This is a genomic window from Curtobacterium sp. MCPF17_047 (assembly GCF_003234045.1).
In the GTDB taxonomy this organism is placed as follows: Bacteria; Actinomycetota; Actinomycetes; order Actinomycetales; family Microbacteriaceae; genus Curtobacterium.
In genome coordinates this window covers 110089-166528 of sequence record NZ_QKSF01000005.1, presented here as the reverse complement: position 1 = coordinate 166528, position 56440 = coordinate 110089, and the positions used below count along the sequence as shown (strand labels likewise).

At 70.6% G+C, this 56440-nt stretch carries 53 protein-coding genes (1 of these 53 cut by a window edge); 14 read left to right on the top strand and 39 right to left on the bottom strand.

Features of this window, described 5'->3' with window-relative positions:
• Nucleotides 1-18: 18 nt before the first annotated feature.
• The 4 genes from DEJ33_RS17450 to DEJ33_RS17440 all read right to left on the bottom strand — a co-directional run bounded on the left by DEJ33_RS17450 (nt 19) and on the right by DEJ33_RS17440 (nt 3569).
• Nucleotides 19-741 carry a nucleotide exchange factor GrpE gene (locus tag DEJ33_RS17450; protein WP_220034458.1) on the bottom strand — a complete coding sequence of 241 codons (723 nt, stop codon included), beginning with the start codon at nt 739-741 and terminating at the stop codon, nt 19-21.
• 3 nt (nt 742-744) lie between these two features.
• Nucleotides 745-2610 (bottom strand): molecular chaperone DnaK, encoded by a 1866-nt coding sequence (gene dnaK / locus DEJ33_RS07190; RefSeq protein WP_111194570.1) that lies wholly within the window; start codon nt 2608-2610, stop codon nt 745-747.
• 201 nt (nt 2611-2811) lie between these two features.
• The gene (locus DEJ33_RS17445) at nt 2812-3189 is read right to left on the bottom strand and encodes a hypothetical protein (RefSeq protein WP_146245926.1); all 378 of its coding nucleotides are present in this window, start codon (nt 3187-3189) and stop codon (nt 2812-2814) included.
• Between the two features lie 116 nt (nt 3190-3305).
• Entirely contained in the window at nt 3306-3569 is a 264-nt protein-coding gene (locus tag DEJ33_RS17440; RefSeq protein ID WP_146245925.1) for a hypothetical protein, read from the bottom strand.
• Between DEJ33_RS17440 and DEJ33_RS07185 the strand changes: the two genes are divergently transcribed.
• Nucleotides 3532-5031 carry a hypothetical protein gene (locus DEJ33_RS07185; protein ID WP_181432821.1) on the top strand — a complete coding sequence of 500 codons (1500 nt, stop codon included), beginning with the start codon at nt 3532-3534 and terminating at the stop codon, nt 5029-5031. The two genes, DEJ33_RS17440 and DEJ33_RS07185, sit on opposite strands and share 38 nt — an antisense overlap.
• Before the next feature lie 129 nt (nt 5032-5160).
• On the top strand, nt 5161-7389 hold the full coding sequence (locus tag DEJ33_RS17165) for a hypothetical protein (protein WP_181432822.1): 2229 nt from the start codon (nt 5161-5163) through the stop codon (nt 7387-7389).
• Nucleotides 7390-7399: 10 nt separating this feature from the next.
• Here DEJ33_RS17165 and DEJ33_RS07175 read toward each other — a convergent pair whose 3' ends face one another.
• The 13 genes from DEJ33_RS07175 to DEJ33_RS07115 all read right to left on the bottom strand — a co-directional run bounded on the left by DEJ33_RS07175 (nt 7400) and on the right by DEJ33_RS07115 (nt 20302).
• Nucleotides 7400-8872 carry a hypothetical protein gene (locus DEJ33_RS07175; RefSeq protein ID WP_146242556.1) on the bottom strand — a complete coding sequence of 491 codons (1473 nt, stop codon included), beginning with the start codon at nt 8870-8872 and terminating at the stop codon, nt 7400-7402.
• A complete protein-coding gene (locus tag DEJ33_RS07170; protein ID WP_111077465.1) occupies nt 8869-9981 on the bottom strand; it encodes a glycosyltransferase family 4 protein in 1113 nt (370 codons plus the stop codon). Before DEJ33_RS07170 ends, DEJ33_RS07175 begins: the two co-directional genes overlap by 4 nt.
• Nucleotides 9978-11039 (bottom strand): non-hydrolyzing UDP-N-acetylglucosamine 2-epimerase, encoded by a 1062-nt coding sequence (gene wecB, locus DEJ33_RS07165; protein WP_309147005.1) that lies wholly within the window; start codon nt 11037-11039, stop codon nt 9978-9980. The genes DEJ33_RS07170 and wecB overlap by 4 nt, the downstream gene beginning before the upstream one ends.
• Nucleotides 11040-11044: 5 nt before the next feature.
• Nucleotides 11045-12328 (bottom strand): glycosyltransferase, encoded by a 1284-nt coding sequence (locus DEJ33_RS07160; RefSeq protein ID WP_111077463.1) that lies wholly within the window; start codon nt 12326-12328, stop codon nt 11045-11047.
• Nucleotides 12325-12981 (bottom strand): sugar transferase, encoded by a 657-nt coding sequence (locus DEJ33_RS07155; protein ID WP_220034457.1) that lies wholly within the window; start codon nt 12979-12981, stop codon nt 12325-12327. The genes DEJ33_RS07160 and DEJ33_RS07155 overlap by 4 nt, the downstream gene beginning before the upstream one ends.
• Nucleotides 12978-14390, bottom strand: a complete 1413-nt coding sequence (locus tag DEJ33_RS07150; protein WP_111077462.1) for a polysaccharide biosynthesis tyrosine autokinase — start codon at nt 14388-14390, stop codon at nt 12978-12980. The genes DEJ33_RS07155 and DEJ33_RS07150 overlap by 4 nt, the downstream gene beginning before the upstream one ends.
• Nucleotides 14391-14491: 101 nt before the next feature.
• Nucleotides 14492-14941, bottom strand: a complete 450-nt coding sequence (locus DEJ33_RS07145) for a DUF3060 domain-containing protein (protein ID WP_146242555.1) — start codon at nt 14939-14941, stop codon at nt 14492-14494.
• Nucleotides 14923-15393, bottom strand: a complete 471-nt coding sequence (locus tag DEJ33_RS07140) for a hypothetical protein (protein WP_111194568.1) — start codon at nt 15391-15393, stop codon at nt 14923-14925. Before DEJ33_RS07140 ends, DEJ33_RS07145 begins: the two co-directional genes overlap by 19 nt.
• Nucleotides 15394-15414: 21 nt before the next feature.
• On the bottom strand, nt 15415-16239 hold the full coding sequence (locus DEJ33_RS07135) for a lipopolysaccharide biosynthesis protein (RefSeq protein WP_181437265.1): 825 nt from the start codon (nt 16237-16239) through the stop codon (nt 15415-15417).
• 1 nt (nt 16240) lies between these two features.
• Nucleotides 16241-17536 carry a nucleotide sugar dehydrogenase gene (locus DEJ33_RS07130; RefSeq protein ID WP_111077459.1) on the bottom strand — a complete coding sequence of 432 codons (1296 nt, stop codon included), beginning with the start codon at nt 17534-17536 and terminating at the stop codon, nt 16241-16243.
• Nucleotides 17533-18567, bottom strand: coding sequence for a Gfo/Idh/MocA family protein (locus tag DEJ33_RS07125; protein WP_111077458.1), 1035 nt, complete (start codon nt 18565-18567; stop codon nt 17533-17535). Before DEJ33_RS07125 ends, DEJ33_RS07130 begins: the two co-directional genes overlap by 4 nt.
• Entirely contained in the window at nt 18567-19679 is a 1113-nt protein-coding gene (locus tag DEJ33_RS07120) for a DegT/DnrJ/EryC1/StrS aminotransferase family protein (protein WP_111194566.1), read from the bottom strand. Before DEJ33_RS07120 ends, DEJ33_RS07125 begins: the two co-directional genes overlap by 1 nt.
• Complete coding sequence (locus DEJ33_RS07115) at nt 19676-20302, bottom strand: acyltransferase (RefSeq protein ID WP_111077456.1); 627 nt, start codon at nt 20300-20302, stop codon at nt 19676-19678. Before DEJ33_RS07115 ends, DEJ33_RS07120 begins: the two co-directional genes overlap by 4 nt.
• A 90-nt stretch (nt 20303-20392) precedes the next feature.
• Here DEJ33_RS07115 and DEJ33_RS07110 point away from each other — a divergent pair, with 90 nt between their 5' ends.
• Genes DEJ33_RS07110 through DEJ33_RS07100 form a run of 3 tightly spaced genes read left to right on the top strand, consistent with a single transcriptional unit; the run spans nt 20393 to nt 23249 of the window.
• Complete coding sequence (locus DEJ33_RS07110) at nt 20393-21523, top strand: DegT/DnrJ/EryC1/StrS aminotransferase family protein (RefSeq protein ID WP_111077571.1); 1131 nt, start codon at nt 20393-20395, stop codon at nt 21521-21523.
• Nucleotides 21520-22188: a NeuD/PglB/VioB family sugar acetyltransferase gene (locus DEJ33_RS07105; protein WP_111077455.1), complete on the top strand. Its 669-nt coding sequence runs from the start codon at nt 21520-21522 to the stop codon at nt 22186-22188. The genes DEJ33_RS07110 and DEJ33_RS07105 overlap by 4 nt, the downstream gene beginning before the upstream one ends.
• A complete protein-coding gene (locus DEJ33_RS07100; RefSeq protein ID WP_375342144.1) occupies nt 22185-23249 on the top strand; it encodes a UDP-N-acetylglucosamine 4,6-dehydratase family protein in 1065 nt (354 codons plus the stop codon). The genes DEJ33_RS07105 and DEJ33_RS07100 overlap by 4 nt, the downstream gene beginning before the upstream one ends.
• Before the next feature lie 50 nt (nt 23250-23299).
• On the opposite strand, the gene DEJ33_RS07095 is transcribed toward DEJ33_RS07100, so the two are convergent.
• The 8 genes from DEJ33_RS07095 to DEJ33_RS07060 all read right to left on the bottom strand — a co-directional run bounded on the left by DEJ33_RS07095 (nt 23300) and on the right by DEJ33_RS07060 (nt 33527).
• Nucleotides 23300-24637: a right-handed parallel beta-helix repeat-containing protein gene (locus tag DEJ33_RS07095; RefSeq protein WP_111194564.1), complete on the bottom strand. Its 1338-nt coding sequence runs from the start codon at nt 24635-24637 to the stop codon at nt 23300-23302.
• A 107-nt stretch (nt 24638-24744) separates the two neighbouring features.
• Nucleotides 24745-25929: a glycoside hydrolase family 1 protein gene (locus DEJ33_RS07090; RefSeq protein ID WP_220034011.1), complete on the bottom strand. Its 1185-nt coding sequence runs from the start codon at nt 25927-25929 to the stop codon at nt 24745-24747.
• Between the two features lie 20 nt (nt 25930-25949).
• Nucleotides 25950-26819: an alpha/beta fold hydrolase gene (locus DEJ33_RS07085; RefSeq protein WP_111194563.1), complete on the bottom strand. Its 870-nt coding sequence runs from the start codon at nt 26817-26819 to the stop codon at nt 25950-25952.
• Nucleotides 26816-28618, bottom strand: coding sequence for an ABC transporter ATP-binding protein (locus tag DEJ33_RS07080; protein ID WP_258374539.1), 1803 nt, complete (start codon nt 28616-28618; stop codon nt 26816-26818). The genes DEJ33_RS07085 and DEJ33_RS07080 overlap by 4 nt, the downstream gene beginning before the upstream one ends.
• On the bottom strand, nt 28615-29544 hold the full coding sequence (locus DEJ33_RS07075; RefSeq protein WP_111194562.1) for an ABC transporter permease: 930 nt from the start codon (nt 29542-29544) through the stop codon (nt 28615-28617). The genes DEJ33_RS07080 and DEJ33_RS07075 overlap by 4 nt, the downstream gene beginning before the upstream one ends.
• Nucleotides 29545-29602: 58 nt before the next feature.
• A complete protein-coding gene (locus tag DEJ33_RS07070) occupies nt 29603-30583 on the bottom strand; it encodes an ABC transporter permease (protein ID WP_111194561.1) in 981 nt (326 codons plus the stop codon).
• A complete protein-coding gene (locus DEJ33_RS07065) occupies nt 30580-32274 on the bottom strand; it encodes an ABC transporter substrate-binding protein (protein WP_258374540.1) in 1695 nt (564 codons plus the stop codon). The genes DEJ33_RS07070 and DEJ33_RS07065 overlap by 4 nt, the downstream gene beginning before the upstream one ends.
• 95 nt (nt 32275-32369) lie before the next feature.
• The gene (locus DEJ33_RS07060; RefSeq protein WP_110903762.1) at nt 32370-33527 is read right to left on the bottom strand and encodes a LacI family DNA-binding transcriptional regulator; all 1158 of its coding nucleotides are present in this window, start codon (nt 33525-33527) and stop codon (nt 32370-32372) included.
• A gap of 99 nt (nt 33528-33626) precedes the next feature.
• Here DEJ33_RS07060 and DEJ33_RS17160 point away from each other — a divergent pair, with 99 nt between their 5' ends.
• Entirely contained in the window at nt 33627-33785 is a 159-nt protein-coding gene (locus DEJ33_RS17160; protein ID WP_181421567.1) for a hypothetical protein, read from the top strand.
• Nucleotides 33786-33854: 69 nt separating this feature from the next.
• Here DEJ33_RS17160 and DEJ33_RS07055 read toward each other — a convergent pair whose 3' ends face one another.
• Nucleotides 33855-34571 carry a GntR family transcriptional regulator gene (locus DEJ33_RS07055; protein ID WP_258378112.1) on the bottom strand — a complete coding sequence of 239 codons (717 nt, stop codon included), beginning with the start codon at nt 34569-34571 and terminating at the stop codon, nt 33855-33857.
• 107 nt (nt 34572-34678) lie between these two features.
• Here DEJ33_RS07055 and DEJ33_RS07050 point away from each other — a divergent pair, with 107 nt between their 5' ends.
• Complete coding sequence (locus DEJ33_RS07050) at nt 34679-35839, top strand: MFS transporter (RefSeq protein ID WP_111194559.1); 1161 nt, start codon at nt 34679-34681, stop codon at nt 35837-35839.
• Between the two features lie 145 nt (nt 35840-35984).
• Here DEJ33_RS07050 and DEJ33_RS07045 read toward each other — a convergent pair whose 3' ends face one another.
• Both DEJ33_RS07045 and DEJ33_RS07040 read right to left on the bottom strand, forming a co-directional pair.
• The gene (locus tag DEJ33_RS07045) at nt 35985-37157 is read right to left on the bottom strand and encodes a Vms1/Ankzf1 family peptidyl-tRNA hydrolase (RefSeq protein WP_111194558.1); all 1173 of its coding nucleotides are present in this window, start codon (nt 37155-37157) and stop codon (nt 35985-35987) included.
• Nucleotides 37138-37572 carry a hypothetical protein gene (locus tag DEJ33_RS07040; RefSeq protein WP_111194557.1) on the bottom strand — a complete coding sequence of 145 codons (435 nt, stop codon included), beginning with the start codon at nt 37570-37572 and terminating at the stop codon, nt 37138-37140. The genes DEJ33_RS07045 and DEJ33_RS07040 overlap by 20 nt, the downstream gene beginning before the upstream one ends.
• A gap of 226 nt (nt 37573-37798) precedes the next feature.
• On the opposite strand from DEJ33_RS07040, the gene DEJ33_RS07035 reads away from it, so the two are divergent.
• Nucleotides 37799-40831 (top strand): glycoside hydrolase family 2 TIM barrel-domain containing protein, encoded by a 3033-nt coding sequence (locus tag DEJ33_RS07035; protein ID WP_111194556.1) that lies wholly within the window; start codon nt 37799-37801, stop codon nt 40829-40831.
• Between the two features lie 175 nt (nt 40832-41006).
• On the opposite strand, the gene DEJ33_RS07030 is transcribed toward DEJ33_RS07035, so the two are convergent.
• Together DEJ33_RS07030 and DEJ33_RS07025 are read right to left on the bottom strand one after the other, a co-directional pair.
• Entirely contained in the window at nt 41007-41429 is a 423-nt protein-coding gene (locus tag DEJ33_RS07030; protein WP_111194621.1) for a DUF3151 domain-containing protein, read from the bottom strand.
• A gap of 27 nt (nt 41430-41456) precedes the next feature.
• Nucleotides 41457-41789 (bottom strand): DUF3140 domain-containing protein, encoded by a 333-nt coding sequence (locus tag DEJ33_RS07025; RefSeq protein ID WP_111077567.1) that lies wholly within the window; start codon nt 41787-41789, stop codon nt 41457-41459.
• A 276-nt stretch (nt 41790-42065) separates the two neighbouring features.
• On the opposite strand from DEJ33_RS07025, the gene DEJ33_RS07020 reads away from it, so the two are divergent.
• Nucleotides 42066-43679 carry an ATP-binding cassette domain-containing protein gene (locus DEJ33_RS07020; RefSeq protein ID WP_111194555.1) on the top strand — a complete coding sequence of 538 codons (1614 nt, stop codon included), beginning with the start codon at nt 42066-42068 and terminating at the stop codon, nt 43677-43679.
• An 82-nt stretch (nt 43680-43761) separates the two neighbouring features.
• Here the strand turns inward: DEJ33_RS07020 and DEJ33_RS07015 are convergent, their stop codons facing one another.
• The 3 genes from DEJ33_RS07015 to DEJ33_RS07005 all read right to left on the bottom strand — a co-directional run bounded on the left by DEJ33_RS07015 (nt 43762) and on the right by DEJ33_RS07005 (nt 46050).
• On the bottom strand, nt 43762-44481 hold the full coding sequence (locus DEJ33_RS07015; RefSeq protein ID WP_111194554.1) for an SDR family oxidoreductase: 720 nt from the start codon (nt 44479-44481) through the stop codon (nt 43762-43764).
• Nucleotides 44482-44542: 61 nt separating this feature from the next.
• A complete protein-coding gene (locus tag DEJ33_RS07010) occupies nt 44543-45586 on the bottom strand; it encodes a YihY/virulence factor BrkB family protein (RefSeq protein WP_111194553.1) in 1044 nt (347 codons plus the stop codon).
• Between the two features lie 2 nt (nt 45587-45588).
• Nucleotides 45589-46050 carry a hypothetical protein gene (locus DEJ33_RS07005; RefSeq protein WP_146242554.1) on the bottom strand — a complete coding sequence of 154 codons (462 nt, stop codon included), beginning with the start codon at nt 46048-46050 and terminating at the stop codon, nt 45589-45591.
• A 116-nt stretch (nt 46051-46166) separates the two neighbouring features.
• Between DEJ33_RS07005 and DEJ33_RS07000 the strand changes: the two genes are divergently transcribed.
• Nucleotides 46167-46907 (top strand): MBL fold metallo-hydrolase, encoded by a 741-nt coding sequence (locus DEJ33_RS07000; protein WP_110903772.1) that lies wholly within the window; start codon nt 46167-46169, stop codon nt 46905-46907.
• A gap of 306 nt (nt 46908-47213) precedes the next feature.
• Here DEJ33_RS07000 and DEJ33_RS06995 read toward each other — a convergent pair whose 3' ends face one another.
• Genes DEJ33_RS06995 through DEJ33_RS06970 form a run of 6 tightly spaced genes read right to left on the bottom strand, consistent with a single transcriptional unit; the run spans nt 47214 to nt 52569 of the window.
• A complete protein-coding gene (locus tag DEJ33_RS06995) occupies nt 47214-48125 on the bottom strand; it encodes a prenyltransferase (protein WP_111077439.1) in 912 nt (303 codons plus the stop codon).
• Nucleotides 48122-48577: a lycopene cyclase domain-containing protein gene (locus tag DEJ33_RS06990; protein WP_111194551.1), complete on the bottom strand. Its 456-nt coding sequence runs from the start codon at nt 48575-48577 to the stop codon at nt 48122-48124. Before DEJ33_RS06990 ends, DEJ33_RS06995 begins: the two co-directional genes overlap by 4 nt.
• Complete coding sequence (locus DEJ33_RS06985; RefSeq protein ID WP_111194550.1) at nt 48574-48933, bottom strand: lycopene cyclase domain-containing protein; 360 nt, start codon at nt 48931-48933, stop codon at nt 48574-48576. The genes DEJ33_RS06990 and DEJ33_RS06985 overlap by 4 nt, the downstream gene beginning before the upstream one ends.
• Nucleotides 48933-50594, bottom strand: a complete 1662-nt coding sequence (gene crtI, locus DEJ33_RS06980; protein ID WP_111194549.1) for a phytoene desaturase family protein — start codon at nt 50592-50594, stop codon at nt 48933-48935. Before crtI ends, DEJ33_RS06985 begins: the two co-directional genes overlap by 1 nt.
• Nucleotides 50591-51514 (bottom strand): phytoene/squalene synthase family protein, encoded by a 924-nt coding sequence (locus tag DEJ33_RS06975; protein ID WP_111194548.1) that lies wholly within the window; start codon nt 51512-51514, stop codon nt 50591-50593. Before DEJ33_RS06975 ends, crtI begins: the two co-directional genes overlap by 4 nt.
• Complete coding sequence (locus tag DEJ33_RS06970) at nt 51511-52569, bottom strand: polyprenyl synthetase family protein (RefSeq protein ID WP_181432824.1); 1059 nt, start codon at nt 52567-52569, stop codon at nt 51511-51513. Before DEJ33_RS06970 ends, DEJ33_RS06975 begins: the two co-directional genes overlap by 4 nt.
• Before the next feature lie 21 nt (nt 52570-52590).
• On the opposite strand from DEJ33_RS06970, the gene idi reads away from it, so the two are divergent.
• The 4 genes from idi to mmsB form a co-directional block, all read left to right on the top strand.
• Nucleotides 52591-53133 carry an isopentenyl-diphosphate Delta-isomerase gene (gene idi / locus DEJ33_RS06965; RefSeq protein WP_111194547.1) on the top strand — a complete coding sequence of 181 codons (543 nt, stop codon included), beginning with the start codon at nt 52591-52593 and terminating at the stop codon, nt 53131-53133.
• 206 nt (nt 53134-53339) lie between these two features.
• Nucleotides 53340-54359, top strand: coding sequence for a LacI family DNA-binding transcriptional regulator (locus DEJ33_RS06960; protein WP_111194546.1), 1020 nt, complete (start codon nt 53340-53342; stop codon nt 54357-54359).
• Nucleotides 54360-54753: 394 nt separating this feature from the next.
• On the top strand, nt 54754-56277 hold the full coding sequence (gene mmsA, locus DEJ33_RS06955; RefSeq protein WP_181437270.1) for a multiple monosaccharide ABC transporter ATP-binding protein: 1524 nt from the start codon (nt 54754-54756) through the stop codon (nt 56275-56277).
• Nucleotides 56274-56440, top strand: partial view of a multiple monosaccharide ABC transporter permease gene (mmsB, locus tag DEJ33_RS06950; RefSeq protein WP_111194545.1) — the 5' portion only. The gene runs 1126 nt beyond the window's last position; 167 of the gene's 1293 nt are visible here — the first part of the coding sequence; its start codon is at nt 56274-56276; the stop codon falls past the right edge of the window. Before mmsA ends, mmsB begins: the two co-directional genes overlap by 4 nt.

Sequence of the window (56440 nt, the reverse complement as noted above, 5' to 3'; positions counted from 1 at the left end):
CTCTTCCGATGCCGGCCCTCAGGCCGGGACCGCCACGGCGACCTTGGCCGCACGGAGCACACGCTCGCCGAGCTTGTAGCCCGGTTCGACGACGTCCGCGACCGTCTGACCGGTGGCACCCGGTGTCGGGAGCTGGACGATCGCCTCGTGGATGTTCGGGTCGAAGGTCTCGCCCTTCTCACCGATCTGCACGAGCTTGAACCTGTCGAACCCGGCGCGGATCTTCTGGCCGATGACCTGCATGGGGCCCTCGGGCAGGTCCCCGTGCGCCTCGGCGCGGGTCAGGTCGTCGAGCGCGGGGAGGAGTGCACGCACCACCTCGGCGATCGCCACCTCGCGATTGGCCTCACGGTCGCGCTCGACGCGCTTCCGGAAGTTCACCAGCTCGGCCTGCGCACGGAGCATGTCCGCGCGCATCTCGGCGACCAGGTCGCGGTCGGACGGGGACAGGCGGTCCTCGGCGATGCCGGACGCGGCGTCGGCGAGCAGGGCCTCGTCCTCCGGGCTGAGGTCGGCCGCCGGGCTCGCATCTGCTGCGCCCCCGTTTGCCGCGCCTCCGTCTGCCGGGCTCCCGTCCGCCGCAGCGGGTGCGTCCGTCGGGACCTCGACGTCGGGGCCTTCAGCCTCGATCAGGTCCTCGGGTGCCGTCGCGTTGGTGGCGTCGCCCTCGACCTGCGGCTCCTGGGCGTCGTCGACGTTGTCGTCGTGCACGTTGCCGTCAGCGTTGTTGGAGTCAGCCATCGGTTACTTCTTGTCCTTGTCGTCCTCGTCGTCCACGACCTCGGCGTCGACGATGTCCTCGTCGTCACCGGCGGTCTGACCCTCCGCGCCCGCTTCCGGACCGGCAGCGGCGGCCGACTGGTCCTGGGCGTAGATGGCCTGGCCGATCTTGCCCTGCGACTCGTTGAGCTTGTCGAAGGCGGTCTTCACCGCGTCGTCGTCGTCTCCCGCGAGGGCGGACTTCAACGCGTCGACGTCGGCCTGCACCTCGGACTTGACGTCCGCGGGGAGCTTCTCGTCGTTCTCCTTGAGGAGCTTCTCGATCGAGTACGCGAGCTGCTCGGCCTGGTTGCGACGCTCGCTGGCTTCGCGACGGGCCTTGTCCTCGGCGGCGTGCTCCTCGGCCTCGCGGACCATGCGCTCGATGTCCTCCTTCGGCAGCGACGAGCCGCCGGAGATCACCATCGACTGCTCCTTGCCGGTGCCCTTGTCCTTCGCGGACACGTGCACGATGCCGTTGGCGTCGATGTCGAACGTGACCTCGATCTGCGGGATGCCCGCGGGTGCCGGGGCGATGCCGGTCAGCTCGAAGGTGCCGAGCGCCTTGTTGTCGCGGGTGAAGTCGCGCTCGCCCTGGAAGACCTGGATGGCGACCGACGGCTGGTTCGAGTCAGCGGTCGTGAAGGTCTCGCTGCGCTTGGTCGGGATCGCGGTGTTGCGGTCGATGAGCTTCGTCATCAGGCCGCCCTTGGTCTCGATGCCGAGCGAGAGCGGGGTGACGTCGATGAGCAGGACGTCCTTGCGCTCACCCTTGAGGACACCGGCCTGCAGCGCGGCGCCGACGGCGACGACCTCGTCCGGGTTGACGCCCTGGTTCGGCGACTTGCCACCGGTCAGCGACTTGACGACCTCGGCCACGGCGGGCATGCGGGTCGAGCCGCCGACGAGGACGACGTGCGCGATGTCGTTCACCGACACGCCCGCCTCCTTGATGACGTCGTTGAAGGGCTTCTTCGTGCGGTCGAGCAGGTCGGAGGTCATCTGCTCGAACTGGGCGCGCGAGATGGTCTCGTCGAGGTTCAGCGGGCCGTTCGCCGTGAGGGTGAGGTACGGCAGCTGGATGTTGGCGCTCAGCTGGCTCGACAGTTCCTTCTTCGCCTGCTCGGCGGCTTCCTTGAGACGCTGCTTCGCGATCTTGTCCGTGGACAGGTCGACGCCGTGCTCGTCCTTGAACTTCTTGACGAGGTGGTCGACGATCCGCTGGTCCCAGTCGTCGCCGCCCAGGCGGTTGTCACCCGAGGTCGAGCGGACCTGGATCGTGGAGAAGTCGTCGTCCTTGCCCACCTCGAGCAGGGACACGTCGAACGTGCCGCCACCGAGGTCGAAGACCAGGATGAGCTCGTCTTCCTTGCCCTTGTCGAGGCCGTACGCCAGCGCGGCCGCGGTCGGCTCGTTGATGATGCGGAGGACGTTGAGGCCGGCGATCTCACCGGCGTCCTTCGTGGCTTGGCGCTCGGCGTCGTTGAAGTACGCCGGGACGGTGATGACCGCGTCGGTGACGTCCTCACCGAGGTACTGCTCTGCGTCGCGCTTGAGCTTGCCGAGGGTACGGGCCGAGATCTCCTGCGGCGTGTAGCTCTTGCCGTCGATGTCGACCTTCCAGTCGGTACCGATGTGGCGCTTGACGCTCGCGATGGTGCGGTCGACGTTCGTGACGGCCTGGCGCTTGGCGGTCTCGCCGACCAGCACCTCGCCGTCCTTCGTGAAGGCGACGATCGACGGCGTGGTGCGGAGGCCCTCGGCGTTCGCGATGACGGTGGGCTCGCCGCCCTCGAGCACGCTGACGACCGAGTTGGTGGTTCCGAGGTCGATTCCTACTGCACGTCCCATGGGGCTCCCTTTCGTGGTGGATCAAAGTCTGCGCCGACTTGCGTCTGCTGCGCTCAACTTTACTCACGGAGGCTGGGAGGTCAAGTGGGGGAAGGCGAAGTTGCGCCGGGGTGGCTCAAGTCAACGTCAAGCGTAGGCCTTACACTCGGGATGCTTTCAGCGGACACATGCAATATTTCATATGTCCATGTTGTAGCCGTATCACACGGCACTCATCCGAAAGACATCTCCTCTCACATGAAGAAGACACTTCGCGCAGCCGGGGCCGCTGGGCTCGCTGCTGCCACTGTATTGACCGGGCTGAGTTTCGGAAGCGCCGCTTCGGCTAGTGCAACCAGCGCAAGCAGCACTCATGCAGGGTTTGGATTCAAACTCATCTGGAAGAATTCTGAAAAAGACTTCCAAACCACCAACGAGACCTATTTGACCAGGTACAGCACCCTCGCCGAAGCCGAGGCAGCTGCAAAGCTCATCGAACCCGTCTTCGTCGAACAGGACGAGTCCGGCAAGAAGTGGTTCGAGTTGAATATCCAGGCAGACGATGGCGAGCGATGCCTCTACGAGCATCACGAGAATCATCCCACTCCTTGGGCTGGGTTCTTGACAGGTGCGGCCTGCGGAAAGAATAATTCCAAGTGGACGCTCGATGACGGCTTTCTGCTGTCTAAAGCTGGACGATATATCGCCGCACCCCGTCAAAGCTCGGATGCCGGGAAAGTCTGGTACTTCCCCGTCTCTAGCTCCAAGCCGTCGTCCTCCAAATTCGTCAACATCCCGTCGAGCCTCGAGGGCGTTACGGCTTCGTCGTCGAATGTTGATGTCAATGCCGGGACAGCGACAGTGTCAGGATCGGCTCCGAAGGACGCGACGAACGTGCTGGTCGAGTGGACGAACGAGGAGGGCGCGGAGAAGCAGAGGTACGTGTCGGTCGTTGACGGGAAGTACTCCGCGATCGTCACCGGGCTGAAGCTCGGCACGACTCCGGTTTCCGTCACGGCGTTCGACGGCGGCGATGAGATCGGCACCACAAGTGTCGACGTCAAGCTCGAAGTGGCACCGGTCACCGCCACGTACGCCTTCGACGCGAGCGTCGACACCGTCGTCCAGGTCTCGGGAACGGCGCAGCCGAACACGAGAGTCACGATCAAGCACGGCGAGACGGACCTGGTCACGGTCCCGACCGGCGACACCGGCGAATGGACGGCACCGATCAATGCGCCGAACATGCCCGGCGCCTACAACCTCACCGTCGGGCAGGAGATCCGCGGCCAGGACAACGGCCGCATCGAACTCGATGTCGACTACGGCCCCGGTGTCACCATCAACTCGCCGGGCGACGGCTTCGAGCTGGGCGAAGGCGACACCCTCGCTGTCCGTGGGTCTGCACCGACGGGTACCGAGATCAACGTCCACGAGAAGGGCAAGAGCGAGGTCCTCAACAGCGGCAAGGCCGGCACCAACTCCTACCTGATTCCGATCACCGGCCTCGAGGACCGCGAGTACACGCTCGTCGCGGAAGGCATCACGAAGGGGTACAACCGCACCCATGCCGAGATCACGATCAACCCGGGCAAGACCTCGGAGCTCACCCCGGCTGCCGTGACATCCACTTCCGTCGTCGCCGGCACGACGAACACGATCGAGGGAACCGCGACGAAGGACGCGACCCTCAAGATCGTGAACGCCTGGGGCACCGACCTGCTCGGCACGCCGGTCACGGTCGACAGCACCGGCCACTGGTCCTTCGACCGAGCGATCTCGGCGTCGGCGAAGAGCTTCCAGTTCAAGATCGTGCAGACCAAGGGCTCGCTCACCGAGACCAGTGCGCTGTTCACCCTGAACGCCGAAGACCCGGCCGCATCGCTGGTCGACCCGACCGTGACGGGCCCGGCCGCTGTGCAACTCGGCGTGAACAACACCTTCACCGGCACCGCCACCAAGGACGCCACGCTGAAGATCGTCAACGCCTCCGGCACCGACCTGCTCGGCCACCCGGTCACCGTCGACAGCGACGGCAACTGGACCTTCGACCGCATCGTGTCCCGTTCGGCGAAGAACTTCACGTTCTTCATCGAGCAGAGCAAGAACGGCGCCACCAAGAAGTCCGGCGCCTTCGTGATCAACCCCGAGGACCCGGCCGCCTCCCTGGTCGACCCGACGGTCACCGACCCCGCCACGGTCAACCTCGGCGTGAACAACACCTTCACCGGCACCGCCACCAAGGACGCCACGCTGAAGATCGTCAACGCCTCCGGCACCGACCTGCTCGGCCACCCGGTCACCGTCGACAGCGACGGGAACTGGACCTTCGACCGCGTCGTGTCCTGGAACGCGAAGAACTTCACGTTCTTCATCGAGCAGAGCAAGAACGGCGCCACCAAGAAGTCCGGCCCGTTCGTGGTCAACCCCACCGCGGAGTGACACCCGAACACCACCACCCCTGACAGTGACGGCCCTCCTACTCCGGGAGGGCCGTCACTGATATATTCAACCTGTGCGCGAAATGTCAATTCGCTACCGTGTTCCTATCCGATCGGAAGGAACAAGTGAATGCGATATCTATTCAACATGGCTGCGGCGGTGGCGACGGTGCTCGCTACGATGCTGGGCGGACCCACCCATGCCGACCCGGCTCCTCGCGCCGTCGATCTCGACCTGGGGACCGCAGTGCTCCAGCGCGGCGAGACCGGCGCCATCGACATCGGGTTCGAGCAACTCGGTGGGCACCCGGGCACCGTCGAGGGGGACGTCACCGTGTCGGCACCGGCGGGCACCACGTTCCCAACGGCGGACAACGACGCACTCGGTCAGTACCGAAACCCCGGGTGGGCAAGGTGGCTGTCGACGAGCCGGCTTCGTCTGACCGATGCCCGGGTGAGCGGTGACCGGACGCAAGCCACGTACTCGCTCCGCGGCACGGCGGACTTTGACACGAGCGTGCAGCTCCGGTTCGCCATCCCCGTCGAGGTGTCGGCCGCTGCACCGGTGACCGGGCGCCTGTCCTACCTGGCGACCGGAACACGCGCGGGCGGTGTCGCCCCGTGGAGTGTGGGCGGTTCGACGACGATGCGCGTCGCGGCGGGTGTCGAGGGCGGTGCCGGCGAGGAGACCACCCTGGCTCGCGGCGGATCAGTGTCCGTCCCCTTCGTGGCCTCGACGACGACCCGTGTGAGCGCAGTCGACGGAGCGGTCGAAGTGGACGCTCCTGCTGGAACGCAGTTCTCCGACGGGCAGGCCACGGTGACTGGCTGGTACGAACACGACGGCGTCCGGCACACGGACGGCATGACGCTGACCGACGGGGAACGACTCGACGGCGGTTCGCGGTACCGATGGCACTGGACGACGCAGCCGTCCTGGTCGGTACCGCCCGGCACGCGGTTCGGATGGGCGGTCACCGTCGACACACCCGCCGATGCGGTCGCCAAGCGCGGTGCGCTCACGGCGGACCTGCACGGCGACGCGCTGCAGGGACCGTTCGACACGCGCGCGACGACCGCCACCACGATCCCCGAGAACGATGAGGTCCTGGTCGGGGTAGACGGTCCCGCCACGTCGCTCGTCCGCGGGGACACCTCGACGGTGGAGGCACGACTCCGGAGCACGGTCGAGACCACTTCCCCGCGCGACGGCTCCGTCGTGCGGTTCGACGCACCCGCCGGGACGACCTTCGACTCGGGAGCGGCCATCCGCGGCGAGTACCAGCTGCCAGGTTCCGACCAGACGCGGCAGTTCACCGCGGACCAGCTCGTCGACGGAGAGCGCACAGAGGACGACACCGTCCTGACCTACCGGTGGGCCGACACCGGCTGGCAGCTCCCCGCAGGCACCGTCATCCGCTTCGCGGTGCCGGTCACGGTGCCGTCGGACGCACCCGCAGGGACGGAGGCACTCACCACGGTCGCCACCGGCCGTACCGACCAGGGGACCTTCGCGGCGTCCGCCACGACCGCCACCACCATCGCGGCGGCCCCCACGCTCACCCCCGTGTCGCTCCGGAACGAGCGACTCGTGGCGGGGTGGGACAACATCCTGCGCGGATCGGGGCACCCCGGCGCTGGACTCGAGGTCGACGACCACTTCGGCAACCGACTGGCAGCCGCGGTGGTCCACGCCGACGGCTCCTGGCAGGCCGTGCTCCCCGTCCCGGTCAACGCCGCCGAACTCGAGCTCCACTTCGTGCAGACGTCCGGTGACGTCACCGAGGCCTCCGGTGCCGTCTCATTGCCCGTCGTCTCCCCGCCGTCCGTCACGACCAGCACCACGACCATGGTGCCGGGCCTGCTGAACCGGTTCGAGGGGACAGGTCCGGGCGGAGCGGCCTACCGCGTCGTCAACCGCTGGGGAACTGATCTCGTCTCGGGCACGTCGACGGTCGACTCCGACGGCAGGTGGCGATTCGATCGCGTCGTCTCGAACGGAGCGACGTCGTTCGAGTTCCGCCTCCAGCTCGCCACCGACGGTTGGGAAGCCCGGACTCCGGTCTTCGTCACCGGGTCGACGTCACTCGAGCCGGTCACCGTGCTCACGAAGTCGGTCGTCCCCGGCACGGAGAACCTCTTCGAAGGCACCGGGAGCGCGAACGCCAGCTACCGGGTCGTCAACGACTGGGGGACGGAACTCGTCTCCGGTACCCGCCAGGTGGACGGAGACGGGCGATGGTCGTTCCGTCGCGTCGTCGACTACCGAGCGCACGACTTCCGGTTCCGGATCGAACAGCGCCGCGGAGCGGTCACGCTCCTCTCTGACCTCTTCGTGGTGCCGGCCGCCGAACGGTAGACGGTGCCGGTCAGGCGCGGCGCTGGAACGAGCGCCGCGCCTGACCGCGTTCCGGCTTCCCCAGCGCACTTGCCTCGCCCGGCGACAGGACACCCCAACCGCCGCGGGGCATCACCGCCACCAGGAGCGTCGCGACCAGCAGACCGTGGGAGAGCATCGCGGTCAGGATCGACGTGTTCGACAGCGTCACCGCGCTCATCACGAAGAGCACCCCCACGACCGGCACGGGGAGTCCGCGGCTCCATCGGTCGAGGACACGCAGCCAGGCCGCCAGGACAGCAGCGATGACGACCACCCCGACCGCCCCGAGGTTCGCGTACCCGTCCGCGAAGAGGTTCGCATTCGCGTTGACGTTCGACCCCGGCAACATGTACTGCCCGATGGTCTTCGTCGGCGTGGTGTCGTACGGCGACGTCACCCAGAACCGTGTGAACGACCTCGCCCACAGTGCGACAGGGTGTTCCGAGAAGTAGTCGGCGTAGACCGAGGTGAGCAGTCCCGGGGTGACGATGAACCGTCGCGAGAAGAGCGACGTCCAGGTGATGCCGCCCTGCGCCTCGTCGACGATGGCCGATCCGACCATGAGCACGACGGGTCCGAACAGCAGCGGGAAGCCGGACCGGGGACGGCGGCGCCGCAGCACGACTGCGATCACGACCATCGCCGGGATCGAGAACAGCACGGTCTTGAACCCCGTCGTCGAGTAGAGCAGGTACTGCCCGACGACCCCGAGGGCGAACAGCGGCCAGGCCCGCTTCGCGAGTGCCCGGATCATCACGTAGGCGTTGACCACGTACGCCTGGCCGCTGAGGAGGTACCCGAGGCCCCCACCGGCAGCGAGGTCGTCGGCGTAGGCGGCACGCACGTCGTACACCTCGTCGAGGGCGACCAGGCGGAACTGGAAGCCCGTCGTCACCGCCATCAGACCGTACGTCCCGAGTGAGTAGAGCCCGCACAGCACCCAGGCGAGCGTCTCCCGTCGGACCACCCGTGACCCGACGAGCATGCTGTCCGCTGCCGTCGCCGGAGCGGTCGACAGCGCACTCCCGGTGTCGCGGCGCCACCGGACGGCCAGCGCCGCCGCGGAGAACACCACTGCCAGCAGCATCGAGAACGCGGCGGCACCGGCCGGGTCGAGGTACCCGGTGTAGCCGGACATGAGGATGGCGGGCCCGACGCAGACCCCCAGCATCATCCAGAGCACGACGTCCGACGCGCACGTGATCCGGCGCGGCAGCAGGAGGGCGACGATCGCGGTGAGCATCGTTGAGGCCACTCCGTCCTGCCAGGCCTGGGGGACGGAGGTGTACCCGGCGTACGCGAACGGTCCGGAGATGAGGCCCGTGTACACGACCCGCAGGACGAGCGAGTAGGCGACCACCAGCACGACGAGCAGCACCGCGCGCACGCACGACCGGGCGGCTGCACGGCGACCACCGTCATCGGTGATGTGCGAGGCCACCGGAACGGACAGCGCGCTCACCGCGGCCGGGCCCCGAGCAGCCCCCGGTACATCGCCACGAGGACCGCTTCCTCCGCGTCCCAGTGGAACTGCTCCCGAGCCGCGCGGGCAGCCACCGCCGAGTGGGCGGACAAGCGCTCCGGGTCCGAGGCGTACGAGGCGATCGCCCGCGCGATCGCAGCCGGGTCGGACGGGTCCACGAAGGTGACGCAGTCGTACCCGCGCAGGAGGCGCCTCCAGAGCGGGAAGTCCGAGACGACCAGGGCCAGGCCCGCGGCCATGTTCTCGAACAGCTTGGTCGGGAGACAGTCGAGGTGCGCCGGCGTGGGCAGGAGGGTCACGACGCCGATGCTGGATCGAGCCAACAGGTCGCGGGCGCGACCGGGCGACACGTGCCCGTGCAGTTCGACCCGACCACTGTCGACGCCCTCGCGGAACCCCTCGAGCAGGGCCGCCGGGCGCACCGGACCGGCGAGGCGGAGGAACCAGCCGTCCGGGAAGGCGGGGTCGAGCACGGCCCGGGCCAGCGTCCGCGCCCCGCGGTCGACGTCGAGTGCGCCGACGAAGGCGACGGCCGGGTCCCGAACCGTGACCAGGTCGTCCTCCGCCCGGAGGCGTGGGAAGTTCCGCACCAGGACCGTCTTCCGTGTCGGGAAGCGGTTGGCGATGGTCTCCGTCGCGGCCACGATGCGGTCGGCGGAGCGAGCGCACCGGACGACGGCGTGCGCCGCCACCTTCGCCACCAGGCGGCCCGAACGACTGAGGTACGACTTGTTCAGTACCTGGTTCGGCAGGTCCTCGTGGGCGTCGAAGACGACGCGGCGCCCGAGTGCCCGCAGCAATGGTACGGCCCACACGAGCTCCGGGTCGTGGAAGTGCAGCACCGCGGCACCACTCCGGTAGCCGGTCCACACCGCCTCGACCGATCCGAGGAGCACGCGGGTCGACCGTCGACGGCGGCGGATCGTGTGGACGACGACTCCGGTGTCCGGGACCTCGAGATCGCTCTCGACGGCCACGAGGAGCACCCGCCACCCCGCTGCGACCAGCCCGGCCGCCTCCCGCAGGTGGACACGGTTGTCCGTCCACGGATGCGCGCTCGAGACGTGCGCGATGTCGAAGCGGGTCACCGGACGCCCCCCGCGAGCTCGAGCACCGCGTCGGCGACGCGCTCGGCGCTCCGGCCGTCACCGTAGGGTTCGGCGTCGACCTCCGGTGCCGGGAGCCCGGCGAGGGCTGCGCCGATGGCCGACGGATCGTGCCCGACGAGCGCGTTCCATCCGAGCTCGACCGTCTCGACCCATTCGGTCTCCTCGCGAACGGTCACCGTCGGACGCTGCAGCAGGAAGGCTTCCTTCTGCAAGCCACCCGAGTCCGTCACCACTCCGCTGCTGTCACGCACGGTGCGGACCAACTCCGGGTAACTCACCGGGTCGGAGACGATGATCCCCGGCCGGTCGAGCCGGACGCGGAATCGCTCTGCGCTGGCACGCAGGCGTGGGTGTGCCAGGAGCAGGACGGGCCGCCCCACGTCGGTGAGGCCGTCGAGCACGCTCCGGAGTCGGTCGGGGTCGTCCGTGTTCGACGGGCGATGGAGGGTCGCCACGACGTACGGGTCCGATGCCATCCCGGCCGGGAGGCGCGGCGCGGTCCCTGCGACGGCGTCGCGGACCGCGAAGAGCACGTCCGTCATCACGTCGCCGACGATTCGGCTCCTCGCCGCGAGGCCCTCACGTTCGAGGTGGCGCATCGCGGTGGCGGTCGGTGCGAGGCACAGGTCGGCCGTGTGGTCGGTGGCGATCCGGTTGATCTCCTCCGGCATGTCCCGCGCGAACGAGCGGAGCCCCGCCTCGAGGTGCACCGTGGGGATGCGCAGTTTCACGGCGGCGAGCACGCCCGCCAGCGTCGAGTTGGTGTCGCCGTAGACCAGGACGGCGTCCGGTCGTTCGCTGCGGCACACCTGTTCGATGTGTTCGAGCATTCGTCCGGTCTGCGCGCCGTGCGCAGCAGATCCGACTGCGAGGTGGTGGTCGGGGGCCGGGATCGCCAGGTCCTCGAAGAACACGTCCGACATCGAGGCGTCGTAGTGCTGTCCGGTGTGGACGATCACGTGCTCGCAGCGACCTGCGAGTGCATCGGCCACGGCGGCGAGCTTGACGAACTGGGGGCGGGCGCCGACGACGCTCATGACCTTCACGGTGCGTTCTCCTTGCTTGTCGGAGGATGTGAGAGCAGGGCATCGGGTCGTACCGAGCACGCTCGATCGAGCGCAGCCGCGAACCGCGCCGTGAGGGCCGGGTACGTGAACGCCTCGCGTGCCCGTTCGGATGCGAGACGGGCGAGGGTGGCTCGCCTGGTCGGCCCCATCTCGACGGTGCGGGCGATGCCTGCGGCGAGCGCGGTCGCATCGTCGGCGGTGGTGAGCACGGCGTTTCCGTCGTCGAAGACGGGCACCGGGCCGGCTGCGCCCAGGACGACGGGACGGCCGATGCGGGCGTACTCGAAGAGCTTGTTGAAGGACACGCCCCACTGGTAGAGCGGCAGGTCCGCCATGTTGGCGATCAGACAGTCGGACGAGCGGCCGATCGCCCGCGCCGCTGGTTGCGACCGCCGGCCCAGGAACTCGATGCGCTCGGAGGCCGGACCGTCGGCTGCCCGTCGACGGAGGCCCTCGACGGCGGGTCCGTCACCGACGATCCGCAGCACGACCCGGGTGGGGAGGGTCGCGACGGTCGGGTGCGCCAGGGCGTCGACGACCGCATCGAGCGCGTTGGCGCGGCCGACGCTCCCGAGGTAGGTGACGACGAACTGCTCGCGGTGGACGGGTTCGGCTTCGTCCCAGGGCTCGGCTTCGTCCCAGGGCTCGGTGCCGTTGGACACCCAGGAGAACGGCAGGTGTCGTCCTCTGGCCGCGTAGTAGTCCCCGGCCCGGGCGAGCGGTGACACCAGCGCATCCGCCCGTCGCACCACGTCGGCTTCGATCGCCCGCAGGGCACGCACCACGAGCGACCGCTGGGACAGGTCGGTGAACGCGACGAGCGTCTCCGGCCACAGGTCGCGCGGCTCGAAGACGAACCGAGCACCCCGCCGACGGGCCAGCCGTGCGGCGGCCCAGGCGGCGAGCGGGTGGAACGAGCTCCCGACGACGACGTCCGGCTGCGGGAGACCGCGAGTCGTCCCCGGGGCGAGCGCGATGAGGGTGACGAGCAGCATGTCGAGGACGCGCCGGATCGGGCCCCGGTACCGCACACCCCGCAGCCGCAGGACCTCGTGCGTCCCCTCCCGCCGGTGTTCGCGGAACCGCAGCCGGGGGAAGGTCTGCCCTCCCGACGGGTGGACCGTGCTGGCACCGATCAGCACGCAGTGCCAACCGTGCTGGCCGAGGGTCCGCGCGAACTGCTCGTGCCGGGACGTCCGGCCGTCCCGTGCCGCTTCCGCGACGTAGTGGTTGAGGATCCACACCACGCGGCGCGTCACGTGCGGACCGCCGGGCCCGGGACGGGGCCGTGCTCGGGACGGAGCTCGTGCATCGTGGCGCAGCCCGCCGCGGTGATGCCGCGCGCACGGAGGACGACACCCGCCGTCCGGAGCAGGATGCGGAAGTCGAGGAGGACCGAGCAGCGGTCGACGTACTCGACGTCGAGTCGGAAGCGGTCCTCCCAGGACAAGGCGTTGCGACCGTGCACCTGCGCGAGTCCGGTCAGCCCGGGGCGGACCTCGTGTCGCCGCTTCTCGGACCCGGTGAAGCGAGGACCGTACGTGACCGGCAGCGGCCGCGGCCCGACGATGCTCATCTCTCCGCGGAGGACGTTCACGAGGCTCGGCAGCTCGTCGATGCTGGTAGCCCGCAGGAACACTCCGAACCTCGTCAGTCGACTCGCGTCGGTGCTGAGGCCGCGAGCGGGGTCGAACGGTCGCATCGTTCGGAGCTTGACGATGGTGAACGGCGCCCCGTGGAGCCCGATGCGTTCCTGCCGGAAGAGCACCGGCCGCCCGAGACAGGTGGCGACCACCAATGTTGCGACCGCCAGGGGGAAGGCGGTGACGATCAGGATCACGGTCGCGATCACGATGTCGAAGACGCGTCCGCCGGTCGCGGACCAGCGTCGTCGTTCCGCGCGGCGGGTCACGGCGTCACCTCGGACGTGCTTCCCGGCACAGCGGAGCGGTGCGATCGCTGCGTCTCCGGGGGCACGTCTGCCCCATAGACGGCGTACGCGTCTCGCGCGCCGCGACTCCGCGCCATCGTGACCACGACGCCCTGGACGGAAGCTCCCACGGTCGCGAGTGACTCGATCGACGAGGACACCTCCGCTCGTCGGACTCGCCCGGAGGCCACGACCAGGAGCATGTTCTGCACGGCCCGCGACACGAGTGCCGCGTCCGTCACCGACCCGAGCGGTGGGGTGTCGACGATGACGACGTCGAACAGCGCCGCGACGTCCTCGATCAGCGCGGTGAACGCTGGAGACCCGACGAGTTCACTCGGGTTCGGCGGCACCGTCCCGGAGGGGATCACGCTCAGTCCGGCGCGACCCCAGGGCTGCAGGACGTCGGCGAGTTCGACCCGCCCGACCAGGATGTCGGAGAGACCTGCCGACCCTTCGATGCCGAAGACGTTCGCCAGGTTCGGCCGACGGAGATCGGCATCGATGACCACGGTACGGAGGCCGCTCTCGGCCAACGCGACCGCCAGGTTGGCGGCGGTGGTGGTCTTGCCCTCGGACGGCCGGGAACTCGTGATGGCGAGCGTGCGCGCACCCTCTGGCCGCGACGCGAGGAACTGCACGTTGGTCCGGAGGCTCCGGAACGCCTCTGCACGCGCGCTGGCACGCGCGTCGCGGAGGACGAGGGGCTGCTTCGACGCCTCGGGGTCGAACCCGATGTCGCCGAGGACGGGGAGGTCCCAGAGCTCCTGGACCTCGTCACGCCCGCGGACCTTGGTGTCGAGGGCCCAGCGCAGGAAGGCAGCGAGGACACCGAGTCCGGCACCGGCTGCTCCCCCGAGAGCAGCGTTCGCACGGGTCCTCGGTGCGACGGGCGTCGTCGGACGGGCCGCCGGCGAGGTCTGGGTGACCGTCACACCGACACCCGACGCGTTCGCGTCGAGCCGGTCCTGGACGACGGACGAGAAGCTCCGCACGATGCTGTCGGTGATCTCTGCCACCCGCTGGCGGTCCGGAGAGGTCACCGCGATCTGCATGACGACGCTCCCCGTCGGCGACGTGGCAGAGACGGACCGGGCCAGTTCCGAGGCCTTCACGTCGAGGTGGAGCTCGTCGATAACCGGCTGCAACACGATGGGCTGTGGGACGAGGTCCAGGTAGGAGTGGATCCGCTGTTGCGCTGCGTTCGTGCCCTGCGCGAGGTCGAGGGCCGAGGACTCGGCATCACCGCTGATCGAGATCCAGATCTTCGACGTCGCCCGGAACTGGGGCGTCACCGTGGATGAGAGCGCGATCGCCACCACGAATCCGAGGAGGGCTCCGCCGACGGCGAAGTACCAGCGCAAGACGAGCGCACGAGTGAGGGGGGTCACCACGAACCTTCCGGGTTGGTCGAGCAGTTGATACTTTAGATGTCAGCATAACACGTGCTTGGGAAGGAAGCCCCGGCGCGCACACGCCGGGGCTTCCTCGGTCAGGCTGCGTCCACCGTGTTGTCGTCGCCCTCGTCGGTGATCTCCGGGGCGTCACCGGTGTAGGTGATCGTGTTCCCGGAGCCGAGCACGGCGATCTCCTGGACACCGGCCTGGCCGATCTCGACGGTCGCGTTGCTCGCCTCCACCGTGAGCACCTTCACCGAACCGAGCAGGTACGCCTGCCCGGACGTGATGATGTTGATGCCGTCGCAATCGCTGACCGTGACGGGACCGGACGACTTCTCGACGGACACCTGAGCGGCTCCGTCGACGCATTCGTTGTACGTCGTGGCCTGCGCCGTCGCGGATGCGGATGCGGATGCGGACGGTTTCGCGGTGCCCTCGCTCCGGTGCTCGCCGCCGCCGGTCGAGCAGGAGGTGAGGAGCAGTGCGCCGCAGGTGACACCGAGGATGGCGGCGGTGCGGGGGGTCATCGTTCGAGGGAGCATGGAAGTTCCTTCCGGGGTCGTGGATGAGTGGCGACTGCGTCGTGGCGACGCGCCGCCGTTGCGACGAGCACCCACAGCACCGCGTACGCGGTGACCGAGAGCGCCACGTACGTGGTGATGAGTGCGAGGGTCCCGAGGTCGAGGGCGATCGCGAGGGCGACGCCCCCGACGACGAGGACGAATCGGCCGCCGTCCCAGGCGAGCTGCGCTACTTGACGTTCGAGGAGCGGCAGCGCCTGTGAGACCGGTGAGACCGAGAGCTGTACTGCGAAGAGGACGACGAGGAGTCGCGCGATCTCGCCGGCACGGAGCCACTCGTCGCCGAACACGACGACGAAGGCCGTGGGTGCGACGACCGCGATCACGACGGCAGCGCACACGGCCGGCACCGCCGTCCGGGCCGAGGTCCGGAGGACGAGTGCCAGGACGTCTCCGCGCCCCGTCCGGAGCACGGCGCTGAACGAGCCGGTGAACTACTGGCCCACCGCGTCGGTCAGGACCCCGACCGGTGCGGCCAGGACCCGGACGGCGAGGCCGACGAACCCGGCCACCACCACGCCCTCGCTGGACGCGATCATCAGTGTGGGGAGCTGCTGACCGGACACGTTGAGGAGCGCGGACAGCGGGGCCGCCCAGATGAAGCGGCGGAAGCGCCCGAGCACGAGTCGTCCGACGCGGCACGACACGAGCCGGAACGTTGGACGCCTCATCCACCCGAGGCCACCGATGCTCGCGGCGATCCGGCCGGCCGACGGTGCGATGACCAAGCCGATGACGCCCGCCGGTGCCAGAGCGACACTCGCCACGACCTGCACGACGCCCTGCAGGGCGTTGCGCGCGCCGAGTGCACCGTGGTCTCGTCGTCGGGTCAGGACCGCCGCGACGATGCGCTGGAGCGCGATCGCGACGACCGCGACGGGGATCATCCACCAGAGGCCGACCAGCGCCGGGGCCGAGAGGGCGGTCCCCAGTTCGCGCCGGTACCCGAACGTGAGGAGCGTCGTCACCACACCTGACACAGCGACGGCGATGCATGCCGAGGTCACCAGCACCCGGGCCGCGGTCCCACTGCGCGGGAGCGGGACCGCGCGCTCGAGTCCGAGCGTGGCCACTGCGCCGACGACGGCGCTGACGCCCGTCACCACTGCGAGCAGACCGAAGGCGGCCGGCTGGTAGAGCCGCGTCAGGAGCGGCGAGACAGCGAGCACCGCGCCCTGCCCGATGACACTGCCGGAGAGGATCCGCGGGAGACCTGACTGCCACGCACGCTGCACGAACCCGGAGCGTTCCGCGGGCACGTCAGGCCCTCGGTGGCGCGCCGAGCACCGCGAAGGAGCACGGCCACGCGGCGGCGTCGAGGACGCGACGCCCGTCCAGGACCGCGCGCACACCGGGCACGTCCGCAGCCGACCACGAGGCGTACTCGTCGTGGTCCGACTGCACGACGACCGCGTCGGCCGCGACTCCCCGCCGCGCCGGGACGAACCCGAGCTGCTCGAGCTCCGCATCGGTGTACATCGGGTCGTGGACGAGCACCAGCGCGCCTCGCGCCCGGAGCGCCTCGACGGTCGGGAACACGCCCGAGAACGCGGTCTCCTTGACCCCTCCTCGGTAGGACGCTCCGAGCACCAGGACGGTCGCGCCCTCGAGCCCTCCCGCGAGGCCGGAGAGGACCGCCACGGCGTGCTCGGGCATGGCGGTGTTCCGCTCGCGAGCGGCACGGACGATGCTCGCCCCCGGATCGTTCCAGAGGTAGAGACGCGGGTAGACCGGGATGCAGTGCCCACCGACCGCGATGCCCGGACGGTGGAGATGACTGTACGGCTGGGAGTTGCACGCCTCGATGACCTGCTCGACGTCCACGCCCACCCGCTCGGCGAAGGCAGCGAACTCGTTCGCCAGACCGATGTTGACGTCGCGGTACGTCGTCTCGGCGAGTTTCGCCATCTCGGCGGCCTCGGCGGACCCGAGGTCCCAGACGCCGTTCGCGCGTGGGAGGTCGTCGCGCTCGTCGAACTCGAGCACGGCCCGGTAGAAGTCAACGGCACGAGCCGTCCCCGCTGGTGTCAGACCGCCGACGAGCTTCGGGTACCGTCGCAGATCGGCGAAGACACGACCGGTGAGCACCCGCTCCGGCGAGAAGGCCACGTGGAAGTCCGAGCCCTGCCGGAGTCCGGAGCGGGCTTCCAGTCGCGGCGCCCAGCGTTCCCGCGTCGTACCGACGGGGAGCGTCGTCTCGTAGAGGACCAGCGTGTCCGGAGTCAAGGACGCCCCGATCGCGTCGGTCGCCGCGTCCATCCAACCGAAGTCGGGGACGCCTTCGTCGTCGACGAACAACGGGACCACCACCACGATCACGTCGCACGAGGGCACTGCCGCAGTGGAGTCCCCCGTCGCTCGGAGCTTCCCCGTCGGAGCCAGTCGCTGCAACGCCTCGGCGAGGCCGTGTTCGCCCGGGAACGGCACTTCCCCGCTGTTCACCGCCCGGACGACCCGGTCATCGACGTCGATGCCGATGACGTCGTGCCCACGGAGCGCGTACTGCGCCGCCAGCGGGAGCCCGATCTTGCCGAGTCCCACGACACCGATCTTCATGCTGCCTCTTCCTCTCGGTCGCCGCCGGGCCCGAGCGACCCGAGCGGACTGGTGATGCGGTTCGAGCGTGCGGACTCGAGTGCGCACTCGGCGACCCGCAGCGTCTCGAGCCCTTCGCGCAGGGTCACGATGCGGGAGCCGTCCCCGAGCACGGCGTCGCGGAACGCCTCGTGCTCGAGCACGAGTGGCTCCCGCTTGGGGAAGGCGAACCGGGTCATCGCGCCCTCCGACACCCCGCGGAACGCGGAGACGGCGTCCCACTGCGTGGCGACCGTGCCGTTCTCGTGGAACCAGAGGTCACCCGTCAGGGTGTCGGCGACGAAGGACCCACGCTGCCCGGTCACGACGGTCACCCGCTCCTTGAACGGCGACAGCCAGTTGACGAGGTGGTTGGTGACGGTGCCGTCGGCGAGTGTCCCGGAGAACGCGACGAGGTCCTCGTGCTCGCGACCGCTCTTGTGGGCAGCCTGGGCGAAGAGCCGTGCGAAGGGGCTCTGGACGAGCCAACTCGTCAGGTCGATGTCGTGCGTCGCGAGGTCCTTGACGACCCCGACGTCGGCGATGCGGGCCGGGAACGGACCCTGGCGCCGGGTGACCACCTGGTACACGTCGCCGAGCGCCCCTGCGTCGAGCCGCCGACGCAGCTCCTGCAACGCCGGGTTGTACCGCTCGATGTGCCCCACGGCTCCGACCACGCCCGCAGCCTCGAAGCGCTCGAGCATCCGCTGAGCGCCGGGCAGGTCGGCGGCGAGTGGCTTCTCGACGAGGCAGTGCACCCCGTGGTCGGCGAGTTCGAGGGCCACGGACTCGTGGTGCGCCGTCGGCACCGCCACGACGGCCGCCTCGATGCCCAAGTCGAGGAGCTCCCCCACCGTCCGGTAGACCGGGAGGCCGTCCGCGGCGCCGTACCGGTCACCCGCCGCGTCGACGACGCCCACCAGGTCGACACCGTCGAGCGCTCGCAGGACGCGGACGTGGTGCCGCCCCATCATGCCGAGGCCGACGACCCCGGTCCGGATCGACGCGGCCATCAGGCACCCGCCCGGGCAAGGCGGTTCACGCCTTCGACGACGCGGTCGAGCTGGCGCTTGGTCAGCGTGGGGTAGACGGGCAGTGCGAGGACCTCAGCGGCGGCACGCTCCGTCTCGGGCAGGTCACACGTCCGGTCGAAGGACGGCAGTCTGTGCACCGGGACCGGGTAGTAGACGCCGGTGCCGATCCCCCACTCGAGCTCGAGCGCCTTCGCGATGCCATCGCGGTCCTCCGGGACCCGCACCACGTACTGGTGGAACACGTGCTCGGCACCGGAGGCGACGGTCGGCGTGACGACCGAGTCGATCTCGATCGAGAGGTAGCAGGCGTTTGCCTGCCGCTGAGCGGTCCACGTCCGGACCTTGCCCAACTGCACGCGCCCGATCGCCGCGTGCAGGTCGGTCATCCGCATGTTGAACCCGACGACCTCGTTCTCGTACCGTCGCTCCATGCCCTGGTTGCGGTACAGCTTCAGTCGTCGCTCGAGGCCGTCGTCGGCGACGGTGATCATCCCGCCTTCACCAGCGGTCATGTTCTTGGTCGGGTACAACGAGAACGCGCCGGCGACACCGAACGCGCCCACGGGTCGGTCCTGCCATCGGGCGCCGTGCGCCTGGGCGGCGTCCTCGATCACGCTCAGGCCGTACTCGTCGGCCAACGCCCCGATCGCCGTCATGTCCGCGGGGTGCCCGTAGAGGTGCACCGGCATGATCGCCACGGTGCGCGGGCTGACGGCAGCACGCGCAGCGGCAGGGTCCATGCAGTAGGTCACCGGGTCGATGTCTACGAACACCGGCGTCGCACCGACGAGTGCGACGGCGTTGGCGCTCGCCGCGAAGGTGAAGGAGGGCACGATGACGTCGTCGCCTGGGCCGATGCCGGCCCCGAGGAGCGCGAGGTGGAGCGCAGACGTACCGGAGTTCACCGCGACCGAACGTCGTGACGGCACGAGCGTCGTGCTGAACTCACGCTCAAAGGCCGCCACCTCCGGCCCTTGCGCGAGCATGCCGGTGCGGAGGACGGCGTCGACCGCCCGGCGTTCGTCGTCGCCGATGAGGGGCTTCGCCGGGATGTACTCGGAGGTCGACTCGATGCTGTCGAAGATGCTCATGCGCTCGTCTCCTGGAGGTCGGTTCCGTCGAAGCGGTAGCGGGCACCCGTCACCGGACACTCGTGGGTACGGTCGTCGAGCGGCACGAGTCGGTGGCCGGCGCGCCCGACCCACCCGACACGTCGTGCCGGGACGCCGGCGACGAGACCGAAGTCCGGGACGTCGTGAGTGACCACCGCGCCCGCCGCCACCATCGACCAACGGCCGATCGCGACCGGCGCGACACAAACGGCTCCGGCGCCGATCGACGCTCCGTGCCCGATTGTGACGCCGACGTGCTCCCAGTCGTCAGCCTCCTTCACACGGCCGTCGGGGAGGACCGCACGGGGGACACGGTCGTTGGTGAAAACGACGCCGGGGCCGACGAACACCCCCTCGGCGACGATGGCGGGCTCGTACAGCAGTGCACCGTTCTGGATCTTCGACCGGGCGCCGATCCGGACGCCTCGTCCGACGGTCACGCCTCGACCGATCGTGCTCCCGGCTCCGATCTCGGCGTCCGGCTCGACGTGTGCGTCGTCCCACACCCGGACTCCTCGGTGGAGACGTGCGGTCGTCGCGACGACCGCGCGTGGCGAGACGAACGGTGGTGCGCTCGTGGTCGTGTCGGGTTGTTCGGGCATCGTTCTCTCCCATCGCAGCAGCAAGGTCGTGCTGATCGTATTGGATATCAAATGCAAGTGCAACATACCGAGTGCTGTACACTCGTGGTCATGCACAGTCCGATCCCGCTCTCATCCCCAGACGTCGGGCTCGCCGAATCGACCGCCGTCGCCGCTGCGATCGCGAGCGGCTGGGTCGCTCCGGTGGGGCCCGACCTCGACGCGTTCGAGTGCGAGGCCGCAGCCAGGATGGGTCGGCGGCACGGCATCGGCCTCGCATCGGGGACCGCAGCCCTGCACCTCGCGCTGCTGGCCGCCGACGTCGGCCCGGGCGACGTCGTCCCCACCTCGACGATGACCTTCGCCGCCACGGCCAACGCCATCCGATACACCGGCGCGCATCCGTTCTTCATCGACTCGGTCGAGTGCGACGGGAACATCGACGTCGAGCTCCTCGCCGCCGCCATCGGGCGGATCCGTGCGAGTGGTCGACGGATCGGAGCGGTGCTCCCCGTCGACCTGCTCGGGCATGCCGTCGACTACCCCGCGCTCGAGGAGATCTGCCGTGTCGAAGGGATCCCGCTGATCGCCGACGCCGCGGAGTCGTTCGGCACCCTCCACGCCGGCCGAGCTGCCGCGTCCTTCGGATCCGCCTCGTGCGTCTCCTTCAACGGGAACAAGATCATGACCACCTCTGGTGGCGGCATGGTCTTCACCGACGACGACGAGACCGCGGCGCGCATCCGGTACCTCGCCACACAGGCGCGGCAACCCGTTCCGCACTACGAGCACGTCGACATCGGCTACAACTACCGGCTCAGCAACGTGCTCGCAGCGCTGGGTCGTGCGCAGCTGGGACGCCTCGACGAGATGATCGCCCGGCGTCGCTCGTTCCGCTCCGCGTACCGGGCGCTCTTCGAGCAGGTCGACGGCGTCCGGGTCCTCGGACGTGGCGGAGACGACCACCTAGAGAACTGCTGGCTCACGGCAGTCGTGGTCGACCCCGAGACGACCGGCTGGACGAAGGACGACCTGGCTGCGGCGCTCGCGGGCGAAGGGATCGAGACACGGCCCCTGTGGAAGCCGATGCACCTGCAGCCCGTCCACGTCGGCGCCGAAGCGGTGTTGACGGGCGTCGCCGAGAGACTCTTCCAGCACGGGCTCGCGCTGCCGTCCGGAAGTGCGATGTCGGACGACGACTTCACGCGCGTGTGCGAGACGATCCGGCGGTTCCTGCCATGACGGACGCGTCACCCGTCACCGTGATCGGCGCAGGAGGCTTCGGACGGGAAACGCTCGACATCGCGCTCGCGTGCGGACGTCCCCTCCACGGTGTGGTCGACGACGCTCCCACCGGGACAGCCCTCCGGACGTTCGAACGGCTCGGGATCCGGTTCCTGGGCGGGATGTCCGACTGGCTGCCGACGGCCCGGGGGCGGTCCTTCGTGGTCGCCGTCGGAGCGCCTGCCATCCGGTCCCGGCTCGACCTCACCGCGCTCCGGGCCGGCGCCTCAGCGACCTCCCTCGTCCATCCGTCGGCGTCGATCGGTTCGCTCGTCTCGCTCGGCACCGGCGCCGTGGTCTGCGCGAACGCCACGGTCGGATCGAACGTCTGCGCCGGACGGCACCTGCACGTCAACCCCGGAGCAGTCATCGGGCACGACGTCCACCTCGGTGACCACGTGTCGGTGAACCCGCGGAGTGCGCTCTCCGGCGACGTGCTCGTCGGCGACCGCGCGCTGATCGGTGCCGGTGCCGTCGTGCTCCAGGGGCTGTCGATCGGCCCCGACGCTGTCGTCGGTGCCGCCGCCGCCGTGACGCGTGACGTCACAGCGGGAACGACCGTCGTCGGGGTCCCCGCCCGCACACTTCCCCGCCAGCACACCATCCCCTCCGGAGCATCGTGAACCACAAGGCCCCCCTGAGCCCTGCTCGTCCAGAACCCCACCTGTCCATCGAGCACATCGACATCGAGGCTCTGATCGGGCATCACTCGACAGCGACGGACCTTGAACTGGCTGCCGACTTCCTGCGTGGCAAGCGAGTCCTCGTCACCGGTGCCGGCGGCTCGATCGGCAGCGAGCTGTGCCGACAGATCGTGCGGTTCGAGCCGTCCGAGGTCATCATGCTCGACCGCGACGAGACCGCGCTGCAGACGGTTCAGGTCTCGGTGTCGGGGCACGGCCTCCTGGACACCCGTGACGTGGTGCTGGTCGACATCCGCGACGCCGATGCCGTGACCGACATCATGCTCGACCGGCGTCCCGACGTCGTCTTCCACGCGGCGGCCCTCAAGCACCTCCCCATGCTCGAGCAGTACCCGGAAGAGGCTTGGAAGACGAACGTCCTCGGGACACGCAACGTCCTCGAGGCGGCAGCCGCGGCCGGCGTGCGGACGCTCGTGAACATCTCGACGGACAAGGCGGCGAACCCGATCAGCGTCCTCGGCCGGACGAAGCGGCTGGCGGAGCGGCTGACCGCTTGGGTCGCCGAGACGACCGGGCACGACTACGTCTCCGTCCGCTTCGGCAACGTGCTCGGGAGCCGAGGATCGATGCTCCCGTTGTTCGTGGACCTCATTCGGTCAGGGTGCCCGGTCACCGTCACGCACCCGGACGCCACCCGGTACTTCATGTCCATCCCCGAGGCGTGTCACCTGGTGATCCAGGCCGGAGCGATCGCTGCGCCCGGCGAGGTGCTCGTCCTCGACATGGGCGACCCGGTCCGCATCCTCGACGTCGCCGAACGTCTCATAGCGGAGCTCGACAGCGCGGCGGACATCGTGTTCTCGGGACTCCGGCCGGGCGAGAAACTCCATGAGGAACTCATCGGGGAAGGAGAGGCGGACCGACGACCCATCCACCCGAAGATCGCGCATGCGAACGTCCCGCCGCTCGCTCCGAGCGGACTGCGCGACGCGGCGATGGCGCAGGAGTGCCGGACTCGATCCAGCGCGTCTCATCGATGACGACGTCACACCGACTGTCCCGGCCACTCCGGACGCGTGGATGCGGGCCGTCACTGCTCTCCTGAGCGGAGGAACGTCCCGGCCCCGGCGATGGCGCGTTCGGCACCAGACCAGTCGTTCGCGAGCAACGTGAGCCTGCTGCCGCTCGCACAGACGGCACCGCTCGAGCACCGTCGACCGTCGACACCGGGCAGGACACGTGTCGCCATGACCCGAGCACTGGTCGCGGCTCCCACCTCGATAGCCACCGACTGCCCCCCGGGCTCCGGTGGAACCACACCGTGCACGGACGTCCGCGTCACCGTCGTGCGTCCGTCACAGTGTGCGAGCGACACCGCAGCACGGACGCACGAATGCAGTTCGTTGTCACTCATCACCAATGCGTGGGTGCGGGAAGCGCGGATCCCGGCATCGCTCGAACTCCCACCGAAGCCCACGATCGTGTTGCCGGTGATCGTGGCCGTCACCCGCTGACGGTCGTCCCGGACCGCGGTCCCCGCACCACGGATGACGATGCCGGACCCGGGGCCGAGCGGCGCCCGTCGCTCGAGGTGGTTGCCGGCGACGAGGACCTGCCCGCTCGCGGACCCGGCGTCGAGATCGACCGCCTGCTTCGACACAAGCACGGTGATCCCGACCCGGCAGTCCTGCACGCGGTTCTGCCGAACGGCGAGGTCGGCACCGCATCGGATCTCGATGCCCACCGATCCCCGCACTCCGGTGATGCGGTTGCGGTCGACCGCGACACGAGCGCTCCCGGGTGCGTCTCGGGAGTCTCGAGCGTCGTCGCGGGAGACGGCCACCCCAGCGGAGTCGCCGTACCCGTGGGGCTGGTGCACGTCCGCGACGGTGTTGTCGTTGACGGTCCCGTCGGAACAGGAGAGCAGCACGACCCCCGCGTGGCCGAGGTCCTGGACTGTGTTCGACTCGACCACGAAGTCCTGCACGTGCTGGAACTCGAGTGCGGAGCGGGAGAACTCGGTGATCGTGCAGCCGGAGACGCGCAGACCGCGGAACGGCGCTTCCGACGTCGCTCGTGCCCTGATGCCTCGTCCGTCACCTTGAACCGTCCCACCGGGGCCGACGAGTCGCGCTCCGGAGACGCAGACCCAGCTCGACGCGATCTCGATGGCGGTCGCGTGGTCGGTCATCGCGATCGAGCCAGCGCCTTCGAACACGAGGGCGACCGGCCGGCTCAGGACGAGCGGGGAGAACCGCTTCCAGGCGCGGGTGATGCGGAGGGTGGCCCCCGGTGGTACAGCAGCGACGAGTCCGTCGAGGTCCGGGACACCGACGTCCGACACGGTGGTCGACGTCCGGACGGGCGCTCGGGCCGATCTGTTCGGTTCGATGGGATCGCCGGGGTGGGTCAGAGGCCATGGGTCCATCTGCGCACAGTACGCAGGACCCACCCGCGCCCTCCGAACATGTCATGTGCACGGCTGCCGGAACGGGGCGGAGGTGAGTCGGGCCTCCCGTCGGTCAGGACAAGACGTCAGCTGCGACGCGTCTCGAGCGCGTTCGCACGCGCAACGCCCCCGTACCAGTGCGCCGACGGCTTCGGCGTCCGTTCGAACGTCTCGCGGTCCCAGGCGACGAGCCCGAAGGTGGGCCGGAACCCGGAGGCCCACTCGTAGTTGTCGAGGAGCGACCAGTGCTGGTAGCCGAGGACCTCGATGCCGTCCTCGATGCAGCGGTGGATGCCCTCGAGTGCACCCTGCGTGTAGGCGATCCGGCGGGTGTCGTCCGCGGTCGCGATGCCGTTCTCGGTCACCATCACGGGGACGTGGCCGGACAGCTCCCACGCGCTGCGGATGCCGTCAGCGGCGGCCTCCGGGTAGAACTCCCACCCGGTCAGCGTCGTCTCGACATCGTCCTCGACCGGCAACGGACCGGAGGGTCCGACGAACGTGCGCGTGTACGCCTGTACACCGACGAAGTCGTCGCCCGCAGCGGCCTCCAGGTACCAGTCGTCGCGCGGGTACCCGTACTCACGGAGCATCTGCTCGGACCCGGGCTCGCCGGAGGGCTTGAACGCCTGCGTCGCGACGGTCCACCCGGTCTGGAGGCCCGACACCTGTCCCAGCACTTCTCGCGACCGCCGGTGGCTGGCCAGCAGGGCGTCGGCGACGCCGAGGTCCGGGTTCGGCAGCCCGTAGGCGACGAGGTTCCGGGCGTCCTCGCCGCCCGCGAGCATCGCCGCGATGTTCGGCTCGTTGATCGTGCAGACGTAACGGACGCCGTCCTGGACGACGGGGAGCGCGGCCTCGGTGTAGCGGGCGAACAGGTCGGCGGCGTCGGGGGCGCGCCAGAAGCCGTCCCGCTCGAACCAGCGCGGCACGGTGAAGTGCATCAGGGTGACGATCGGCTCGATGCCGAACTCGTGGCAGGCCTCGACCATGCGGCGGTAGTGGTCGACCTCGGCGCGGCTGACGAAGCCGCGCTCGGGCTCGATGCGGGACCATTCGATGCTGAACCGGTAGGAGTTCAGACCGAGGTCGGCGGCGATCCGGATGTCCTCGCGGTAGCGGTGGTAGCTGTCGGCCGCGTCGCCGGAGGGCTCGACGATCGTGGTGTCCGGCTCGTGCTCGTGCACCCACCAGTTGCTGTTGACGTTGTTGCCCTCGATCTGGTGGGCGGCGGTGGCGGCACCCCAGAGGAAGCCGTCGGGGAAGTGCAGCGAAGTGATGATGGTGCCTTTCAGTGGGCGGACAAGAACCGATCGAAGACCTCGACGGTTCCCTGCGGGTTCTCGATCTGGGGTCCGTGGTAGCTCGCCGGGACGACCTCGTACTCGGCGCCGGTGTCGGTCGCCATGGCGCGCTGCCACGGGATCGGCCAGGCGCCGTCCCACTCGCCGTGCGTGACGAGGACGGGCAGCCCGGTGGCGCGGAGTTCGGCGGAGCTGTCGGTGTGGTCCTCGAGGATGTGCCCGCCGGCGATGACGCTGAGCGGGCTCGTGGCGTCGAAGCGCTCCCGGACCATGCGGACGTCGTCGGGGAGCTCAGCGTCGGGACGACCGGCCCAGAGCGGGTTCGTGGCGTCGAACAGCGTGCGGTTGTTCCCGCCGGTGTCGTGCATGATCGTCAGCTCGGTGACCTTGCGGTACGGCCAGCCGTACGGGCCGGAGCAGAACTGCACGACGTCGCGGAACGCAGCCGGGTCCTGGATCGCGGCGGCGCGGACGATCACCCCGCCGAGGGAGTGCCCGACGAGGTGCACGGGAGCGCCGTCGTCGAGCAGCCGGGCGACGCGGACGACGTCGGCGGCCTCTTCATCGAGCGTGTAGCCGCGGGGCTCCGTCGGCGCTGCCGAGTCGGCCTGCCCGCGCCGGCTGATCGCGACCGCGGTCCAGCCGGCGTCCCGGAGGAGCGGCATGAAGGTACGCCAGTCCTCCTTCGACCCGGTGTACCCGGGGACGACGAGGACGACGCCCTTGCTCGGACCGGACGGGACGACGCGGTAGGCGGTCAGTCGTCCGACGGGCAGGTCGATGCCGACGACGTCGACGCCCTCGGGGGTGGGCAGGTGGCCGAACGGCGGGACGGTGGGGAACGCGTGCAGGTTCATGGCGCCAGTGTCCTGCGCGGGTTCGGCACGGCGTCCAGCAGCGCGACCGTGTAGTCGTCCTGCGGGTGCTGCAGCACGTCGGCGGTCCGCCCCCGCTCGACCACGGCACCCTCGTGGAGCACCATGATGTCGTCGGTGATGAGCCGGGCACTGAGCAGGTCGTGCGTGATGTAGAGGAGCGAGACACCCCACTGCTCGCGCAGGTCCTCGAGGAGCGCGAGCACCCCGGCGCGGAGCGTCACGTCGAGCATCGAGACCGGCTCGTCGGCGATGATCACCTGCGGATCGCTCGCGAGCGCCCGGGCGATCACCACGCGCTGCCGCTGCCCGCCGGAGAGCTGGTGCGGGAGCTTCTGCGCGAACTGCTCCACAGGTGTCAGGCCCACGGTCTCCAGGAGCTCGAGCACGCGACGGCGGGCATCGCGCCCGCGGAGACCGGTGTAGTTCACGACCGGACGGGTGAGCGTGTACTCGACCGTGTGCAGCGGGTTGAGCGCCGAGTAGGGGTCCTGGAACACCATCTGCACCTCGGAGCGCAGGTCCCGCATGCCGCGGCGGCCGAGCTTCGCGACGTCGAGGTCGCCGAACTGGACAGTGCCCGACGTCGGCTTCTCGACGCCGGTGAGCAGCTTCGCGATGGTCGACTTGCCGGAGCCCGACTGGCCGACGAGCGCGAGGGACTGCCCCGGCTCGAGTGTGAACGACACGTCGCGGACGGCGCGGACCGGGTCCTCACCACGACGGGGCGGGGCGTAGGTCTTCACGAGGTGGTCGACGACGATCGGGTTCCGCGCCGCGCTGCGCTCCCGCGAGCCGACCGTGCTGAACGACGAGGTCGCCTGCTGGCGCTTCTCACCCGACGCGGCACGGAGCGAGCGGTCCGGGAAGCCGGGCAGGCTCACGACCGACGCGCGCGGGTCCGCGTAGTGCGAGAGCAGCATCTGCGTGTACGGGTCCTGCGGGGCACGGAGCACCTCGCGCGAACCGCCGTCCTCGACGATCCGGCCCTCGTGCATGACGAGGACGCGCTCGGTGGCCTCGAGCACGATGCCGAGGTCGTGGCTGATGAGCACCGCCGTGAACCCCTCGGCCCGCTGCAGCTCGATGATCGTGTCCATCACCGCGTGCTGCACGAGGACGTCGAGCGCCGTGGTCGGCTCGTCGAACACCATGAGCTGCGGCTCGAGGGACAGCGCGAGGGCGATCGACACGCGCTGGCGCATGCCGCCGGACAGCTCCCCGGGGAACCGCGCGAGCATCGAGTCGGGGAGCTTCACCTTGCCGACGAGCTCCCGCATCCGGCTGTCCCACCGCTCGCGGGGGACGTGGCCGTGGGCCTTGAAGACGTCGATGAAGTGGTTCCGGATCGTCCGCACCGGGTTGAGCGCGTTCATGCCGGACTGCAGCACCATCGCGAATCCGCCCTGGCGCTGCTGCCGGAGCTCCTCGTCGCCGAGGTCGCGGATGTCCTTCCCCGCGAACACGATGCTGCCGCCGTTCGTCCGCGCCGGGGGCTTCTGCAGTCGGGTGAGCGCGTAGCCGAGCGTCGACTTGCCGGAGCCGGACTCGCCGACCAGCCCGACGAACTCGCCCTTCCGGAGCGAGAACGACACGTGGTCGACCGCCTGGACGGCGGTCTGCCCCGACGACTCGTAGACGACCGACAGGTTCCGGACGTCGAGCAGGACGTCGGATCCTGCGGAGTCGGTGGTTCCGTGGGACGTGTCGGACGGGAGGCCCGTGGCGGCGCCGGTGCGTGCCTCCAGTCCGGTGGTGGGGACGGGACGTGCGCCGCTCATGCGGTCGCCTCCTTGCGCTTCGGGCGCGCGCCTTCGCGCAGCCGCGGATTGGACACGGCATCGACGCCGAAGTTGATCAGGGTGAGGCTCATCGCGAGGAGGGCGATGCAGAGCCCCGGGGCGAACAGCAGGATCCACTGGCCGGTGAGCAGTGCGTTCGAGTTCTGTGCCCAGTAGAGGATCGTGCCCCAGCTGACGATCGAGGAGTCGCCGAGGCCGAGGAACTCCAGGCCCGCCTCCGCCAGGATCGCGCTGGTCGCCGCCCCGAAGAAGCTGCCGACGATCAGGGACGTCATGTTCGGCAGGATCTCGCGGAAGACGATGCGGGTCGCCCCCTCGCCGGAGAACTGCGCGGCCGTCACGAAGTCGCGGCCGCGGAGGGACTGCGTCTGGCTGCGGAGCACACGCGCTCCCCAGGCCCAGCCGGTGACGACGATGACCGCGATGATGACCGCGATGCCGCCGTTCTGCAGGTACGCCGCGATCACGATCATGAGCGGCAGGCCCGGGATCACCAGGAACAGGTTCACGATGAAGCCGATGACCTCGGCCACCCAGCCGCGGACGTAGCCCCAGCTGAGCCCGATCGCGACGGCGACGAGCGTGGACAGGATGCCCGCGACCGCGCCGACCATGACCGAGATGCGGGCGCCGTAGATCAGCTGGGAGAGGACGTCCTCGCCGGCGGCGGTGGTGCCCATCCAGTGGTCGGGCGTCGCGTCGGCGGACCGTGCGAAGCCGTTCTGGCTGGCGCCGTACGGGGCGAGGAGGGGCGCCAGGATCGCCACGAGGACGAACACGGCCAGGATGATGATGCCGATCCGGGCCTTCGTGTTCGACCAGACGACGCCGAACTGGCGAGCGGCTGACCTGAGCTTGCTCGGCGCCTGGGCTTCTTCTTGTGTGCGTACTGCGACGGTGGTCATCGGCGCGTCCTCGGGTGGGGGTTGTGAGCGGGGCACGCCGCTCGTCGCGAGTTGCGGGTCATCGGCGCGTCCTCGGGTCCAGGACGCCGTACAGCACGTCCACGATGAAGTTGGCGATGAGCACCGACACGGTGATCATCAGGAAGAGTGCCTGCATGAGCGGGTAGTCCTGCCCGATAACGGCGTTGAACAGCAGGTAGCCGATGCCCGGGTAGCCGAACACCTGCTCGACGAGCACCGAGCCGCCGACCACGCCACCGAGGGCCAGGCCGAAGCCGGTCAGGTTCGGCAGGATCGCGTTGCGCGCGGCGTAGCGGATCGCGACGGTCCGGCCGCGCAGGCCGTTCGCCTCGGCGAAGGTCACGTAGTCGTCGCCGAGCGTGTTGATCATCGCGTTCCGCATGCCGATGATCCAGCCGCCCAGGCTCGTCACCAGGATCGTCACCGCCGGCAGGACCGCGTGCTGCAGGGCATCACCCACGAACGCTCCGGAGAGGCCCGGCGTGGTCGTCGCCGAGTACGCGCCGGTGGTCGGGAACCAGTGCAGGACGTAGCCGAGGAAGAACAGCAGGAGCAGCGCAGTCCAGAAGTACGGGAAGGTGGACATGAAGCTGCCGGACAGGGTGGGGAGCGAGTCGAGCCAGGTGCCGCGCTTCCAGGCCGCCGCGATGCCGATCAGGGTGCCGAGGACGAACGCCAGGATCGTCACGACCCCGACCAGGATCAGCGTGTACGGCAGGGCCTTCCCGACCAGGTCGCCGACCGGCTGCGGGTAGAACGTGTAGCTCGTCCCGAAGTCGAGGGTGACGACCTGGTGCAGGTAGCTGACGTACTGGTCCCAGAGGTTCCCGGTCGGGACGCCGAGCTGCGCCTCGATGGCCTTGCGGGTGGCGTCGGTGACCGGGCCGTTCTGGCTGAGCTTCGCGAGGGCCGCGTCGCTCGGGCTGCCCGGCATGAGGCGCGGCAGCACGAAGTTCAGCGTGACCGCGGCCCAGAGGGTCAGGACGAAGAGGACGAGTTTCTGGACGATGTACTTCACTTGCCCTGCTCCTGGACGATCGCGCGCCCTGCGGCGCTGTCGCGCAGCCGGAGCTTGGTGAAGATGAGCAGCGGTGCCGAGTCGTAGTTCTGCGGGGCCATGTAGGGGTCCTCCGCACTCGGCCAGCCGACGAACTTGCCGGTGTTGAACAGACCCCAGAGGCCGCCGTGGTACATGCCGATCACGGGCAGCTGGTCGTACACGATCGTCTGCAGCTGGTCGAGGATCTGCTGCTGCCGGCCGGTGTCGGTCGTCGCCTTGTACTCGTCGAGCAGGCGCTGCGTGGCCGGGTCGCGGTACCGCTCGTAGTTGTTGACGGTGGGCTTGCCGACGGGCTGGTAGAACTCGGTCGACATCAGCGAGTTGAACGCCTGGTACACGTCGCCGTTGCCCATGCCGCCCATCGCCATGTCGAAGTCACCGTTGTTGATCGCCTGCTGGTACCCGGCGGGCTGCGGGGCCTTGATGGTCACCGCGACGCCGATGGCGGTGAGGTCGCGGCGGACCTCCTGCGCGGCACGGAGCCAGTCCGCGTAGCCGTTCGCCGTGGTGATCGTGATCGCGAGCTGCTTGCCGTCCTTGACGATCTTGCCGCCCTGCTCCACCCAGCCGGACTTCGCGAACGCGGCCTTCGCGGCGGCGACGTCCTGCGTCACCATGCCCTTGTCGGGGATGTCCGGGTTCGCGTACCGCTCCTGGTTCGGCAGGATCAGGCCGGTCTGGGCCGCGGCGGTGAGGTTGCCCTCGGTCGCGGTCTCGGCGATGTCGTCGCGGTCGAGGGCGAGCGAGATGCCCCGGCGGACGTTCACGTCGTCGTACGGCGCCTTCGTCAGGTTGGGGATCAGCCCGATCACGCCCCCCGGCGGGAACCACCACGTGTTGGTGCGAGACGCGGCGCCCCACGTGCCCTCGACGTCGGAGATGAACGAGTACGACCAGTCGTAGCCGCGGGTCACGGTGTCGAGCTGCGTGTTCGTCGCCGGCAGGATGAGGTGCTCGATCGCGATCTCGTCGGCCTGCCAGTACCGACGGTTCTTGTCCATCGAGTACTGCTGGTCGGTGTAGTTGCCGAGGACGAACGGGCCGGTGCCGATGGGGTTCGGGTCCCGCCACGTCGTCGGGTCCTCCACCTTCCCCCAGTGCCGCTCGCCGAGGATGTACGTCTGGCCGATGATCGTCAGGCTCGGGACGTCCTCGGACTTCAGGTGGAAGACGACGTGGTCCCCCTGCTGCTCGATGGTGTCGATGTGCTGCCAGGCACCCTTGACGTCCATCGCGGGGAACTTCTTCAGCAGGTCGAACGTGAAGACGACGTCCTTCGCGGTGAACGCGTCACCGTTCGACCACTCGACACCCCGGCGGATCGTCATGTCGATCGTCTTCGCGTCCGGCTGTTCCCACGAGCTGGCGAGCCACGGGTTCCGCTTGCCGTCGAGGGGGTTCACCTCGATGAGGGGCTCGTACATCCACTTCGACGCCGTCCGGGCGTTCGTGATGTACGGGTTGAAGTTGCGGTCGAACAGCGGGTTGCCGTGGTCGGCGTTGATGAGCATCGTGTCCTTGCCGATGCTCGGGTCCGGCTCCGACCGGACCTGGATGCTGCAGCCGGTCGCCGTGAGGGCCACGACCGCGATGCCGGCGAGGGCAGCGGCGAGGCGAGCACGGCGGGTGCGCTGTGGGGGAAGCGTCATTGCTCGGTCGACCTCCGTGTCGAGTGGGTACGAGGGTTAATGTATGCGCTTACATCGCGGTGCGCAAGTCACGGCCCGTACGTCGCGCAGCGACGCTAGAGCTCCGGCGGGCAACTCTCGCGAAGCAGCACCTCGACGGGCAGCCGGACGGCACGCGGTGGCCCCTCACGGCGGTCCAGTCGGTCGACGATCGCCCGGACCGCCGCACGCCCCAGGTCCCCCATCGGCTGGTGCACGGTGGTCAGGCGCGGGGTCGAGTACCGCCCCGCGTCGATGCCGTCGAAGCCCGTCACCACGACGTCGTCCGGCACCCGCAGCCCGCGCGCCAGGACCGCGTCGAGCACGCCGAGCGCCGACTGGTCGTTCGAGCAGACGATCGCCCGCGGCACCCGCTCGTCCAGCAGCGTCCGGGCCAGCTCACGGGCCCGGACCCGACCGAAGTCGCCGTGCACGGTCCGGACCGCCGTCGGCGCGAGCCCGTGGTCCTCGAGCGCCCGCCTGAACCCGGCGGTGCGCTCCTGGTCGTCCGGGGAGTCCACCGGTCCCGCCACGTAGGCGATCGACCGGATGCCGAGCCGTCCGATGACGTGGGCGGCGAGGGTCCGCATGCCCGCGGCGTTGTCGACGCTGATCGAGTCGAAGCCGCGCGAGCGCCGGTCGTCGGCGAGCACCACCACCGGGATCCGGCGGGCGACGTGTTCGAGGAGCTCGTCCGGCACGGTCTGCGCCAGGACCGCCAGCCCGTCGACCCGGCCGGCGACGTCGTTCACGATGACGTCCCGCGACGGACCACGGCCGGCCGCCACCATCAGCGCCAGCCCACGCTGCCACGCCTCGGTCTCGGCGCCGCGCAGCACCTCGTCGAAGTACAGGTTCGAGGACGTCGGCTGGGTGACGTGCCGGCGGTCGTCGACGATGCGCACACCGCCGTCGGTGACGACGTCCGGCCGTTCGTCCGGCACGACGTCGAACCCCGGCAGCAGCAGACCCACCACGCCGGTCCGGCGTCCGGCCAGCGCGCGGGCGTTCCCCGAGGGGACGTAGCCGAGGGAGCGGATCGCGGCCTGGACACGGTCCCGGGTGCCCTCGCGGACGGCGTCGGGCGTGCGGAGGACGCGGGAGACCGTCGCGATCGAGACGCCCGCGGCCGAGGCGACGTCGTACACCGTGGGAGGTGCGGTGCCCTGCGTGGTCACGCCGTGCCTCCCGTCGCGGTCGGAGCCGCGGGCAGCCCGCCCGGCGACGCCGACCATCCTAGGCAGCGTCGGTTCTCCACAGGTCCAGCCCGGGGCCTTGCGGACGACAGCGCGCAGGACGACACTGGCCCGACCAACAGGGGAAAGGACGATCAGATGTCACAGTCGACTCCGTCCGGGCGCAGGGATGCGTACCGGCTCTCCACCGACGAGGCCGAGGTGCGGGAGGCCCTCCTCGACCACGACGCCGACCCGCACCTGTCCTGGGTGACCGCCCAGCTCGACGGGACGGAGGAACGTCCGCTGGTCGAGTAGCGGCCCCGTCCACTGGTCGAGCGGCCACGTCCACCGGTTGAGGAGCGACCGGGGTCCGGGCCGCGTCGGTCAGGCCCCGGCCGCCAGCCGCTCCGGTGCCCCGACGATCGCCATGCCCGCGCCGCGGAGCCGACGCCGCTCCTGGGCGATGAAGCCCAGCAGTCGGTCGTTGGTCCCCGCGACGTGGGCGGCGACCAGTTCCGCAGCGCGGTCGGCGTCGCCCTGCTGGACGGCGTCGAGGATGTCGCTGTGCTCCTGCCACGCCGCGTCGCGGGCCTCGGGCGTGCGGACTTCGATCCACCGGGTGCGCTCGAGTCGGGTCAGGGCGTCGGCCACGGCATCGGTGACGAAGCGGTTCCCGCCGAGCGCGGCCAGGTCCAGGTGGAACGTCGAGCCCATCGTGATGCCGGCCTGCTGGTCCGGGGTCGGTCGGAGGGCGTCGAGGTGCGCGCGGACCTCGGCGAGCGCCGCCGGCTGCGCGCGGGCGACGGCGAGACGGGCGGCGGCGGGTTCGAGCACGCCGCGGAGTTCGGCGAGTGAGGCAATCTCGTCGAGGTCGATCGGGGTGACCGTCCACGATCGACCCTCGTGCAGGATGAGCCCCTCGCGCTCGAGGCGTGACAGGGCTGCCCGGACGGGGGTGCGTGAGGCGTGGAAGCGCGCTTCGAGCCCGCGCTCCGAGATGCGTTCCCCCGGCGCGATGTCGAGCGTCAGGATCGCGGCACGGAGGTTGTCGTAGAGCTGGGCCGTCTGCGACACGGGTGCTGCGTCGGTCGGTTCGGTCACGGGCATCCAGCGTAGTGCCGTCGGACCACCGTTGGTATACCGTTCCGGTACACCAGCCGAGTCGAGACGGGGAGCGCGTGGTCCGGACACCTGCCCGAGCGTGGACGATGCTCGCGCTCGGGGTCGCCGCGCAGGCCGCCGGGACGCTCGTCGTCACCGCACCGGCACTGCTCATCCCGCACCTCCACGCGCAGGGCATGCCGCTCGCACAGGCTGGTCTGCTCGCGGCGGCCCCGACGGCGGGGATGGTGCTGACGCTGATCGCCTGGGGCGCGGTGACCGACCGGATCGGTGAGCGGATCGTGATCGCGGGCGGTCTGGTGCTCACCACGCTCGCGGTCGCCGGAGCCTGGCTGGCGGACGACGACACGGTGTTGCTCGGGGTCGCGTTCCTGGCAGCCGGGATGACGAGCGCCTCGACGAACGCGGCGAGCGGCCGGGTCGTCGTCGGCTGGTTCCCGAAGGAGCGGCGGGGACTCGCGATGGGGATCCGGCAGATGTCGCAGCCGCTGGGGGTGACCCTGGCGGCCGTGACGGTGCCCCGGCTCGCCGAGGCGACGGGCATCCGCAGCGCGCTGGTCCTGCCGGTCGTCCTGTGCGCGGTGCTCGCGGTGGTCTGCGCGGTCGGGATCGTGGACCCGCCGCGCCCGTCCCGTCCGGCGTCGGGCGGCGATGCCGGCGCCGCAGTCGGCACCGCGAACCCCTACCGCGCCACCGGCTTCCTCTGGCGGATCCACGCGGTTTCGATCCTGCTCGTGGTCCCCCAGTTCACCCTGTCGACCTACGGGTTGGTCTGGCTCGTCACCCTCGGCTGGTCGACCGCCACCGCCGGGCTGCTGGTCGGGGCGGCGCAGTTCGTCGGCGCGATCGGCCGGATCCTGGTCGGGCTCTGGAGTGACCGGGTCGGCTCCCGGGTCGGGCCGCTGCGGGTGGTCGCCGTGTCGGCCGCCGCGGTGATGGCGGTCCTGGCCCTGGTCGACGTCGCGCACCTGCCCGCCGCCGCCGTGGTGCTGGTCGTGGCGACGAGCGTCACGGTCGCCGACAACGGGCTGGCGTACACGTCGGTCGCCGAAGCCGCCGGCCCCTCGTGGTCCGGTCGGGCGTTGGGCGCACAGAACACCGGGCAGTTCATCGCGGCGAGCGCCGTCGGCCCGGGCATCGGCGCGCTGATCGGCCTGGTCGGCTTCGCGGGGTCGTTCCTGCTGGTGGCGGCGCTGCCGGTACTGGCGCTGCCGCTCGTGCCGCGGGCGGACCGGTCGCACGACTGACCCGCGACGCCGGCCGACCCACGCCACCGACCGACCCACGCCACCGACCGACCCACGACGGGCCGGGGCGACGGACGGGAGGCTCGTGGCGGCGCCGCCACGAGCCTCCCGTCCGTCATCGGGTGGCCGTCTGCCGTGCCGCGGGTCAGGCCCCCGGGATCTCCGGCCCGGTCCGCCAGCGGAGCAGCGCAGCGGCCGGTGCGCCGCCCGGCAGTGCCGCCGTGTTGGCGTACACGACCTCGGCGTCGGTCAGGAGCGCCGCACGGACGATCCCGACGGGTGCCGGGACGGGCCCGAGCACGGTCGCGCCGAGGGCCTGCTCCGGCGCCGTCGCGATCCACGGCGCTGCGTCGAGGGCCAGGACGGTGCGGTCCTCGAAGCCCGCGGGGTCGAGGACCACGATCGAGGGCTGCGCCTGCTGCAGGGCCTCGACCACCGGGCCGAGTCCGGCCGCGACCTCACCGTCCCCGCGACCGTCGTGGGTGCGGAGCAGGTCCTCGACGTCGTGTCGGCGCTGGGCGACGACCCGGGCGAGGGCGATGTCCACGTGCTCGCGGACGCCGTCCTCCGACGCATCCGAGGCGCGGGGGTCGATCGGCACCTCGGACAGGAGCGGCGCGGTGGCCTTCGTCTTCGACAACTCGGTGATGAGCAGCTGGCGGGCACGGATGTCGCCGGCGACGATCACGAGCCGGGGCGACAGCCGGTCGACGGCGTTCTGCACGGCGGCGGCGACCTCGGACTCGTTCTGCCGCCACAGCTCCTCGGTGTGGTGCTGCCAGCGCAGGTGCGCCCAGCCACCGCCCTGGAACTTGTGGAGCGTGTCGGTCCGACCCTGCACCTCCTGCTCGTCGCGCTGGTCCGGGTGGTCAGCGTGCCCGAGACGGTACGCCCGGTACCCGCCGCCACCGCGTCCGACCTCGACGACCAGGAACGGGACGTCGAGCGGCCGGTGCGCCAGGAGCGGCACGAGGTCGGGGACGGCTCCGTGCCCGACCGACTCCGGTCCGTGCATGTGCCCGGGGAGCACCTCGCTGAGCACGAGTTCGCCGTCGTGGACGAGCACGTACCGGTTCACGGGTGCGGGGACGCCCGGCGTCTCCTCGAGTTCCGCCATCACGGTGTCGATGACGGCGGCGTCGGCTCCGGCTGCCCGGAGCGCGTCCTCGGCCTTCCGGCGCTGCAGGGCGGCGAGGTGCTGCGGGTCCTCGCGGTCCCCGGAGGCGTCCACGTAGGCCCAGGTCCACGTCCCGCCGCCGGCGAGTCGGGAGCCGAGTGCCCGACCGTCCTCGGTGGTCTCATTCTGCGTGATCGGCATCGTCGCCTCCAGTCGTCGCGGTGCTCAGGTCGGGGGTGGTCGGGGTCGCGTCGGGTACGGCCGCGTTCGTGGCGGTGACGTCCGCCGCGTGGTCGTCGGCACCGGCCGTCGAGGTCGAGTAGACCGTCGCGTCGGCGCCGTCCCCGCTGCCGTCCGGTTCCTCGGCGGCGACGCCGGCCGGGTCGTCGGGGGCGTCGACATCCGTGGTGTCGTCGACGAGGCTGCCCTCGAGGTCGCCGTCGTAGCCGGACGCCCGCACGGTCTCGGCGTCGTCGGTGTCGTCGGGCACCGGTTCGGACTGCCGGAACTCCTCGACGTGGGCGTTGCTGCCGTGTCCCTGGACGATGCTCTGCGCCTCGTGCGCGAGCTGGTCGTCGAGCTCCGGGTTGTGGGTGGTGTTCCCGCGTTCGATCATCGTTGCTCCTCTCGTGGGCATCCCACGGTCCGCGAGCGTCCCTGACCCCGTTCGCAGGTGCCGCGTCCTGGTGGACGGGCGGCCGATCCGCGCCGCGGCGGACGATGCTGACAGCAGCGGAGCAGGAACCGACCACACTGGACTGCACGACGGCGTGCCCCCGCAGGCCCGGCCGCGCCACTCCCCCGTGCACCGGTGCGGGGCCTCACGGAAGGACTGGTCGAGGTTGACCTCTGCCGCACTCGACGACCTGCACTCGACCACCCCGGGCTCGACGTCGCGACGGGCACCGCGTGCCTGGTTGCACACCGACGCGCCGTCCCTGTCGTTGCACGGCGACTGGGACTTCCGGTGGTCACCGGTGGCCGACGCCCCCGGGTTCGAGGACCCCGACGGGTGGGGGTCGCTCCCGGTGCCGTCGCACTGGGTGCTGCACGGTCACGGTGCGCCGAGCTACACGAACGTGCAGTACCCGTTCCCGGTCGACCCGCCGCACCCGCCGGACGAGAACCCGACCGGTGACCACCGCCGGACGTTCACCCTGCCGGACTCCTTCGACGGGGCAGCGCGCGTGCTGCTCCGCTTCGACGGGGTGGAGTCGCACTACCGGGTGTGGTTGAACGACACCGTCGTCGGGTGGTCGACCGGGTCCCGGCTCGCCACCGAGTTCGACGTGACGTCGCTGCTCCGCCCGGGGTCGAACGAGATCCGGGTCCGGGTGCACCAGTGGTCGGCGGCCTCGTACCTCGAGGACCAGGACCAGTGGTGGCTGCCCGGCATCTTCCGCGACGTCACCCTGCTGGCACGGCCCACGGCCCCGATCGACGACGTGTTCGTGCGCGCCGGCTGGACCGCCTCGCCCGGGGACGTGGTGTCCGCCGGGACGGCTGCGTCCGGTCGGCCGTCGACCGGGACGGGCACGATCTCGGTGCCGACGATCGACGCCGTGTTCCCGGTGCACTTCGCCGTACCCGAACTCGGCGTGGACGTGACCTGGGCCAGCGCCGACGACGTCGCCCCGATCACCGTCGAGGGCGTCGAACCGTGGAGCGCCGAACTCCCGCGGCTGTACGACGCGACCCTGTCGTCCGGGAGCGGTACCGACGGGGAGACCGTGTCGCTGCGCCTGGGCTTCCGGAGCGTACAGATCGTGGGCGACCGTTTCCTGGTCAACGGCGAGCGCGTCGTGTTCCACGGCGTGAACCGTCACGAGACGCACCCCGTCCGCGGCCGGGTGTTCGACGAGGCCCACGCCCGCGCCGACATGGCGCTGATGAAGCGGAGCAACGTCAACGCGATCCGCACCTCGCACTACCCGCCGCACCCGCGGGTGCTCGACCTGGCGGACGAGCTCGGCTTCTGGGTGGTCCTGGAGTGCGACCTCGAGACGCATGGCTTCGAGTTCCAGGGCTGGCTCGGCAACCCGTCCGACGACCCGGCGTGGGAGGACGCCTACCTCGACCGCATCGCCCGCACCGTCGAGCGCGACAAGAACCACCCGTCGATCGTGATGTGGTCGCTCGGCAACGAGTCCGGCACCGGACGGAACCTCGCCGCGATGGCCCAGTGGGTGCACTCCCGCGACCCCGAGCGTCCGGTCCACTACGAGGGCGACTACTCGGGCGATTACACCGACGTATACTCGCGGATGTACCCGACGCTGCAGGAGACCGAGTCGATCGGCGGCGGTCCGGCCACTCCCCTGCTCGGGTGCGGTCCCGCCGAGGCGGCACGACAGCGGTCGAAGCCCTTCATCCACTGCGAGTACGTGCACGCGATGGGCAACGGCCCCGGGCAGATCGCCGAGTACGAGGCCCTGGTCGACCGCTACCCACGCCTGCACGGCGGCTTCGTGTGGGAGTGGCGGGACCACGGACTGCTGGCGCACACAGACGACGGCACGCCCTACCACGCCTACGGAGGCGACTTCCACGAGGTCGTCCACGACGGGAACTTCGTGATGGACGGCCTGGTGCTGCCGGACGACACCCCCACCCCGGGGCTGGCCGAGTTCGCGGCGGTCGTCGCGCCGGTCCGCCTGTCCGTCTCGGACACGACGGTGCTGGTCGAGAACCGGTACCACTCGGCCTCCACCGCGGGGCTGCGGTTCTGCTGGACCCTCTCGCGGAACGGCGTCGTCGAGGCGTCCGGGCGGCTCGCCCCCGGGATCGTCGCGGTGCGGCAGTCCGCCACGGTGCCGGTACCCGACGAGGTGCTGGCGGCAGCCCGGGCCGATGCGGACTCCCTCGCGCCGGGCGACGAGCTGTGGCTCGACGTCGTCGCGGAGCTCGCCGGTCCGACCGCCTGGGCGGACACCGGGCACGTGGTGGCACGCGCCCAGACGCTCGTGGCGAGCCGACCGGCGGCGGTGCCACGGGCCTCCAGTCGGGGCTGGGACGGCGACCGTCTCGGGGAGGCGACCTTCAGCGCACGCGGTGACCTCGCGACGTTCAGGGGCCACGACGTGTCCGGCCCGCGGCTCGAGCTGTGGCGGGCGCCGACGGACAACGACCGTGGCGCCTCCCAGGGCGGGTACGAGACCGCGGACCCGGTGCTGACCCTCGGCGTCGGCGACCCGACGGCGCCCTCGTCAGCGTCGCGGTGGGAGGCCCGTGGTCTCGACCGTCTGACCCACCGGCTGGTGTCCGTGACGCGGACCGACGACGGCCTGGTGCAGCGGGTCCGGGTCGCGGCGGCGAACAGCGGTGCCGGCGTCGAGGTCACGCACCGGTGGACCCTGACCGAGGCCGGGCTGCTGCTCCGGACGGACGCCGTGCCGTTCGGCGGCTGGGACGTCACCTGGCCGCGGATCGGCGTGCGCATCGACCTGCCCGCCGCGCTGCTGTCGGAGACGGCCTCGTGGTTCGGGACCGGGCCGGACGAGTCGTACGCGGACTCCTCGCACGCGGCACGGGTCGGGCGGTTCCAGGCCCCGGCGTCGGCGATGACCACGCGCTACTCGATGCCGCAGGAGAGCGGGCACCGGCCGGAACTCCGGACGCTGAGCGTGGGGCCGATCACCGTGACGACCCTGCCGGACCCCGCATCGGGGCACCGCGCCGGGTTCACCCTGACGCCGTGGACCGCGCAGCAGGTCGGGCGTGCCGGGCACCCGCACGAGTTGCCGGTGCCGGACGCGCTGTACCTGTACCTCGACGACGCGCAGCACGGGCTGGGGAGTCGGGCGTGCGGGCTGGACGTGCTGCCGGAGCACCAGCTCTGGCCGAGCGCGCGGAGCTGGAGCGTCCTGCTGGCGTAGCGGGGCGCCGGCCGGCGCCGGCGCCGGCGCTGGCCGGGGCCGACGGCACCCGGTGCCGGCTGGCGCCGCACAACAGGAACCCGTCCGAACCAGGGGATCCCCCGGTTCGGACGGGTTCCTGTTGTGCCCAGCCGCAGTGCGGCGCGGCCGGTCGCGGCGGCGCCGCGGCGCGGCGTCAGCCGCGCGCGATGGCCTCGGCGGCCGTGGGGTCGGCGCCGTCGAGGAACTGCGTCAGCCGCTCGGCCTCGCCCGGCTCCTCGATCGCCTCGGCCGCCCGGCGCAGCGCGAACAGGCTCCGGAGCACGCCACGGTTCGGCTCGTGCGACCACGGCACCGGCCCGGCTCCGCGCCACCCGGCCTTCCGCAGGGCGTCGAGGCCGCGGTGGTACCCGACCCGGGCGTACGCGTAGGACTCGACGGTCGCGCCGCGTGCCCACGCCTCGTCGGCGAGCATCGCCCACGCCAGGCTCGACGACGGGGAGGACACCACCACCGAGGCGACGGGAGCGCCCGCCGCCAGGGCCGCGTCCACCTCGGGCTCGGCGGCCAGCAGCGTCTCGGGGTTGGTCGAGGGGTTCGGGAGCAGGTTGTCCGGCATGCCCGCCACGCTACTTGAGCCGCCCGGTCACTTCAGCGGGTCGTGTCCCCAGTTCATGAGCGAGTACCGCCACCGGGTGTCCTCGACGTCGCCCGAGGGTCGCTGCTCCATGTGCCGCGCCACGTACCCGACGACCTTCCGCATGTGCGCGTAGTCGTCGTCGGTGTACTCGCCCTGCTTCTTGCGGAGGATCCGCACGATGTGCCGCCCGGACTCGTGCCCGGTCGACTCGGAGGCACCGTCCTTCTTCTGGCCGACCTCCTTCGACTCGTCGGAGTCCAGCCAGCCCTGCAGCTGCGAGGCGGTCATGTTCACCGCGTCGGCGAAGTCGTCCCGGGTCTGCTTCTCGTCGTCAGCCATGTCGGACATCTTGCGCGGCGCGACTGCGCGGTCGTACGGTGAGTCGTACCCCGTCGTCACGCGGGACCCCGGTGCGGGACGACCGACCGGCGGCACGGGTGACGGCCACGGGGCCTCCCGACGGGAACGGATCCGGCATTGCGCGAGACCACCGGCACTGCGCCGCAGCAGCCGCTGTCCCTGCGCTGACACCGTGACCTCGCCCGCCTCCTCGCGGGTCTGCCGCCTCCGCGGCTGACGGTGTCGTGCGCCCGCACGACCACCGGAGGCATCGCCATGCCCATCAGCCCGTCCGTCGTCCTGCACGACGTCTCGTTCACCTGGCCCGACGGCTCCGTCGCGCTCGACCACCTCGCCGCTGCCTTCGGTCGTGGCCGCACCGCGCTGGTCGGGAGGAACGGTGCCGGGAAGTCGACCCTCGTCCGGCTGGTCACGGGCCAGCTCACCCCCACATCGGGCACCGTCACGACGACGGGCCCGGTGGACCACCTGCCGCAGCGACTCGCTGACATCGGGTCGCGTACTGCGGATGGCGGCCTGGAGGCCCGTCCCGCCTCCCCGCGCACGGTCGCGGACCTGCTCGGGGTCGGCCCGCAGGTCCGGGCGCTCCGAGCCGTCCTTACCGGGGACGCCACCCCGGAGCTCTTCGACGTGGTCGGCGACGCCTGGGACGTCGAGGAGCGCGCCGGGGCCGCACTCGCCGCACTCGACCTCGGCCCGGCGGACCTGGACCGGCCTGTCGACACACTGTCCGGCGGGCAGGCCGTGCTCGTGGCGGTGGCGGGCATCCGGCTCCGCGGTCGTCCGATCGCGTTCCTCGACGAACCGACGAACAACCTCGACCGCCGTGCGCGTGCCACGCTCCTCGACATGGTGGACGGGTGGCGCGGGACCCTCGTCGTGGTGAGCCACGACCGGGAACTCCTCGAGCACGTCGACGAGGTCGTCGAGCTCCGTGACGGCGCCCTGACCGTGTTCGGCGGGACGTACTCGGCGTTCGAGGAGCACCTCGCCGTGCAGCAGGCCGCCGTCGGGCGCGAGGTCCGGGTCGCCGAACAGCGGCACCGTGCCGAGAAGCGTCAGCGCATCGAGGCCGAGACGACGATCGCGCGACGGGCGAAGGCAGGCGCGGCCTCGGCGTCGTCGATGCCGAAGATCGTGGCGAACGAGCGGCGGAAGCGTGCCGAGGCCACGGCAGGTCGGCTGCGCTCCGGGCACACGTCGGCCGAAGCGGCAGCGCTCGCGACCGCGCGGGAGGCCGGCCGACGGGTCCGTGACGACGAGCACCTGCACGTCGAGCTGCCCGACCCCGGAGTGGCCGCGTCCCGCCGGATCGCGACCGTCACGGTGCGCGGCCGGACGATGGTCGTGCAGGGGCCGGAGCGCATCGCCGTCGTCGGGGACAACGGCGTGGGCAAGACGACCCTGCTCGAGCACCTCGTCGGACTGCCGGGAGCGCGGCGGCACCCGCTGCCGGAGACGACAGCGGTGCCGCACACCGATTGGATCGGCTACCTGCCGCAGCGGAAGGACAGCCTCGACGACGATGCGACCGTCCTCGAGAACGTCCGTCGGGTCGCCCCGGACACCGCACCAGCCGAACTGCGGAACCGGCTCGCGCGGCTGCTCGTCCGGGGCGACACGGTCGACCGGCCCGCCGGGTCGCTGTCCGGCGGGGAGCGGTTCCGGGTGGCGCTGGCCGGACTCGTGCTCGCCGACCCGCCGCCGCAGCTGCTGGTGCTCGACGAGCCGACGAACGACCTCGACATGGCGAGCGTCGACCAGCTGGTGACGGCGCTCCGGGCCTACCGGGGTGCGCTGGTGGTCGTGAGCCACGACGACACGTTCCTCGACCGGCTGGACCTGGACGGACGCGTGCACCTGCGCTGAGGACACCAGCGCCGGGCGTCGGCGTCGGCCGTCGGTGCCGGGTGCCGGGTGCCGGGTGCCGGGCGTCGCTACCGGTCCGCCGTCAGCGCCGCCGGGACGGCCGGATCGAGAGCACCTCGACCGTGCCGCGCTCCGGCAGGTCGACGACGGTGCGGACCGCATCCGCGACGTCGGACGGCGCGAGGTAGTAGTCGGTGTCGTAGTCCTCGCCGAGCTTCTCGGTGAGGGCCCGCTGCATGTCCGAGTCGGTCCGGCCCGGGTGCACGCTCGACACCCGCACGCCGTTCGCTCGCTCCTCTTCACGCAGCGCGTCGGTGAAGGCCCGGAGCGCGAACTTCGAGGCCGCGTACACGCCGCCCCCGGCTCCGGCGGTGAACCCGGAGCCGCTGTTGATCGACACGACGATGCCCCGCGCCGCCCGGAGGCCCGGCAGCGCCACCCGGGTGAGCTCGGCGACCGCGAAGACGTTCGTGGCGAAGACGGCCTCCCACGTGTCTCGCGGGGTGTCCGCGACCCGGGTGCCCTGCTCGACGCCGGCGGAGTGCACCAGGACGTCGATCCAGCTCGGGACCGCCGGCACGTCGCCGGCCCCGAGGTCACCGACGAACGGCTCCGCGCTCGGCAGCGCAGCCACGACGGCGTCGACCGCCCCGGCATCGCGTCCGCCGACGAGCACGTGGTGCGTCCGGCCCATGTCGGCCGCGATCGCGCGGCCGATGCCCCGCGTCGCGCCGGTGACGAGCGCGACCGGACGGTCGTTGGCGGGGGTGGAGACGGGGACGGGAGGCTCGGTGTCGGTCACGCAGGCCAGCCTACGGAACCGGTACCGGGCCTCCCGTCCGGGTGGCGTGTCCGGAGACTGCTCAGTCGTGGTCCTTGGTCTCACCGGCGCTCTGCCGGATGCGGATGCCCTGCAGGACGTCCTCGGCGCGCTTCTCGTCCTGCTTCTCGGTCTGGCGAGTGTCGCGCTCGGGGAGCTGGATGTCCTCCTCCGCCTTGATGCCCGCCTGCAGCTCGCGGCCGCGCTCGATCTCGGCGTCGAACTCGGCACCGAAGAGCAGCGCGTTGTTCGTGATCCAGATCCACAGCAGGAAGACGATGACGCCACCCAGCGAGCCGTACGTGGCGTTGTAGTTCGAGAAGTTCCCGACGTAGAAGCCGAACCCGACGCTCGCGATGATCCAGATGAGCAGCGCGATGATGGAGCCCCCGCTGACCCAGGTGAACTTCGGCTGCTTGACGTTCGGCGACCAGTAGTAGAGCACCGCGATGATGACGACCGCGATGACGAGCAGGATCGGCCACTGCACGATCGACAGCACCAGCGCCGCGGCGTCGCCGAGGCCGATGACGTCGCCGAAGCTACGGGCGAGCGGCCCCGACACGAGGGCGAGGAGGCCGATGACGAGCAGCACGACCGTCGTCACCGTGACGCCGAGCATCGTCGGGCGGAGCTTCCAGATCGGACGTCCCTCGCGGACGTTGTAGATGCGGTTCATCGCGCGGCCGAACGCGCCGACGTAGCCGGACGCCGACCAGAGCGCACCGAGGATACCGACGATGAACGTCACCGGTGCCGCAGGCGACCGGACCAGGTTCTCGACCGGACCCCGGATCAGCTTCACGACGTCCTGCGATCCGATGTTGCCGATGACGTCGAGCAACGTCTTGATCGTGGTGTCGGCCTGACCGATGAGGCCGAGGATCGACACGACGGCCAGCAGCCCGGGGAAGAGCGCCAGCACGGAGTAGTACGTGAGGCTCGCGGCCAGGTCGGTGCACTGGTCGCTGGTGAACTCCCGCAGGGTCTTCTTCAGCGTGTAGACGACCGTGGGCTTCTTCAGGTCCGTCGGGCTGTCGGGCTTCCGGGGGTCGTCCGCCGCCGGCTTCTGTGTTTCCTTCGCCATGATCAGCCCTTCGCTGCCTTCGTGATCCGCTTGCGAGCCTTCTTGTTCCGCTTAGCGTCCTTCTTCCGACGCTTCTCGGCGGCCTGGCGTTCCTGGTACACGGGGTTGCCCGTCGGGTCCTTCCGCGCGAACACCGGGACGCCCTTCGACTGTCCGTCCTTGCGGAGCTTGACCGGCTTGAACACCGGGACGGGAGCGGGCTCGCGGAGAGCGGAGAGTCGCCCGGCGGGCTCGTTCCGGATGCGTGCACCGACGACGATCGCGGCGATGCCGGCGGCGGCGGTCATCGCGACGGCCACGAGGGGCGTGGGGTCGCGGTGCCAGCGCTGCCGGGTCTTCGCGAGGGCGAGGCGGGTGCGCGCGGGCACGTCGGACTTCTGCCGGATCCGCGTCACCGTGTCGACGATGCGCTCCCGGGTCCGTACGTTCCGGAGCTCGAGCTCGGGCATGGAGTCGTTGGGCATGCTCCCTGAGTACACGCTCCGCGGTGAGTGGACGCGCTGGCGTGCGGTCCGCGGACGTGCAGTGGGCGATCCGGAGCCGGACGAGCACCCAGGGGTGTCGGCCTAGCGTCCGCCGCATGCTGTTCCGGGACGTCGCCGAGGGCATCCACCGCCTCGAGCTCGCACACACCAACACCTACCTGGTCGAGACCGGGGACCGACTGCTCGTCGTCGACGCCGGGCTGCCCGCAGTCTGGCCGCACCTGCTGCTCGCGGTCCACGACCTCGGCTACTCCCCCGACCGGGTCGAGGCGCTGCTGCTCACGCACGGGCACTTCGACCACGTCGGGACGGCGGCCAGGATGCACCGCGAGTGGGGCACCCCCGTGTACGTGCACCCGGGCGACCGCGACCTCGCAGCCCACCCGTACTCGTACCGACCGCAGCAGAACCGGTTCGGGTTCGTCGTCGCGCACCCCGGCGGCCTCCGTCCGCTCAGCCGGATGCTGCTCGCCGGCGCCGCGACCGTCGACGGCATCGACGAGGTCGAGACCCTGGAGTCCCGTGCGGACGTCCCCGGCAACCCGTGGATCATCGAGACGCCCGGGCACACCGACGGGCACGTGGCGCTGCACTTCGCGGACCGGGACGCGGTGATCGCCGGCGACGCGCTGGTCACCTTCGATCCGTACACCGGCGGGATCGGCCCGCGGGTCGTGGCCCCCGCGGCGACGGCGGACATGGCGACCGCCGTGGCGTCCCTCGACCTGCTCGTCGACACCGAGGCGCAGCACGTCCTGCCGGGCCACGGCCCGTCGTGGTCGCGCGGGGTGCGGGCCGCGGTCGCGCAGGCGCGGCGGGCGGCCGGCGCCGCCTGAGGCGCGCGGTCCGTCGCCCAGGTCCGGCGCCCGAGGTCGCCCGAGGTCACCCGGTCCGTCGCCGAGGTCGCCCGGTCCGGCGCCCAGGTTGCGACATCGCGGCATCTCGACGCCAGAGGTGCCGCGATCGCGGCATCTCGCCGGAGTACACGCGGCGAGTTGCGGCATCTCGGGAAGCGCACGCCGACGCGCACGCGGGAGCGCGGGACCGGGAGGCGCGAGGGCAGCCCCGCGGGACCGCACCGGCAGGGCGGCCACCCACCGCGCACCGCACCACACCGGCAGCCCCGGCCCACCCCGCACCGCTCAGTGCGTGAAGGCGAAGCCGATCAGGGCCATCGTGACGATGAAGCCCGCCAGGTAGTTGATCCAGAGGAAGCGCTTCCAGCCCGCGTTCGCCGCCTCGGCCCCGGCGTCCGTGACGTTCCACCACGGCAGCACGTTGAGCGCGTACGGCACGACGACGACCGCGGCGATCGGCCCCGGGAACGCCGAGAACAGCAGCGCCACACCCGCGACGAGGTACGCCACGAACGCCAGACGGACGGTCGCCCGGGCGCCGATGACGGTCGCCACGGACCCGATCCCGCCGGCCCGGTCGGCGAGCACGTCCTGCACGGCGCCGAAGGCGTGCGAGGCGATGCCCCACAGGAAGAACGCCACGCACACGGCGACGAGCTGCCCGGTCCACTGGCCGCCGGCGAGCGCGAGCCCGTAGACGGCCGGGGACACGAAGTGCGTCGACGAGGTCAGGGAGTCCAGGAACGGCTTCTCCTTGAAGCGCAGCCCCGGTGCCGAGTAGGCGATGACCGCGAAGACGCTGATCGCGAGGACGAGCCACGACCACGGCCCGCCGAGCAGCACGAGGACGAGCAGGAAGGGCACGTTCGTGACGACCACGGCCCAGAGCGTGGCCCGGTGCACGCTCCGGTCGAGCAGCGCCCCCTCGACGCCGCCCTTGCGCGGGTTGCGCAGGTCGGACTCGTAGTCGAAGACGTCGTTGATGCCGTACATCGCCAGGTTGTAGGGCACGAGGAAGTACACGACGCCGACGAGGAACGCCAGCAGCGAGAACCCGCCGCCGCCCTCGACGCCGACCCCGCTGCCCAGCAGGTAGGCGGCGGCGAACGGGTAGGCGGTGTTCACCCAGCTGATCGGTCGGGAGGACACGAACAGGGCACGGAGCGTCGACGGCCTGGAGGCTCGGCTCACGGTCATGGGGTCTCCTCCGGTGCACGGGACGGCTGGGTCGGGCGCTCTGACCGTACCGGTCCGGCGACCGCGTCCGGTCGCCGGCTCCGGTCGCTGCCCAGGCCGTCGAGCAGCACCCAGCAGCTCGGCAGCAGCAGCACCGCGCCGATCGAGTACGCCAGGTCCTCGACGGGGAACAGGCCGATGCGCGCCCCGAGGACGAGCGCCGGGTCGTAGGCGACGATGCCGAGCCCGACGATCACGTTGTTGAACACGCACGTCATCACGAGCAGCGCGATGCCGGCGACGACCCCGGTGAGCACGATGGTGCGACGGCCACGGGCGGCAGCACCGGCGGCAGCGTCCGGCCGTCCCGCCCGTCGGCGACGTGCGGACACGGATCCGGCGAGGACCGCGACGAGCACGGCGACGCCGAGGAACGGCACCGCGAGCAGCGCGTACGTGCCGGACCCGGTCATGCCCGGCTCCCGTCATGGCCCGCGTCCGCGGAGCGCCGAGCGCTGAGACGCGCGAGGACCGGCCGGACGGCACCGAACAGGTCCATCGTCGTCCAGCAGAGCAGCACCAGGAAGAACAGCTCCTCGAGCGGCACGTCCGGCGCCAGGAGCACTCCGGTGAGCAGCCCGTTCGTGCCGATGAAGAAGATCCCGAGGTGCACGCCCACGACGTCCCAGACCATGAAGAACACCAGCCCGATGAGCATCACGGCGGCGGCACGCAGCGGGGCACGCCAGAAGAACAGCCGGTACCGGGCGTCGAGCACCGCGATGCCGGCGATCGAGATCAGCAGTCCGGCGAGGTACAGCCCCGGCATCAGCCCGTCGTCCGTACCGGCGGCGCGTCGACGGACCGCGGCAGCGGGGTCGGCAGCGGCTCGGTCGAGGTGTCGCCGTGGATCCGCTTGAGCAGGACCTCGGCGCTGATCAGGCACATCGGCAGCCCGATGCCCGGGATCGTCGAGGCGCCGACGTAGTAGAGCCCGTCGACCTTCGTGGAGGCGTTCTTCTCGCGGAAGAAGGCGCTCTGCGTCAGGGTGTGCGCCGGGCCGAGCATCGACCCGTTCCAGGCGTTGAGGTCGTCGGCGAAGTCCTGCGGGCCGATCGTCCGGCGGACGCGGATCCGGTCGCGCAGGTCCGGTACGCCGGACCGCTCGGCGATGACGTCGATGGCGCGGTCGGCGATCGCCTCGACCTGGGCGTCACCGGCGCCGTCGAGACCGCCCTTGCCGATCGAGACGTCGGCCGGCAGCGGGACGAGGACGAACAGGTTGCTCTGCCCCTCCGGCGCGACCGAGTCGTCGGTGAGCGACGGCGCGCAGACGTAGATCGACGCGGGGTCCGGCACGTGCCGGTCCTTGCCGAAGATGGCGCCGAAGTTCTCCTTCCAGTCCTCGGTGAACACCAGCGTGTGGTGCAGCAGTCCGGGGACCGGGCCGTCGACGCCGAGGTACACGAGCACCGCGGAGGGGCCGGGGTCGCGCTTGGCCCAGTGCGCGGCGTCGTGCGTGCGGTGTTCCTGCTCGAGGAGTTCCATCTCGGTGTGCCGCAGGTCCGCCGCGCTGACGACGAGGTCGGCGTGCTCGACGTGCTCGGCGCCGTCCTGGTCACGCCAGGCGACACCGGTGGCGTGCCCGCCCTCGACGACGATCCGGGTCACGGTCGCACCGGTCGTGATCGTCGCCCCCTCGGCGAGCGCGACCCGCTCGACGGCGGCGATGACCTGCGTGATGCCGCCCTTCGGGTAGAGCACCCCGTCGGCCAGGTCCAGGTGGCTCATCAGGTGGTACATGCTCGGCGCCTGGTACGGGCTGGTGCCGAGGAAGACCGCCGGGTAGCCGAGGACCTGCCACAGGCGGTGGTCCTTGACCGCGGTCGACGCGAACGACGACAGCGGCTGGAGCAGCAGTCGGGCGAGCTTGCCCATCCGCTTGAGGACGTCGGGGGCGGCCAGCTTCGTGAGGTCCTGGAAGGTGCCGTACAGGAACCGACGGACCGCCATGTCGTACGTGTCGGCGGCGGAGTCGAGGTACTTCGCCATCTTCGCGCCCGCACCGGGCTCGATCGACTCGAACAGGGCGATGTTGGCCTCGCGCGAGGACCGGAGGTCGATCGGCTCGTCGCGGCCCTCGGTGTACACGCGGTACCCGGGGTCCAGGACGTCGAGGTCGAGCTGCTCGTCGGCGCTGGTGCCGAGCAGCTGGAAGAAGTGGTCGAACACCTCGGGCATGAGGTACCAGCTGGGTCCGGTGTCGAACCGGAAGCCGTCCTGCTCCCACGTGCCGGCGCGGCCGCCGAGCTGGGTGCGCTGCTCGAGGACGGTGACGGCGAAGCCGTCCCGGGCGAGCAGGGCGGCGGCCGCCAGGCCGCTGATGCCGCCGCCGATCACGACGGCTCGGCGGACCGGCACGGTTCGCGTGGCGGGCGGTGCGGCAGTGGTCGGTGCGTCGGTCGGACGGGAGGCACGGGTCGGGCTCATGACGAGCCTCCAGTCTGTGGGGTGGTGACGGTGCGCGAGGGCAGGGCGCCGCGTCGGCTGAGGACACGCGCGGCGAGCCGTGCTTTCACGGGGTTCGGGACCCGGACCCGGGAGGTGACGAGCCGGTCCGCCGGGGTGGCGGCGATCCGGTCGTTGAGCTCCTGGAACAGAGCGTGCGCGAGGGCGACCGCGGGGCGGGCGTCCCGCGGCAGCAGCGGGACGGTGACGGCGGCCCGGTCGAGGTCCGACTGGACGTCGGCGACGAGCCGGCCCTTCGTCGCCTCGTCGAAGGTGCGCACGTCGACGCCCGGGAAGTACGAGCGGCCGAGCACCTCGAAGTCGGCGTGCAGGTCGCGGAGGAAGTTCACCTTCTGGAAGGCGGCTCCGAGGGCACGCGCGCCGTCGACGAGGACCGCGTCGTCGAAGGTCGGGCGCCCGGCGCGGTACACGAAGGCGCGGAGGCACATCAGGCCGACGACCTCGGCGGAGCCGTACACGTAGGCGTCGAACGAGGCCTGGTCGTGCTCGGTCTGCTCGAGGTCCATCCGCATCGACGCGAAGAACGGCGCGGTCAGTTCGCTGCCGAACCCGACGGTGCGGGCGGTCCGGGCGAACGCGTGCACGACGGGGTTCACCGAGAAGCCGAACGCCATGGCGCGGTCGGTGTCCTGCTCGAGCTCGTCGAGCACGATCCGGGCGAGCGCGGGGTCCAGGCCGGCCTCGGTCGCGGGGCCGTCGACGACCTCGTCCGCGACCCGGACCAGGGCGTAGACGTTGCGGATGTGCTCACGGGTGTCCTTCGTGAGCAGGCGGCTGGCGAGCCCGAAGGACGTGGAGTACCGGCTGATGACGACGCTCGAGGCGGCCTCGGCGGTGGCGTCGTAGAGCGGGAGGCGGTGACCGGTGGTGCTCGAGCTCACCGGACGCGCTCCACGAGTTCGGTGACGAGCCCTTCGAGTCGTGCGCCGAGCTCGTCGGGCAGCGCGGCCAGTTCGGCGCGGGCCAGAGCGGTGTGCTCGCGGATGTGGTCGAGCGCGGCGTCACGAGCACCGCACTCGACGAGCAGGCCGCGGAGTCCCGCGGCACGTTCCTCGGTCAGGTCCGGGTCGCCGAGGTACGGCGCCAGGTCGGGCCAGCAGTCGGTGGTCGCGGCGTACGCGATGAGCATCGTGCGCTTGCCCTCGCGGAGGTCCCCGATGGCGGTCTTCCCCGTCGATCCCTCGTTGCCGAAGACACCGAGCAGGTCGTCGACGATCTGGTAGGCGATGCCGATCTCACGGCCGAAGGCGCCGAGCGAGGCGACGACGGGCTCCGGCGCACCGGCCAGGACCGCACCGGACTGCAGCGGTGCCTCGAAGCTGTACACACTCGTCTTCGCGCGCTCCATCTGCAGGACCTCTTCCACGGTGGGCATCACGCCGAGCGCGAGGTCCACGTCCGCCATCTCGCCGGCTGCGCTGGCGAACACGGCGTCGTCGAACAGGTCGAGGAGGCGGGAACGACGGTCCCCGGTGACCCCGCTGGCCTCGATGAAGCGGGGCGCGGCGGCGAGCGCCAGGTCCCCGGCGATCACGGCAGCGCTCGTCCCCCGGTGTTCGGCCGTCGGCAGCGGCAGCCCCCCGGTCGTCGCGTTGTCGCGGAAGGACCCGGCGACGTTCGGACGACCACGACGGGACCAGTCCCGGTCGATGACGTCGTCGTGGACGACGAGGGCGGTGTGCAGCAGTTCGTACGCCGCAGCGACGTGCGACGCAGCGTGCACGTCCTGCCCGCCGAGGGCCGTGTACGAGGTCAGGACCATGCGCGGCCGGAACCGCTTGCCACCCATGCTCGCCCTGCGCAGGACGCGCCAGAGTTCTTCGGACGGTCGGCCGAAGGCCTGGGCCCGGGCGCTCGATACCGTGAAGAAGCGCTCGAGGCACTCATCCACCAGCGCGAGGTCGATGTGCGCCACGGTGGCCGCTTCCTCGGTCATTGGCCTAATCTATCGAGGCAGATGAGCCTTTTCCCGGAAACCGTTGTCCTGTTGGCCGATGACCGTACCCCGATCGGCACGGCGGACAAGTTCACGGTGCACACAGACCAGACGCCCCTCCACCTCGCCTTCAGCTGCCACGTGCAGAACGCGGCCGGCGATCTCCTCGTGACCCGTCGCGCCCTCGTGAAGAAGACGTGGCCCGGCGTGTGGACGAACTCGTTCTGCGGGCACCCCGGCCCGGACGAGTCCTTCGAGGACGCGATCGCCCGTCGCGCCGAACGCGAACTCGGCATGACGCTGCACAGTGTCGACCTGGTTCTGCCGGACTTCCGCTACCGCGCGGTGGACGCGTCCGGGATCGTCGAGAACGAGGTCTGCCCGGTGTTCCGTGCCCTGGCCGACGGCGACCCGCAGCCCGCTGACGACGAGGTCGCCGAGTGGGTGTGGCTGTCGGAGCAGGACCTCCGCCAGGCGGTGACCGCCGCGCCCTTCGCCTTCAGCCCGTGGCTCGGGTGGCAGCTGGCGGAGCTCCCGCTCGACGCCCTCGGCGCGGAGCGCTGAAGCACCGCTGACCGGCGGGTCGTCGGACCCGACGCGCCCGGACGACGCAACGTGAGGTCCACGGCGATGCCGCCGCGGGCCTCCCGTCGCGTCCGTCCTCCTCACCTGCTCAGGTGGCGTGGACCGGAGAGCCGTGCATAATGATCTGGCTCGGGATGTGAACGTGCACATGGGCGTGCCGCGGCCCCGGGCGGGAGAGAGCAGCAATGGCGACCACGCGGGCACAACAGCCGCGGTCCCCCAGCATCCGCGACGTCGCGCGGGTCGCGGGCGTCTCGCACCAGACCGTCTCCCGGGTCCTCAACAACTCGGACGCGATCCGGGCCGAGACCCGTGACCGGGTGCTCGCGGCGATGGAGGAACTGCAGTACCGGCCGAACCGGGCCGCACGCGCACTGGTGACGAGCAAGACCAGGACCATCGGCGTCCTGACGGCGCAACGGTCGCACTACGGCCCCACCGTCACCCTGCAGGCGATCGAGGACGCCGCGGTCCTCCGCGGGTACTCGGTGACGACGGCGAACATCGCGGTGCCGACCGACGAGGCGGTCCGCGACGGACTCGGACACCTGCTCGACCAGGACGTCGAGGGGATCGTCGTCATCGCCCCGCAGCAGCGGGTGTTCGACCTCATCGAGGAGCTCGGCGTCCGCACCCCGTACGTGACGATGCGCTCGAGCGTCGGTGAGGACCCGACGGCGCTCTGGGTCGACCAGATGGAGGGCGCACGCCTGGCGACGGCCCACCTGCTCGATCTGGGCCACGAGTACGTCCGGCACATCGCGGGGCCCCAGGACTGGATCGAGGCGGATGCCCGGATGCAGGGCTTCCTCCGCGAGATGTCGGACCGGGACATGCCGGTGCAGCCACCGATCCTCGGGGACTGGACGGCCGACTTCGGGTACCACGCCGGGCGGGAACTGCTGCGATGGCGGGACTGCACGGCGGTGTTCTGCTCGAACGACGCGATGGCGCTCGGCGTGATGCACGCGGCCCGTTCGTACGGGCTCGACGTCCCCGGCGACCTGTCGGTGGTGGGCTACGACGACATCCCCGAAGCGAAGCACTTCTGGCCGCCGCTCACCACGGTGCAGGTCGACTTCGAGGAGCTCGGACGGCGCAGCGTGGACATCCTGCTGCCGAGCGGCGATGACACGCTCCGGCCGATCGACATCGTGCCCCAGCTGGTCGTCCGCGGCTCCACGTCGGCACCGCGACGCCGCTGAGCGAGCCGCGAGCGGACTCCTCGTCGCGCGCCGGCCCGTCACGGCGCTGACCCCAACCCGAGGGACAGCGCTTCCGCCGTCTGCGGAAACCGACCCCTGCGTCACCGAAACGTGACCAATCCGAATTGACAGCCGCGCCGAGCGTGTGCGTAACATTGCCTCCGTTCCTCGATGTGACCGTTCACATCTGCTGTCACACGAGGATCACCCGGACGCGACAACGAAGTCCGCACGCACCCTCGTGCCCTTCGGATGCCGCAGCTGTTCCACCGAAGGACTGCCGCATCGCAGCGGCAGAAGGAGATGCACCGTGGCGTCAACCCCACAGGGTCACGACCCGATCGCGAGCGGGCTCGAGACCCGTTCGATCACCGCTCCCGAGACGATCCTCGAGATGCGTTCCATCACCAAGGAGTTCCCTGGTGTGAAGGCGCTCGCCGACGTCTCGCTGAGCGTCCGCGCCGGCGAGATCCACGCGATCTGCGGCGAGAACGGCGCTGGCAAGTCCACGCTGATGAAGGTGCTGTCGGGCGTCTACCCGTACGGCACCTACGACGGCCAGATCGTCTACGAGGGCGAAGAGGTCCGCTTCGCGAACATCAAGCAGTCCGAGCAGGCCGGCATCGTCATCATCCACCAGGAGCTGGCGCTGATCCCGGAGCTCTCGATCACCGAGAACCTGTTCCTCGGCAACGAGCCCGGCCGCTTCGGTCGCATCGACTGGACCGCCGCACAGCTCCGCGCCCAGGACCTGCTGGCCCGCGTCGGCCTGTCCGACGACCCGGACACGCAGATCAAGAACATCGGCGTCGGCAAGCAGCAGCTCGTCGAGATCGCCAAGGCCCTGCACAAGGACGTCAAGCTCCTCATCCTGGACGAGCCGACGGCCGCCCTGAACGAGAACGACTCCCAGCACCTCCTCGACCTCATCGTCGGGCTGAAGGCCAGGGGCATCTCGAGCATCATCATCAGCCACAAGCTCAACGAGATCGAGCAGATCGCCGACGAGATCACGATCATCCGCGACGGCAAGGCCATCGAGACGCTCAACGTCAAGGCGGACGGCGTCAACGAGGACCGCATCATCCGCGGCATGGTCGGCCGCTCGCTCGAGTCCCGCTTCCCGGACCGCACCCCGAAGATCGGCGAGACCTTCTTCGAGGTCCGCAACTGGACCGTGCAGCACCCGATCGACTCGTCGCGCCTGGTCTGCAAGGGATCGAACTTCCACGTCCGCAAGGGCGAGATCGTCGGCTTCGCGGGCCTGATGGGTGCCGGGCGCACCGAGCTGGCCATGAGCCTGTTCGGTCGCTCCTACGGCACCTGGCTCGACGGGCAGATCATCAAGGACGGTCGCGAGATCAAGCTGACGAACGTGCAGCAGGCGATCGACAACGGTCTCGGCTACGTGTCGGAAGACCGCAAGGCACTCGGCCTGAACCTGCTCGACACCGTGAAGCGCTCGACGGTCGCGGCGGACCTCAAGAAGATCGCCAAGGGCGGCGTGGTCGACTCCCTCGAGGAGTACTCGGTCGCCGAGAAGTACCGGAAGATGCTCCGCACGAAGGTACCGAGCGTCGAGGACAACGTCGGAAAGCTCTCCGGTGGGAACCAGCAGAAGGTCGTCCTGTCGAAGTGGATGTTCACGGACCCCGACCTGCTGATCCTCGACGAGCCCACCCGCGGCATCGACGTCGGCGCGAAGTTCGAGATCTACGGGATCATCCAGCAGCTCGCGGCCGAGGGGAAGGGCATCATCCTCATCTCGTCCGAGCTCCCCGAACTCCTCGGTCTCTCCGACCGCATCTACACCATCTTCGAGGGGCAGATCACTGCTGACCTCCCGGCCGACCAGGCCGATCCAGAAACGCTCATGCGCAGCATGACGTCCGCGCGGAAGGGCGCCACCGTCTCATGAACAACCTGAAGCTGCTCTTCGGCAAGGGCAACTCCATCGGCCAGTACGGCATGGTCATCGCGCTCATCGCGATCCTGATCTTCTTCTCGATCACCACGAACGGCCTGATCCTCCAGCCGACGAACGTGATCAACCTGTTCCTGCAGTACTCCTACATCCTGAT

Coding starts and splice junctions, on each gene's coding strand:
- mmsA (WP_181437270.1), top strand. CDS start 54,754: ATGCGTTCCATCACCAAGGAGTTCCCTGGTGTGAAGGCGCTCGCCGAC.
- DEJ33_RS07050 (WP_111194559.1), top strand. CDS start 34,679: ATGCTCGCGCTCGGGGTCGCCGCGCAGGCCGCCGGGACGCTCGTCGTC.
- dnaK (WP_111194570.1), bottom strand. CDS start 2,610: ATGGGACGTGCAGTAGGAATCGACCTCGGAACCACCAACTCGGTCGTC.
- DEJ33_RS07010 (WP_111194553.1), bottom strand. CDS start 45,586: ATGGCGAAGGAAACACAGAAGCCGGCGGCGGACGACCCCCGGAAGCCC.
- DEJ33_RS07095 (WP_111194564.1), bottom strand. CDS start 24,637: ATGGACCCATGGCCTCTGACCCACCCCGGCGATCCCATCGAACCGAAC.
- DEJ33_RS17165 (WP_181432822.1), top strand. CDS start 5,161: ATGCGATATCTATTCAACATGGCTGCGGCGGTGGCGACGGTGCTCGCT.
- crtI (WP_111194549.1), bottom strand. CDS start 50,594: ATGAGCCCGACCCGTGCCTCCCGTCCGACCGACGCACCGACCACTGCC.
- DEJ33_RS07075 (WP_111194562.1), bottom strand. CDS start 29,544: ATGACCACCGTCGCAGTACGCACACAAGAAGAAGCCCAGGCGCCGAGC.
- DEJ33_RS06995 (WP_111077439.1), bottom strand. CDS start 48,125: ATGACCGTGAGCCGAGCCTCCAGGCCGTCGACGCTCCGTGCCCTGTTC.
- DEJ33_RS06985 (WP_111194550.1), bottom strand. CDS start 48,933: ATGCCGGGGCTGTACCTCGCCGGACTGCTGATCTCGATCGCCGGCATC.
- DEJ33_RS07080 (WP_258374539.1), bottom strand. CDS start 28,618: ATGAGCGGCGCACGTCCCGTCCCCACCACCGGACTGGAGGCACGCACC.
- DEJ33_RS07040 (WP_111194557.1), bottom strand. CDS start 37,572: ATGATCGAACGCGGGAACACCACCCACAACCCGGAGCTCGACGACCAG.
- DEJ33_RS17450 (WP_220034458.1), bottom strand. CDS start 741: ATGGCTGACTCCAACAACGCTGACGGCAACGTGCACGACGACAACGTC.
- DEJ33_RS06970 (WP_181432824.1), bottom strand. CDS start 52,569: ATGACCGAGGAAGCGGCCACCGTGGCGCACATCGACCTCGCGCTGGTG.
- DEJ33_RS07115 (WP_111077456.1), bottom strand. CDS start 20,302: ATGCCCGAACAACCCGACACGACCACGAGCGCACCACCGTTCGTCTCG.
- DEJ33_RS17445 (WP_146245926.1), bottom strand. CDS start 3,189: ATGATTCTCGTGATGCTCGTAGAGGCATCGCTCGCCATCGTCTGCCTG.
- DEJ33_RS07085 (WP_111194563.1), bottom strand. CDS start 26,819: ATGAACCTGCACGCGTTCCCCACCGTCCCGCCGTTCGGCCACCTGCCC.
- DEJ33_RS07130 (WP_111077459.1), bottom strand. CDS start 17,536: ATGAAGATCGGTGTCGTGGGACTCGGCAAGATCGGGCTCCCGCTGGCG.
- DEJ33_RS07110 (WP_111077571.1), top strand. CDS start 20,393: ATGCACAGTCCGATCCCGCTCTCATCCCCAGACGTCGGGCTCGCCGAA.
- DEJ33_RS06990 (WP_111194551.1), bottom strand. CDS start 48,577: ATGACCGGGTCCGGCACGTACGCGCTGCTCGCGGTGCCGTTCCTCGGC.
- DEJ33_RS07045 (WP_111194558.1), bottom strand. CDS start 37,157: ATGCCGATCACGCAGAATGAGACCACCGAGGACGGTCGGGCACTCGGC.
- DEJ33_RS07125 (WP_111077458.1), bottom strand. CDS start 18,567: ATGGCCGCGTCGATCCGGACCGGGGTCGTCGGCCTCGGCATGATGGGG.
- DEJ33_RS06960 (WP_111194546.1), top strand. CDS start 53,340: ATGGCGACCACGCGGGCACAACAGCCGCGGTCCCCCAGCATCCGCGAC.
- DEJ33_RS07000 (WP_110903772.1), top strand. CDS start 46,167: ATGCTGTTCCGGGACGTCGCCGAGGGCATCCACCGCCTCGAGCTCGCA.
- DEJ33_RS07020 (WP_111194555.1), top strand. CDS start 42,066: ATGCCCATCAGCCCGTCCGTCGTCCTGCACGACGTCTCGTTCACCTGG.
- DEJ33_RS07065 (WP_258374540.1), bottom strand. CDS start 32,274: ATGACGCTTCCCCCACAGCGCACCCGCCGTGCTCGCCTCGCCGCTGCC.
- DEJ33_RS07105 (WP_111077455.1), top strand. CDS start 21,520: ATGACGGACGCGTCACCCGTCACCGTGATCGGCGCAGGAGGCTTCGGA.
- DEJ33_RS07145 (WP_146242555.1), bottom strand. CDS start 14,941: ATGCTCCCTCGAACGATGACCCCCCGCACCGCCGCCATCCTCGGTGTC.
- idi (WP_111194547.1), top strand. CDS start 52,591: ATGAGCCTTTTCCCGGAAACCGTTGTCCTGTTGGCCGATGACCGTACC.
- DEJ33_RS07120 (WP_111194566.1), bottom strand. CDS start 19,679: ATGAGCATCTTCGACAGCATCGAGTCGACCTCCGAGTACATCCCGGCG.
- wecB (WP_309147005.1), bottom strand. CDS start 11,039: ATGAGCGTCGTCGGCGCCCGCCCCCAGTTCGTCAAGCTCGCCGCCGTG.
- DEJ33_RS07025 (WP_111077567.1), bottom strand. CDS start 41,789: ATGGCTGACGACGAGAAGCAGACCCGGGACGACTTCGCCGACGCGGTG.
- DEJ33_RS07005 (WP_146242554.1), bottom strand. CDS start 46,050: ATGCCCAACGACTCCATGCCCGAGCTCGAGCTCCGGAACGTACGGACC.
- DEJ33_RS07060 (WP_110903762.1), bottom strand. CDS start 33,527: ATGGTCGGCGTCGCCGGGCGGGCTGCCCGCGGCTCCGACCGCGACGGG.
- DEJ33_RS07030 (WP_111194621.1), bottom strand. CDS start 41,429: ATGCCGGACAACCTGCTCCCGAACCCCTCGACCAACCCCGAGACGCTG.
- DEJ33_RS17160 (WP_181421567.1), top strand. CDS start 33,627: ATGTCACAGTCGACTCCGTCCGGGCGCAGGGATGCGTACCGGCTCTCC.